This window comes from Paenibacillus sp. cl141a (genome assembly GCF_900109305.1).
Classification (GTDB): Bacteria; Bacillota; Bacilli; order Paenibacillales; family Paenibacillaceae; genus Paenibacillus_AQ; species Paenibacillus_AQ lautus_A.
The window spans coordinates 519044-576714 of the sequence record NZ_FNZO01000004.1; the positions used below are offsets into that span (position 1 = coordinate 519044).

The window sequence follows — 57671 nt, forward strand, 5'->3', positions numbered from 1 at the left end:
GCCCTCTCTTCCAGGACACCGCGTATACCAACGCAGCGGCAGCCATTCCCCCGATCACCGCGCCCACCGGTACCCAGCCGGCCGACAATTGCGGGAAGCCTACCATCAGGAGCAGCGCCCCGGCTCCGGCCCCGCTGGTTACCCCGATCACCTGGGGATCGCCCAGCGGGTTGCGGACCGCATTCTGCAGCAGGCTGCCGCTGACGGCCAGCGCTATGCCGGACAAGCCGGCCGTGAGCAGCCTTGGCAGGCGGAAGTCCAGCAGAATTTGGCGATACATCTCCTCGCCGCCTCCGGTAAGCACGGCCACCACTTCCGTATAGGGGATGCGCAAGCTGCCGCTCACCAGACTGAACACCCAGACGAGCACCAGCAGCACGCTGAACAGTGCAACCAGGGCCGGATACGGAATCCGGCGCAGGCTTGTGCCCGCCATCATCGATCCCCCCGAGGCTCCGCGTCCCCCGATCAACGAGCGGGATACCCGAAGCGCAAGCCAGATCAGGCAAGGGGCACCGATCATGGCCGTAATGGCTCCGACCGGAAGCTCCCCGTAGGCGTTCACGAACATCCTGGCCACCGTGTCGGCCCCGACAAGCAGAGCAGAGCCCCATAACGCGGCCAGCGGAATTAATCCTGCATGCCGGACTACGCCGGACAAGCGGACCAAATGGGGAGCAATTAACCCGATAAAGCCGATCGGACCGACTACGCTTACGGTCACGCAGGCCAGCACGATAGCTGCCCCCATGGCAAGCAAGCGGGTGGTGCCGACTTTTTGGCCGAGGGAGCGGGCCGATTCCTCATTGAGCGTGAGGATGTCCCATTGGCGTACCGCCATGCATAACACGACTAACCCGCCGATGATCCACGGCCATGAAAAAGCTACGCCATCCCAATCGTTCTGGATCAGCGAGCCCGAACCCCATAGTAAAATGCCCTGTGTTGTCTGCTGATTCAACAGCAGCAGTGCGCTCGTGACGGACGATAGGACCAGGGTTACGATCATGCCGGACAATGCAATCCGCAAGGGAGAGCCGTGCGTCCTGCCAGCCAGCGCATAGACGGCTACTGCCGCCAGCGTTCCGCCTGCCACTGCCAGTGGAAGGGCATATTGGTGCAGCAATCCCGGCCAGAAGATCATCCCGGCCACGACAGCCAAATAAGCGCCCGCATTCACGCCAAGCGTCGTTTCCGAGGCAAGCGGATTGCGCGTTACGGTTTGCATGAGCACGCCGGACACCGCCAAGGCCGCGCCCGCCAGCAGGCCCATGACCGTTCGCGGAAGGCGCACGCTGCGGATCAGGTGGTGATCTGCAATATCCTGCGGAGACACCAGCGCCTGCACAACCGTTTTGACCGATATATCCGCAAGCCCTTGTGTTAAGCTGATAAACGTAAGAAATAGCAGTGCCGCAAGGCCTCCAGCCAGCATCCATAACGGCTTCCAGCCCCTACCTGAGGCAACAGGCGGGGCCGGATGGATGCTCACCGGCGTGGAGCCTTGAGCTGGTTTCTCGCCGAAACTCATTGCGTGAGCAGGTCAGCTGTCTTTTGAGCCATGGTCTGGGCAGACAACGGGCCGCCGTAAGGCCACATGTCACCGCCAAGTGCATACACGCGGTCTTCTTTAACAAAGTTCAGGCCTTTCCAAACCGGATTGTCCTTCAATTGATTCTCGATGACGTTGTCACTGTCCTGGATAATGTGCAGGAAATTCGCGTCCTGAAGAGCCGGCAGCGCCTCGACGTCCGCAGTGGTGAATCCGTAGACCTCAAATTGACCCGGCTTATGGGCGTTGGTCAGCCCGATGTGCTCAAGAATTTTTACGGCCAGGGAATTATCCGTCGATATTCGGAATACCGCCGCATTCTGGTTGCTGTACCCCATCGCCAGCGCAAACGGTTTTTCCGTCATGCCCGCAGCTTCAAGCTTGGATTTGGCATCGGCATAGGTTTGATCCAAATCGCCAAGCACTTTTGCGGCTTCATCTTTTTTATCAAGCACGTCAGCAATCGTATTAAAGGTATTGATCATTTCTTCATACTGATCCCCTTGTCCCTCAGCCGGATAAGGATCAAACACCAATGTTGGCGCGATGCTGTTGTACGTTTCAAAACCGGCTTCAAGATTGGATTTCAAACCGATGATCAGGTCCGGCTTCAACGAAGCGATAAGCTCCAGATTCGGCTCTTGGCGAGTGCCGACATCGGTTACGTCCGAACCGATCTCCACCGGAATGTTCACCCACTGTTTCATCCCTTCGATGTCTGCAATGCCGACAGGCTGAACGCCCAGCGCAAGAACATCTTCTGCATAAAGCCATTCCAGCGCCACCACGCGCTTCGGAACACCCGTAATTTTCGTTTCGCCCATCGCGTGCTTGATGGTTCGGGTCTCCGGCGCGGCCTCGGTTTTATCCCCGCCCTGTGCGGCCCCCTGATCCGAATTCTGCGCTGCCGTGGAGCCGCTTCCTTCATTGGATGCCGCACCCCCGCCGCAGCCGGCTAAAACCACGGCAAATATCAATACAATAAATACCAGACCCTTCATACTCCGCATTGAATTTCTCCCCCTATACCCTCTATGTATTGTAGATATTGTTTATTAATAATAATTATTGAGAACAATTATCATTATCAATACTCAGCACAATGATAATCATTCTCATTGATAATGTCAATAGATTTATGAAGATTATCTGAACCCTTCATGAATCGTTTACTTTTCGCAATGAAGACCGGATTAACTCTTTACAGCCAAGTCGTTCTGTAACATAATCTTACTGATTGTTTTATGCACGCTTAATCTCAGCCATCGACTCATCCGCGGAAGTCCATGGCTCTTTTGACAAATAACCGAAAAAGTGAGGGATTTCCATGCGTGACAACCCCCCTGCAGCTGCGGCCGAGAGCGACTTTCCCGTTAAAGCCGGCAATCCGGCACGGCGAGCCCTGATCGTTGCCGGCTATCATCGGCTTGCCGATCTTACCCGGGCGACGGAGAAAGAGCTGCTTGCGCTTCACGGAGTTGGTCCAAAGGCGATCGGAGTATTGCGCGCCGCTTTGGCCGAGAAGGGTCTGGCCTTCAAAGAATAAAAAAAGAGTGAATACATAAGGTACCTACTTAGGATGGATCCCCAAGCCGCAAAAAGGTTCAGGGATCCATCACGTTTATTTTTGCTCCAATACGTCAAACCTTACCGAAGGCAGAACATTCATAAAAAGCATATTTACATTTCTATAAAAATAGATATAATGAGTTTATGGATACCTTACAAACCATCAAAGCACTATCAAACGAGTCCCGGTTCAAAATCCTGGAGTGGCTGAAGCACCCGGAAGAACATTTTGATCCGCAGGAGCACATGCCTTCCAAATGTGATTTTCATGGCGGTATCTGCGTGGGCTCCATTTCAGAAAAAACAGGACTCGCTCAGTCGGTCGTTTCTGGCTACCTCGTAAAATTGCAAAAGGCTGGTCTACTGGAATCCCATCGAGCGGGCCAGTGGACATATTACAGACGTAATGAGGAGGGCATTAAGCGTTTTATCGAACAACTCAAGGAAGAGCTTTAGGCTTAAAAAGCAAATCAACCTGAAGATTAAGCTTAAAAGCTCTTTCTTTTTATCATATATATCTATTTTTATGAAAATACAGAAAAGCATATTAAACATATTGGAGGATTCCATACATGAGCAACCAAAATCAAAGTATCCGATCCACCGCATCCCTATTCGAGCCCTATACCATCGGTAACCTTACCCTGCCTTCCCGCGTGGTGATGGCTCCCATGACCCGAGGCTTCTCCCCGAATGGCGTTCCGGGCCCGGATGTGGCCGCTTACTACCGCCGGCGTGCGGAGAACGGCGTCGGATTGATCATTACCGAAGGAACGCTGATTAACCACCCGGCGGCTACCGATAACCCTAATATACCTAATTTCCATGGAGAGGCCGCATTGAACGGCTGGGCCGAGGTGGTCCGTCAGGTCCATGAAGCCGGCGGTAAGATCATGCCGCAAATTTGGCACATCGGCATGACAAGACCGCTAGGTGCCGAGCCTAACCCGGAAGCACTTCCGATCGGGCCATCCGGACTTGACCTGGACGGCAACGTCGTCACGAAACCCATGACCAAGGATGAAATCGAGCAGGTGATTCAAGCTTATGCCGATGCAGCCGCGAATGCCAAACGACTTGGCTTTGACGGGGTAGAAATCCATGGTGCCCACGGTTACCTGATCGACCAATTCCTCTGGGAAAGAACGAACCGGCGTACCGATGAATACGGGGGCGACATGCTGAAGCGTGCCCGCTTTGCGATCGAAGTCGTAAAGGCAGTCCGTCAAGCGGTGGGTCCTGACTTCCCTGTTGCCATCCGTCTATCCCAATGGAAGACGACCCAATATGAAGCCAAGCTGGCAGATACGCCTGAAAAGCTGGGGCAGTTGTTAACCGCGCTGTCAGACGCTGGCGTCGACATATTCCACTGCTCGACCCGCCGCTTCTGGGAGCCTGAATTTGAAGGCTCTGACCTGAACTTTGCCGGATGGGCCAAGAAGCTGACTGGAAAAACGGTCATCACCGTCGGTTCCGTCGGTCTCGATGAAGTATTCACCAGCCTCTTCACCCAAGGTAAAGGTGCCGGCCAAAGAGACCTCGAAGAGCTGCTGAGTCGTCTTGAGGAACATGAATTTGACCTGGTTGCCGTCGGCCGTGCTCTGCTGGCGGATCCGCAATGGGCGGCCAAGGTTCGAGACGGGCGTTTCGACGAGCTTGCCCCATTCACGCCGGAATCCTTGCAAACCCTGGTTTAATGCGATTTCAGCTCCCCAGCCCCCTTGGGACCTGAGAGCCGCATTAGATCTTCAAATACAAAACCGGAAGCAGACTGCTTCCGGTTTTTTTGCCGTATGCTGTTCATTGCTATTCGTCATGCAAAGCGGCTTGCCGCTTGTAATGATCCTCGATGACCATGCAAGCCATCGCTTCGATTACGGGTACGACACGAGGGCAGATGCATGGATCGTGCCTGCCGATCGTCGTTATCTCCCGTTCGTTCCCCTCCACATCGACTGTCCGTTGGGGAATCGATATGGAGGATGTCGGCTTGACGACGACTCGGAACACGATGTCCGCCCCGGTGCTGATCCCGCCGATGATCCCGCCGGCATGGTTCGTCCGAAACCCCTCCGCGTCCATCTGGTCGTTATGTTCACTTCCCCGCATGGAGGCGGCTTGGAAGCCCGTCCCGAATTCAATGCCCTTAATCGCTCCCACGGACAACATCGCCTTTGCCAGCTCAGCGTCAAGCTTGTCGAATACGGGTTCTCCCAATCCCGCAGCGATTCCGCTGATACGGCATTCGACGATTCCCCCGCAGCTGTCGCCCTCTTCGGCCAGTCGTTCTATCCTTTCGATCATGCGAACGGCCGCTTCAGGATCACAAGCCCGAACAGCATTGCGTTCGATGGCATCGACGTCGAATTGCTCGCATCGGATGCCGCCGATCTCCGTCGTATAGGCCAGGATCGAGACGCCCCGGCGTTCCAGAAGCTTGCGCGCCACGGCACCGGCTGCCACTCGCGCAGCCGTCTCCCTTCCCGAAGCTCTTCCGCTTCCTCGATAGTCGCGTATCCCGTATTTTTTCTCATAAGTGAAATCCGCGTGCCCGGGCCGGTAGGCCGATTTGATGGTGTCGTATGCCGACGGGCGCATGTCGGTGTTGTTCAGCATGATGCACAGTGGCGTGCCCGTGGTTCGCCCCTCGAATAGCCCGGATACAATGCGGATCTTATCGTATTCCTTGCGGGGAGTCGTAACGGAGGATTGCCCCGGCCTTCTGCGATCCATCTGAATCTGGATGTAGGCCTCATCCAGCTCGACGCCAGGCGTGACGCCCTCCAAAATGACGCCGACGGCTTCTCCGTGCGATTCCCCGAACGTAGTCATTTTCAATCGTTCTCCAAACGTGCTTCCTGCCATGTCCCTACCTCCCGAATACTTTCGATTCCTTTTCATTTAGTTTAAAGGTATAGTTGAAATAAATGAAATCGTAATATCGTAGAGATGCCATAGAGAGGATTGATGACAAATGATCGCCAACACCGAATGGTACCGGGTGTTTCTGCATGCCGCCGAGACGTCCAATTTGACGAAAGCCGCACAAAACCTCCATATGACGCAGCCTTCTGTGAGTTATGCCATCAAACAGCTGGAAGAAGCGCTCGGCGTGGGCCTGTTCGACCGGTTATCCAAGGGCGTCCGCCTGACGCAAGAAGGCCAAGCCTTGTATCAGCATGTACGGCAAGCCTTTGATGAACTCGGTTCAGCCGAGCGCCGCTTGAAGAAGCTGAAGCAGTTCGGCGAAGGCAGACTGAGGATCGGCGCGAACGGGGCTATCGTTAAGGACTTTCTCCTCTCCTTGCTCGACCGATTCCATGCCCGCTATCCCGACATCCGCATTCAGCTGTCACAGGAGCGAACCAGCAGCATCGTGGAGCGCTTAAAGAAAGGCTCGTTGGATCTCGGCTTTGTTCACCTTCCCGTATCGGACGAGGAAATCCATATCATCGACTCCCGTACTTCACCTTATTGCGCCGTGGTTGGAACGGCCTTCGCAGATTGGGCTCGCAGGCCTCTACGGACGGAAGAATTGACGGAGCTTCCCCTCTTGTTGCTATCCCCTGGCAGCTCGACGCGATCCTTCATCGAAGGGTGGTTCCGATCGCAAGGGGTGGAAGTGGAAGCCGACTTCGAGTTGAACAGCCTGGACATGTTAGCGGAATTTGCCGAGCGCGGTTATGGAACAGCCTTCTTGCCGCGGGCCTTTGTCTCGCCCCGCATCTCGGACGGTTCCTTGCTGGAGCTTCGAACAGATACTCCGTTACCGGATCGATATATCGGTGTCGCCGTTCGGAAGCACCAGTCGCCATCGCTGGCAGCAGGGGCATTTTTGGAGATGCTGCAGCAGAATTGACGATCTTCCGCCGACATTCCCAACTGAACAAGGCAGCCGGATGTGCGGCTGCCTTTGCTTCGTTTGTATCGACTAACGGCTTAGCAGATATAAGCTTGCTGCTCATCAAATCCTGTCCAGGCTGGCACCTGTTGAAAACGCACAAGCAGCTGTTAGCTTTGAAAAACTAACCGTAAGCCCTCACTTCGATAACCTCGGCATAGTCAGAGCCGTTCGTGCGCTCCACTACCAATCGAAGCGCCGTGCAAGGAACGGGCTCCTCCAAACGGTGCACGGTTCTCCGGCGGCGGTTCAACGCCTCCGAGGCAAGGGTGACCCACTTCCCTTCCGAATCCAGCGCCTCTAGTCTGTAGGCACGGACCAGCTCAGGGATGATGTCGAACGGCGTACGATGATGATGCAGATTGATCAGATCCTCGTTGACATCATCGTTGAAGATCAGGTGAATCTCGCGGATCGACTGCACTCCCTTCCACTCCAGCTTCAACCAAGGCGTCTCCCCGTCTGCGATTCCCTCCGATACCCACATATGCGGACCGCCGTAAGGACGCTTGTATCCATCAATGACATGCTCCGGTTGATACGCCCTTGAACCGATCGCCGACCGCAGGCAGAACAGCTTGCGGACCAGCCCCTTCATGCTCCACTCCACCACCGGCTGGCTGTCATCATGGTCTTCCAGCTCTTTGGAGACGCGGGCTGGCGTCCCCCGTTCGAAGGCAAGCAGCCCGCTCATCGGCTTGGACGACAAATACAGCGTCAGATCCGGATTTTTGCGCACGATGATAAAGGCGTTCTGCGGCTCCGCCGGCTGCCAATCCAGCTGGACGGGGACCCACTGTCCCTGCCCCGGCATGATCCGGACGGTGGTGCGAAATTCTAACGCGGCCGGCACGTAATTCTCCGGACGTCCCGTGCTCCAAACCTCCACCGTCATGTCGGTCTCCTGCTCCGCATCCACCAGCCATGCCACCTCGCCCGCCAGCCCCGGATCGGCCGGCATCAGCACGGCGATGTCCCGCTCCAGCGGGTAAGGCGCCTCCGCCTCCTCGATCGCGATCCTGGACAGGTGGGACGATGCGCTGACCTTGGCGCTTCGGGCCAGATCATGCGGATCGCGGTTTGCAACCCCGAGCACGGAGGCATCCTGCTTCAGCAGCGTCTGCTGAAGCTCCCCGCTCCGGCTGCGGGACAGCTCGCGAGGGGAGAGGCCCTGCTGGACGCACAGCGCCGCAGCCGTGCCGGCCGCTTCGCCCAGGACGGCGCAGGTCGCCATCACCCGCGTGGTGCCGAAGGCCACGTGGGTGGCGCTGATGTTGCGCCCGGCGAACAACAGGTTGGCCACGTTCGCCGAATACAGGCTGCGGAACGGGATATGGTAATTCCCGTCCGCATGCATATGCTTCGAGCCGCTCTCTTCGGCGTACATGCCCTGTGGCGGATGCAGATCGATCGACCAGCCGCCGAATGCGACCCGGTCATCGAACGGCTCTTGGGCCATAATATCGTTCTGCGTGAGCACATAGTCGCCGACAAACCGGCGGTATTCCCGCTTGCCCGGCTGGGCGCCGACCCACTCCAGCGTCATATTGGCGGCATCGAATTTGCCGGAATTTTTGATATAGTCCCATATGCCATATATGACAGACCACAGCTCATCGCGGATCCGCTCATTGTCATGCACGGTGTCGAGCTCGCCGCCCCATTCGATCCACCAGTAATGGCAGCCCGAGTCGCCGCTGCGGATGACCCGTTTGATCGGGATCGGCGTCTGCGTAATATCCTTGGCAAAGACGGGCGGCACGAATTTTACCGGGTGTCCGGCATCCTTCGTGTAGAACAGCAGCGTGCTGCCGAGTGTCACATCGTCCGCCGTCTCCGGCGCCCACGCTTCCCCGTATTCATCGCGCGCTTCCCGCCCGAGCCGGTATTTCGCTCCTGCCAGGAATCCGACCAGCCCGTCCCCCGTGCAATCCAGGAACACGGGGCTCTCAAACCGGATGCGCCGCTCCGAGCCCATCATCCAACCGGTAACCGATCGGATCTGCCGTGCGTCAGAATCTCCGTCCGCTTCTACCTCATGCACGTCCGTATTCAAGAACAGGGTGATGTTCGGCTCGGCCCGCACGGTCTCCAGCACGATCAAATCCCATAGATACGGGTTGCCGTCCGGATTCCGGTACTGGTTCTCCACGAACATCTCGCCCATAATGCCGGTTTCCCGGGCATAGCGGTTGATCCCGTGAGCCGTCGCGCCGCATACCCATACGCGCACCTCGCTGCTGGAGTTGCCGCCCAGAACCGGGCGGTTCTGCACGAGCGCTACCTTTTGTCCGAGCCTCGCGGCCGCCACCGCCGCGCAGACCCCTGCCAAACCGCCGCCAATCACCGTTATGTCGCTTACTTCCGTTTCGTTTCTCATGCTCTTTCTCCTTTCATTTTCGTCCAGCTCATCTGTGGACATGGATTATGGGCTATCCTTTAACAGCCGAGCTCGCCACGCCCTGAATGATATATTTCTGACCGATCAGGAACACGAGAATCATCGGAATGATACCTGCGGTCGCCGCCGCCATCATGCCGTTATAATCCACCGTATTTTCGAGAATGAAATTTTGCAGCCCCAGCGGAACGGTATACAGATCTTGATCGATCAAGAATACCAAGGCGTTCTCGTAATCGTTCCAGTGCCAGGAGAAATCGATAATGGCCAGCGTGGCCAGCGAGGGTTTCGCCATCGGCAGAATGATCCGGGAAAAAATGCGAAAATGTCCGGCTCCGTCGATAAAGGCAGCTTCCGAAATTTCATGCGGTACGGAGAAGAAGAACTGCCGCATCATGAACACCCCGAATATCGTGAATACGCCCGGCAATATCAGAGCCCAATGCGTGTTATAAATGCCGACCCAGTCGAACATGATGAACTTCGGCACAAACAGGACCTGAGGAGGGACCATCATCATCGACAAATAGATTATGAACATGGCATTCCGTCCCTTGAACTCGATCCGGGCAAACCCGTAAGCGGCTAAAGCGGACAGCAATACCGCTCCGACGGTGCTGATCAAGGCGACTTTAAGCGAGTTGAGGTAGTAGTGGCCAAAGCTGTTCGCACCGGTCCACACTTTCACATGATGATCCCACATGAATTGGTCGGGAATCCACTTAATCGGGTACTGGAATACTTCCGCCGGCATCTTGAACGAGGTGCTGATCATCCAGAGGAAAGGAACGATCATAACCACGCTGAAGAACAGCATAATGAGCGTGACGATTATTTTGGTGTATAAGGCTTTGGTCATTGTCCTTCCTCCTTAATAGTGAACCCAGCGCTTCTGACCGATCCATTGAATGACGGTGAAGATCATGATGATCAAGAACAGCGCCCAGGAGATCGCGGATGCATAACCCATTTCGTAGTAGCGGAAGGCATTCTGGTATATGAACAGGGATAACACGGTGGTGCTGTTGCCCGGGCCCCCTTGTGTAATGGCTTGAATGATCCCGAACTGCTTGATGGTCATAATGAGTCCGGTAATAAGCAGCAGGAAGGTCGTGGGACTGACGAGCGGCCACAGGATGCTGCGAACCGTTTGCCAGGCGCGGGCCCCGTCGATTTTGGCGGCCTCCAGCAGTTCCGTTGAGACCTCTTGCAGCGCGGCCAGGTAGATGATCATGTTATAACCGAGCATGAACCAGATCCAGATGATGTCGATGGCATACATGGAGGAATCCATGGTGGACAGCCATCCCGGGGGATTGGTTATGCCGAACGACTTGAGGATTCCGTTGATCGGGCCGTTATTCGGATGGAACAGCAGCATCCATACGAAGGCCACAGCGACGCCGCTGGTGATGTAAGGCATGAAATATAAGGCGCGGAGCAGCTTTTTTAAATACACCGAGCGGTTCAGAACCACGGCGACGATGAAAGCCAGTCCGATCGATATAGGAACGGATAACAGAAAGAACAGCGTATTTTTGATCGCAATGTAGAAGACCTCGTCACCCAGCATTTTTTGAATGTTGGCCAGACCGACGAACTTCGTGTCCGAGCTCATAAATTTGTAGTCCGTAAACATCAGATAGAACGAATACAAGGCTGGCACAATAAAAAACAGCATCACGCCAACCATGTTCGGACCGATAAACAGATAGCCGAGATACTGTTGCCGTTTCATCCAGGATGTTTTCACATAGCCCCACTCCTCTTGGTCTTTTTCATCTCAAGCATAGCAGTCGGGACCAAGCGGGGATAAGGAACAAAACCTTCGAATTTATGCTACAGAAGTATGCAATTGCAGGGTTGTGAATTTCAGCGTCTCCGTAGATTTGTTCTATGGCCGACGAGAATAAAGCGGCAATCAACCCCCTGCCCGGATCATGCCGAGATAGGCAGTGTCGAAGCGGAACAAAAAGGGGACCGCCGCCCGAAGCGATAGTCCCCTTCTATTGGAGCCGACAGCCCCTTATTTGCCTTCTTTTAAAAACGTATTGTGCCGGTTCACCATGGCCTCCAGCGTTTGATCGAGCGATTGGGCGTTAAGGAAATACTTCTCATACTCCTGAGCCCGCATATCCATCACCTCTTGCGGCAAGCTCCTAACGTACGTAGGCGTTTTGTCTTCGAACATGACGTGCATCAAGGAATCCAGGTCATACGTGTCTTTCTTATCACCGAGCAGGTTATTTAACGCCTCATCCTGATCGGCGTCCTTCGAAGCCGGCAATCTTCCGCCCGCGGCCATAGGAGCCATGCCTCCGTCCGCATACCACTTCAGGAATTCCCAAGCTTCTGCTTGTTTTTTGGATTTGGCATTAATGGAGATGTAATCACCGAGGCCGCCCCTTGTCACGTAGCTGTCCGCACTGTCCGTTAGTCTCGGCACTTGAGCGAACGCGATAGTGAAGTCGCGCGGGAAATCCGTAAAGTTATTCGAACTTCGCAGCAGCCAAGCCCCGATATTCAGCATAGGCACTTCCCCGCTCAGGAACACTTGCTCCACCGGCATTTTGGAAGTCAGCTGCTCTCCTAGCGGCGGCGTGGTCTTGTCCTCCTTCATCATGACGTTCAGGGTTTCCAGCCATTTTTTGACCAGCGGGTGGTCCAGATTCGAAGTTCCGTCCGCCTTGGTGTACCCCTCTTGCGATAACACCGAATCAATCGGATCGACGAACGGCTCCATATTTTGAATAAATCCGTAGTTATTGCCGACTTTAAGCTTCTTGGCATATTCGCGCAGTTCATCCCACGTCCAGTCCTTCGGAACGGGCAAGCCGGCCGCATCAAGGGCATCCTTGTTCAGCGCGACGAAGAAGGCGCTTTTCGTGGTTGGCATCCCGTAATACTTCCCGTTGATTTTCCAGCCTTCGGCGTCAGGCCCCATTTTCTCGTCGATATCGTAATCGTCGAATTGGCTCAGATCCAAGGCCAGGTTGGACTCCACCCGTTTGGACGTTTGAGAAAGCGTGTAATTCACGAACAGGTCGACATCCTGGCCCGTAATCATGGCCGTATCGAGCTTCAGGTTTCCGTCATCGTCATTGACGTAGCGGACATACTCAACTTGAATATCGGGATGCTCGGCATTCCACGCGTCGATGACCTCTTGCGGTCCCGCCTCCGGCGGTACGCCGCCCCACATGGTTAGTTTGACCGGATCGCCGGATGAAGGCGCTTTCGAATTGTCCGTTCCTTGTCCCTCATTCGCGGATGACGCTGTTTTGCCGCCGCAGCCTGCAAGAAGACCCATTAGCAATACGCCGATGAGAAGCATCGCCCATCCTTTTTTATTTCTCACATTAGAGACCTCCCCGAGAATCATATTGGTGTGATGCCCTCTCATCGTAGCAGGGAACGGGAGCCGCTTTTAAGCTACATATCCATTCAGATAATGGAACAAAACGATGGAATTCCTGTTTCGGCGAATCCTATGCCCTGCATAGAATCGTTCTATTTAGCGTCTTTGTTGTGTTGTCTGTATTTGCTCGGCGTGAAGCCGGTCAACCGCTTGAATATCTTTATAAAATAATTGTCGTTCACGAACCCCACCCGAAGGCCGATCTCGTGAACAGGGAGGTCGGTTTGAAGCAAATACGCGATGGCTTTATCCACCCGGACCTGATGCAAATAATGAATCAAGGTGCGTCCGGTCTTTTTCTTGAAGAGCGCGCTGACGTAATTCTCGCCCATCATCACGTAGCCCGACATCGATTTTACCGTAATGTCCTGCTCGTAGTGCTCATGGATGTATTGCAATATTTTCTGTACTTCCGGGTGCGACGTAATTTCCTGGGGGAAGGCATGATGCCCCGGCTGTGGCGGCACCGTCTCCGTGGATGCGACCGGAATTGAAACAGCTTGGCTTTGATTCGGGCTTGGGTTCGGACTCGGGTTACTCTTGGACAGCTCGGCATTCATTTTGTGCAGCGTTTCCCGCAGCGTATTCACGCTCATCGACAGCTTCAGGATATAGTTGGATGCCCCGTATTCCATCGCTTGCCGGACATACTCGAATTCACTCATGCAGGTCAGCATTACGAACTTCGAGGCATACCCTTCTTCCCGGGTTCTGCGGAGGAGCTCCACGCCGTCCATCTCCGGCATCACGATATCGGTCAGCACGAGATCGGGCGGATTGCTCCGGATCATCTCCAGCGCCTCGGCGCCGTTGCCTGCCTCTCCCGCCACCTTGAATCCAAGCTCCTCCCACGCGATGATCTCCCGCACGGACTCTCGCACAAACACCTCATCCTCCACCAGCAGCACCTTCCACATAAGTCTCTCCTCCTCGCAGCTTTCAATCCGGTTTCAAGCCTACATAGGCCAGAGGCGAATCATCTGCCCGTTATGATGAAATCAAGTGATCGTTCTGATAAGGCGTTGAGATTAACAGCGGGATAGAAAATCGAATCCGCGTTCCCCGCTCCGAAGATATAATCTCCATGCTGCCCTCTTCTTTAAATAACAGCCGCAGCAGCTCTTGTACATTGTTGAGACCGATGCCCGGACGTTTACGCATTCCGCCCGCCTGCCGGGACTGCTCCATGCCGACGCCGTTGTCCTTGATCTCCACAGCCAATCGGTTCGGCCCCTCCCGGGTAACCTTAATTTCAATGAGACCCTCCGGCTCCTGCATCGGCCCGATTCCGTGCAGGATGGCATTCTCCACGAGCGGCTGCAGGGAGAGCTTGGGCACAAGCGCATAGAGGATGTCCTCATCATACGCAAAGGTCACGTCAAAACGGTGATTATAACGCACCTGCTGAATATGGACATAGGCCTGCACCAGCTCGATCTCATCCTTCAGGTGCACCAGATCCTTCTCCGTATTCAGGCTCGCCTCCAGCAGCTTGCCCAGAGACAGGGTGATATTCGTGATATCCTCATTCCCGTGACGAATGGCACTCCACTTGACCGTATTGAGCGTGTTGAGCAGAAAATGCGGGTTCATCTGAGCCAGCAGCATATGAAAATGCACCGCTTCCTTCTGCCTTTCCTCGGCCTTCAATCGCTGAATCAGCATATCCATGTCGTTGAGCATGGAATTGAACGTCTGCGTCAGTTCCAGAATCTCGCCCCGGAACTTATGCTCCGGCAGCCGGATTTTCAGATTGTTGCGGACAACGGCCTTCATCTTATTCTGCAAATGGGATAACGGCCGGGTAATCGTGGCGGCAATAATGAAGGTCATGATGAGAAAAGCGCCGGTCAGCAGGAAAAAGGTCATGAAATATTGACGCTTCAGCTCCTCGATCTCGTTAAAGAGCACCGTCAGCGGAATCCGGTTCACGATATACCAATCCAGCGATTCCACGTAAATGTAATTCACCAGGGTGTTGGAGGCTTTATCGATAAAATACTTCTGCCTGGGCTCGGCCGCAATCCTGGCTTTCACCTCGCCGGTCAGACTGCTGTTCAAGATCGATTGGGATACGTTCGCGCCATCGCTTGTAATCAAATAATATTCCTGGCGCAGCGTCGACTGCTTCAATACCGATTGAAACCAGAAGGAGTAGTCGATGCTGATCCGGGCCATGCCGTACGGCTTGTTGCGGGGAGTTTCCATGTACGCGTACAGCGATAGCAGGTAAGGACTCGTCGAGATATCCCGCAGCACGTAGTTCGCATCGCTCGAAACCCAATGATACGACACGCCCTCCATCTGTTCCCTATCAAAGCCAGGGTTGTCCCGCAGCTTCCTGTAATCGAGCGCCTCCCTGGGAGAATAAGAAGTGTAAGCGTTGCCATGAAAATCGAGAATCGTGAAGTAGACCGACGGATTATACAAGAAGAAGCTGTTGTTCAAATTTTTGAACTTTTCCTCCATCAGGTTTTTGTTCTCGAGTCCCTGCCGCTGTCCGGGATGGGTCAGCACGGAGGCCACCGTTGAATCCTGCTCCAGAAATATCAGCGTTTTGAAGGCTACGCTCAACTGATCCTCCAGCGTTCGGTACATCTGCTCCAGCTGGCTGTGGCTCTGCTGGCTGATTTTCTCCTGAACCAAGGTTTCGATCCGCTGGTAGTTGTACAAATTCAAAATGCCGAAAGGCAGCAGTATGACCAGAACGAACGCGGCAAACAGACGGTATTTCAGCTTGTGTGGAAACAGGGATCGTATTCGGTTCAGCACCCTCCCGCACTCTCCTTTTCGCTTGCTTGTTCTTCAATTATATCAGCACCGGTTCGCTTGAGAACGGCAATGCCTGAAATTGCATGGATATGTGCGGTCGATGCCCGGGGCAGACGGTGTGAATGTGTAGATTTGTTCTATTTTATCAGACAAAAAAGACCAAACTCTCCGTAAGAGAGCTTGGTCTTCATCTACTGCATCATCACATTTCGTGCTCAAGCGCGTTAACGATCACGCCCGCTAACGATGAGGTCAGCCATTCCCGATCATGCTTGTTGCGTTTGATATCCAATTTAAAAAACTTACTTTCCCATCAGCATTTCAAAGCAATTTAACAGCAGCACATAGGTCTGCTCGAAGGTGAGCTCGCCTTTCGGGTTGAACTGATTCTTGGCCATGCCGTTCATTAAAGAGAGATCTATCGCTTGGTATACTTGTTCCTTCGCCCATGGCGAGATGCTGCTATCGTCCGCGAAACGAGAAACCGAAGCGGATCCGGTTGATGCCGGTCTGCCTTTCAATTCATTCGTCTTGGCATACACCTGAAGGATCAGCGCGGCAGCCTGTTCTCTGGTGATGGTCGCTCGCGGAGAGAAGGATTGCGGCGATGTCCCGTTGATGATACCGTTTTGGCTTGCCCACGTCACGGTCCAATCATCGACGTCCTTAAACGGGGTCTTAACGTCGATGACGTCCATATAAAGATCCTGTCCCAGCATGGTCTCGATCATATGTACCGCCATCTCCGTAAACTCCGCTCTGGTGATCGGCTGCTGGTAAGATCGGTCAAACGGCCAGCCGATAATGCCATTCGCTTTGGCCTTCATGTAATCCGCTTGAGCCCAGTTACTTACTTTGCCATCAGCCGGACCATCATTCACGTTAACGTAGACCCGGCTTCTCGACCCCAGATAATCATTGGCAGAGATCCATGTCGATCCCTTGCCTACCGCTTTGACCTTGCCGTTTGCATCAATCTCCACGATCCGGTTATCTCCGCTTTTGAACGTATTGCCGCTGGTTTGCAGCCCGTCGGTGAGACCCATTTGAAGGGTTTCCCCCTTTTGAAGCTGAATATCGTAGCGGGCCAACAAACCAGGCATCATTTTGAAAAACGTCGTGTTGAACTCAACCTGTGCTGCGCTTCCGGATGCGGTATATAGACCCGTGATCTGAACGGTGAAGACATCGTCCGGCGCAAAATCGCCTATGCCGTCAGGCCTAAAAATGACGGCAAACGGCACGCCGTAATAGCTGGTCTGTACATTGAAATATTTGCCCGATTTATCGTTGTCGCTTTTGTCAAAGCTCCACTCTTTCCCGTCCCTGACACGGGTCAATTTCACTTGAATCTGGTCCGTTCTTATCCGGTCATACTTTTGCGGGTTCAACGACACCGACCATGGATCGTTTGTCTTAAAAACCTCTTCCGGAAAATATCCTGCAGACGGCCAGGCGATGTAATCATACTGAACTTCGGAAGCTGGGCGGCCCTTGTCCATCGCGTACATCGACGCATAGGCAACGTTGTTGGCTGTATGTACCATACCGAACATGGTCTGTTTCATCTCCGGATTGATGATCCACCGGCGGTGTCCGACGCGATCGATATTCGTAGCCCCGCTATCCGCCATATACCCAAGGACATTGTCATAAAAGGTCGGGCTGCCCCCGTAAAGGTTGCTTGTCTTCGCTCCTTCCTTCGCTGAAGCGTACAGCGAATCGTCCATGCCGGCCGGCATGGTTGGATAATGGCTCAGCTTTTGATGCAGGGCGTTTACAAGCGCTGCCGCCTGCTGCTGCCCTGCAAGCGAAGAGTTGGCTGTCACGTCATCAGGCAGGCCGGATAGGTATCTTACAAAATTGACGGCGTGAAGGCCGTCCTCGATGTATTCCGGTTTTATCGTCCCAGCCTTATAGGGTACGGCGACGCTTGGCGATTCCATGTAAATTCGTTCTGGCCCCATGTAGGATGTGCCTGTATCCATGGGTTTGTACTGCTGCCATTTATTCAGGATATCCTGCTTCGTTCGATCTCCCGTCAGCTGCTGAACGTCAGCTGCATGGGCATCGGGGGCCGATAAGACTGCTGCGATCAGCATAGCCGCAGGCAGAATCAGCCATTTTCTCGATCGTTGGAGTGATCGTTTCATAGATTCAAGCCACCTTACTTCTCGTATTTTTCCTATAACTTCTGTCTTCATCATTATAACGGCAAATATAGGAAACTTGTACTATAAAAAGATAGGCTTGTAGATCTAATAGAGTATTCCGGTCTCGATCTCTCCTTCTCCCACACCCAAAAGCCCCGCTCATGTGATATCACAGAGCTGGGCTCTTCTTTGCACTCCTATGAGATACTCCACAAGTGGCTGCACGCCTCCTCCCCTGCTCAGGTGCGTATATCGGTGGAGGAGCAGCGCGTTCGCCTTTAAAATCGGGAAGCTTCCTTAGCCTGTTCCATTCCAGCTTCCCGATTTTAACAGCGACCGGAGACGATATACGCACCGCCCCACGGCACGATAACAGAGTGTGCAGCCATTCGATCTCTCCTCCTCCCACACCCAAAAGCCCGGCTCATGTGACCTAACATGAGCCAGACTTTCTTCTTTGCATTCCTACGAGATGCCCCCAAGAGGCTGCACACCTCTTCCCCGCTCAGGTGCGTATATCGATGGAGGAGCAGCGCGTTCGCCTTTAAAATCGGGAGGCTTCCTTAAACCTATTTCATTCCTGCTTCCCGATTTTAACAGCGACCGGAACCGATATACGCACCGTCCCACAGCACGATAACAGAGTGCGCCGCCCTTCCCTTTCTCCCCCTCCCACACCCAAAAGCCCAGCTCATGTGACCTAACATGAGCTGGGCTTTCTTTGCACTCCTACGAGATGCCCCCAAGAGGCTCCACACCTCTCCCCTGCTCAGGTGCGTATATCGGGTGGAGGAGCAACGCGTTCGCCTTTAAAATCGGGAGGCTTCCTTAAACCTATTTCATTCCTGCTTCCCGATTTTAACAGCGACCGGAACCGATATACGCACCGCCCCTCAGCTCCCAATCCAAGGTGCAGCCTCTCCCTCCCCCCGACATCCCTAAAACCAATGCAAAAAAGCCCAGCTCCCTCAAAAGCAGGAGCTGGGCTTTCTCTTATTTCAATTATTTTTGCTTCAGGTTGTAGAACGACTTCAAGCCGTTGTATTGAGCAAGCTCGCCCAATTGGTCTTCGATGCGAAGCAATTGGTTGTATTTCGCCACACGGTCGGTACGGGAAGGAGCACCCGTTTTGATTTGACCCGCGTTAGTAGCCACCGCGATATCAGCGATGGTGCTGTCCTCGGACTCACCGGAACGGTGGGAGATGACAGCCGTGTATCCTGCGCGTTTTGCCATTTCGATCGCATCGAAAGTTTCAGTCAATGTACCGATTTGGTTTACTTTGATCAGGATGGAGTTACCGATACCCTCGTTGATGCCTTTTTCCAGACGCTCCGTGTTCGTAACGAACAGGTCGTCACCCACGAGTTGAATTTTGTTGCCCAATTTCTCGGTGAGCAATTTCCAACCTTCCCAATCGTCCTCGGAGCATCCGTCTTCGATGGTTACGATCGGGTATTTGTCTACCCAAGAAGCGAGCAGGTCAACGAATTCTGCCGGCGTGAAGGATTTGCCTTCGCCTTCCAGAACATACTTGCCGTCTTTGAAGAACTCGGTGGAAGCAACGTCCATACCCAGCAATACATCTTCGCCTGGCTTGTAGCCGGCTTTTTCGATCGCTTCGATGATGGAAGACAGTGCATCTTCGTTGGACGTGAAGTTAGGAGCGAAGCCGCCTTCGTCACCAACCGCCGTGTTCAGGCCTTTGCCCTTCAGAACGGATTTCAGGTTGTGGAAGATTTCAGCGCCCATGCGAAGAGCTTCTTTGAAGCTAGGTGCGCCAACAGGCAATACCATGAATTCTTGTACGTCCACGTTGTTGTCCGCGTGAGCGCCACCGTTCACGATGTTCATCATAGGTACTGGAAGTTGTTTGGCGTTGAATCCGCCAAGGTATACATACAGCGGAAGATCCAAAGCATCAGCAGCAGCGCGAGCTACAGCCATGGATACGGCCAAGATGGCGTTCGCACCCAATTTGCCTTTGTTTGGCGTACCGTCCAAAGCAATCATCAGCTTGTCGATGCCGAGCTGGTCCAGAGCGTCCATGCCGATCACTTCAGGAGCGATGATTTCGTTCACGTTCTCAACGGCTTTCAGAACGCCTTTGCCCAGGTAACGGGATTTGTCGTCGTCGCGAAGCTCAACCGCTTCGTGAACGCCAGTGGAAGCACCGGATGGAACGATAGCGCGACCGATTGCACCGGATTCCAGGTATACTTCAACCTCTACGGTTGGATTGCCGCGGGAGTCAAGGACTTCGCGTGCATATACATCAGAAATAATAGTCATGTGTATAGTCTCCTTTGAAATGTTATGTTTATGTTCCATTATGAACTACTTATTTACGTGCTGCAATCATGGAGGTTCCCGTCATCTCGTCAGGCTTCGGCAGCCCCATCAGATCAAGAATCGTTGGCGCGATGTCGGCCAGAATACCGCCTTCACGCAGCGATACGTTCTCATCCGTTACGATGAACGGAACCGGGTTCGTGGTATGAGCGGTGAATGGACGGCCATTCTCATCGAATACCATGTCCGCATTTCCGTGGTCAGCCGTAATGATAACCACGCCGCCTTTGGCAAGAACGGCATCCACCACTTTGCCAACGCACTCATCGGTGGTTTCTACCGCTTTAACGGTAGGCTCCAGCATACCGGAGTGACCAACCATGTCCGGGTTCGCGAAATTCAAGATGATCGCGTCATGCTTATCCGCTTCGATTTCTCTCACGCAAGCATCCGCCACCTCATAGGCGCTCATCTCCGGCTTCAGATCGTACGTCGCCACCTTCGGCGAGTTGATCAATACGCGCGTTTCGCCTGGAAGCTCAACATCGCGTCCGCCGCTGAAGAAGAACGTCACGTGCGGGTACTTCTCCGTTTCCGCAATGCGAAGCTGCTTCTTGTTGTGCTGAACCAGCACTTCGCCCAGCGTGTTGTCCAGATCCTTCGGCTTGTAGGCGACGAAGCCTTCCACCGTCTCGCTGAACAGCGTCAAGCAGACAAAATGCAAGCTTTGCGGGAACTTCGGTCCGCGATCGAAACCACGGAAATCTTTGTTCGTGAACACTTGGGACAGCTGGATCGCACGGTCAGGGCGATAGTTCAGGAAGATGACGGAATCTCCGCTCTCCACCAGGCTTACCGGCTCTCCCGCGCCATTCACCATGACGGTCGGCTCTACGAATTCATCATAAACCGATTTCTCGTAGGATTCGGTGATGGCTTTCAGCGGATCCGTATATTTAGGGCCTTCGCCGTACACCATCGCACGGTATGCCTTCTCGACGCGGTCCCAACGCTTGTCGCGGTCCATTGCGTAGTAACGACCGGAAAGCGTAGCGATTTGGCCAACGCCCACTTCCTCAATCTTCGCAATCAGATCCTTAACGAACTGCCTGCCGCTGTCCGGTGCCACGTCGCGTCCATCCATGAAACCATGGATGTATACGTCATGGAAATCTTCCTTCTTGCAAAGATCCAGCATCGCAAACATGTGCTCAATGTGACTGTGAACGCCACCGTCGGATACCAGCCCGTACAGATGCAGCTTCTTGTTGTTGTTCTTGGCAGCGCGAACGGCTTCCACAAGCGTTTCATTCTCGAAGAATTCTCCTTCGCGAATCGACTTCGTGATGCGGGTCAAATCCTGATACACGATCCGGCCTGCGCCGATGTTCAAGTGACCCACTTCGGAGTTCCCCATTTGACCTTCCGGCAAGCCTACGGCTTCGCCGCAAGCGGTCAACGTGGTGTTCGGATATTGCTTCAAATACCGGTCGTAGTTAGGCTTGTTCGCTTGAGCGACCGCATTGCCCACCTCGGTGTTGCGAAGCCCGAAACCGTCCATAATGATCAGAGCTACGGGTTTTGGAGCAGACATTTACTTCGCCCCCTCAACGAGTGCGATGTAGGAAGCCGGTTGTAGACTTGCACCACCAACGAGCGCGCCGTCGATGTCGCTTTGTCCCATATACTCCGCTACATTTTCAGGCTTCACGCTGCCGCCGTATTGAATGCGAACTTGGTCTGCAACGGTTTCGCCGTACAGGCCTTTAACGAGTTCGCGAATATAGGCGATGACTTCATTCGCATCCTCTGCCGTGGAGGATTTGCCCGTTCCGATTGCCCAGATTGGCTCGTAAGCAATAACGACATGAACCGCTTGATCAGCAGGAACACCTGCGAACGCTGCTTCCGTTTGTACTTTGCACACGTCTTTGGTTTGGCCGGCTTCGCGTTCTTCCAGCTTCTCGCCAACGCATACGATCGGAAGAAGACCATGACGGAATGCCGCATGTACCTTCTTGTTCACGATCTCATCGGTTTCAGCAAAATACTGACGGCGCTCGGAATGTCCAATAATGACGTAGTCCACGCCCAGGTCTTTCAGCATCAAGCCGCTGATTTCACCCGTAAAGGCGCCATTGTCTTCGAAATGAAGATTTTGTGCACCGATTTTGATGTTCGTGCCCTTTGCCGCTTCAACCAATGCAGGAAGATTGGTAAACGGCGCGCAGATCACGCTTTCCACGCCTTCTACTTCCGCTTTGCCTTTCACATCTTCAATAAATGAAGTTGCTTCCGGAACAGTTTTGAACATTTTCCAGTTACCAGCTATGATAGGTGTTCTCACACGATTCACTCCTTTATTCCCCCGAAGATTCTCCAGGGTCCAAACTTCATCCACTTGCTATCCAATGTAGTTCCTCATTCTATTTATCGTTCAGTGCCACAACACCAGGAAGTGCTTTGCCTTCCATGAACTCAAGAGATGCGCCGCCGCCTGTCGAGATGTGATCCATCTTGTCGGCAAGGCCGAATTTTTCCGCTGCTGCAGCCGAGTCGCCGCCGCCGATAATCGTGTAAGCTTCCGTTTCCGCACAGGCCTGTGCCACTTCACGAGTACCGTTGCTGAACGGAGCGATTTCGAATACGCCCATAGGACCGTTCCACACGACAAGTTTGGAGTTCTTGATCACTTCTGCATACTTGGCGCGAGTCTTAGGACCGATGTCAACGCCTTCCCAATCGGCTGGGATGCCGTCGATATCAACGACCTTGGTATTCGCGTCTGCGCTGAATTCGTCCGTAACGACGATATCTTCCGGCAGGTAGAAGTTTTTGCCCAGCTCTTTGGCCTTCTCGATGAAACCGAGTGCCACATCAAGCTTCTCTTTATCAAGCAGAGATTGACCGATTTCATGGCCTTGAGCTTTGAAGAACGTGTAAGCAAGTCCACCGCCGATGATGACATTGTCAGCAAGCGTAAGCAGGTTGTCGATCACGTCGATTTTGTCCTTAACCTTCGATCCACCGATGATGGCGGTAAAAGGACGGTCCGGATTCGAAAGGGCTTTGCCGAGAACGGACAGCTCTTTCTCCATCAACAATCCCGATACGGCCGGAAGATGATGAGCAATCCCCTCTGTCGAAGCGTGCGCACGGTGAGCAGCACCAAACGCGTCGTTCACGAACAGATCGGCCAGCTCAGCGAATTGCTTCGCAAGTTCCGGATCATTCTTCTCTTCACCAGGGTAAAAACGAACATTTTCAAGCACGAGCACATCGCCGTTCTGCAGCTTCTCGACTTGAGTTTTAACGGCTTCTCCTACCGCTTCATCCGCTTTGGCTACCGGTTTGCCGAGCAGTTCCGACAGACGCTGACTTGCCGGAGTCAGGCGCAAAGATTCTACGACCTCTCCTTTGGGACGACCCATGTGGCTGGCCAGGATGACTTTTGCTCCTTGCTCCACCAGATACTTAATCGTCGGCAAAGTCTCGCGAATACGAGTGTCGTCTGTAATTTTACCATCTTCGAGCGGTACATTGAAATCGACGCGGACAAACACCCGTTTGCCGCTTACTTCTACATCACGTACACTTTTCTTGTTCATCTCCACGTTCCTCCTAAGAAAACTATTCTCCTCACCGACAGCATGCAGTTGCTCTCGTATCTCTCTCTATCGTCTAACCAGCGCCCGGATTCTTATCTATTCTTCCCAGTGCTCTGGCATGAAAACAAGGAAAAACCATGAACCAAAGAGGAGACCCGTGAACGGAACTCCTCTTCGGTTGAATGGCTAGATCAATTACAGACCTTTGCTTGCGATGTAAGCAGCGAGGTCAACGACACGGTTGGAGTAGCCCCACTCGTTGTCATACCAAGAAACAACTTTCACCATGTTGTCGCCAACTACCATAGTGGAGAGCGAATCGATAGTGGAAGAAGCTGGATCGCCATTGTAGTCGCTGGATACAAGCGGCTCTTCGGAGTAGTTCAAGATGCCTTTCAGCGGGCCTTCAGCAGCTGCTTTCAGAGCTCCGTTAACATCTTCAAGGGTTACGTTTTTGGAGAGCTCTACTACGAGGTCCGTTACGGAAACGTTCTTCGTAGGTACACGCATAGAGTTACCGTTCAATTTGCCTTTCAATTGTGGCAGAACGAGGCTAACCGCTTTAGCAGCACCTGTTGTGGAAGGAATGATGTTTTCAGCAGCTGCACGAGCACGACGCAGGTCTTTGTGCGGCAGATCAAGCACTTGCTGGTCATTTGTGTAGGAGTGAATTGTAGTCATCAATCCTTTAACGATACCAAAGTTCTCGTCAAGAACTTTTGCAAAAGGAGCCAAGCAGTTCGTCGTACAAGAAGCATTGGAGATGATGGTGTGGCTAGCAGCATCGTATTTGTCTTCGTTAACGCCCATAACGATGGTGATATCTTCGTCAGTAGCTGGAGCGGAGATGATAACTTTCTTAGCGCCGCCTTTCAAGTGAGCGGAAGCTTTGTCTTTCGCTGTGAAAATACCAGTGGATTCAACAACGATTTCAACGCCGTACTCAGCCCAAGGCAATGCTTCAGGGTTACGCTCAGCGAATACTTTCACTTCGCGGCCGTTTACAACGAGTGCGCCTTCTTTAGCTTCAACAGTTGCATTCAGTCTGCCATGAGTGGTGTCATATTTCAAAAGGTGTGCCAGCGTTTTTACGTCCGTCAAATCGTTGATTGCCACGATTTCAACTTCGCTGTTGTTCAGCGCAGCGCGGAATACGTTACGTCCAATACGTCCAAAACCGTTAATACCTACTTTAACCATGAGTAGTTCCCTCCATATTTGTAAAATTTATATATTCAAGATTGGCCGTTAAGCCAATCAAGACAACAAAAACGAAAAATCAGTTGTACGCCCGCGGACTCAGATGCCGGCGTCAATTTCCTTCTCGACTTCCAATGCCGCGGCTTCATCCGTAACGAGAATGTCCTCGTGTCCGAATTTCAGCACCGCATGGATCGCTTTGCCCTTGCCTTGCCCTCCAGCAATGCCGATGATGGTCTCCGTCCGCATAATATCCTCAAGCCGGAGTCCAAGGGTAAGCATTTTGTGGACAACTTCCCCATCTTCGCTGAAATAATAGCCGAAGGATTCCGCGATCGCGCCATCTGCCTGCAAGTTCCGGATAGAGCCTTCATCCAGCTTGCGCCGTCTGGCCATCTCCATGGCATCTCCGATGCCGTGAATAATGACGCGGCTGCGCCTGATCACATCCACGATCTCCTGGATGTGCTGATCCTGAACCAACGATTGATAAGCATCCTCGCTGAGCAGATCCGGCACATGAAGCAATCGGTACTCAGCCCCAACGCGCTTAGCCATTTTGGAAGCAATGGTGTTCGCTTGAATCTCCATGCTCTCCCCGAGGCCGCCTCGCGCCGGCACAAACCAAGTGCTCGTCAACGGTTCGCCGCCAGGCAAAGAGGACATCTGCTCTGCCACTTCGGCGAGCGTGGAGCCGCCTGTTACGGCAATCGTATCTCCATCCTGGACAAAGTTAAGCAGCGTTCTTGCTCCGGCCCGGCCAAGCTCACGTTTGACTTCCGGAGATGACTCGCTGTCACCGGGAATAATGACCACTTTACGAAGCCCGTAAGCCTGACGAATCTTCTCTTCCAGTTCAACCAGTCCGAACAACTCATTCATGACCGGTTCCAACTCCTCCAGCAAGCATATCCCTGTGCCGCTGATCCGCATGCCGAGCGTTTCAATCTCGATCAGCCCTTGCGCTTTCAGAAGATCAGTCTCTGCTCTGAGAACACGCTCGGTCATTGATAGCGATGAAGCCAGTGTTCTTCGGCCAACAATGCCGGACAACTTGATCTGATGAAGGATGGTATACCTTCGTTTAAGAGTATCCATCAGATCCGGCAGAAGTTGCTCTTGTATTTCTAATAGGTTACGCATGCATTCCACTCCTGCAAACTTCGTCTCGGCTCTCCTACCTGGTCGTAAAATGTCCCAGTTAAACTTTTTAAGTCCCACCCTTATTCTAACCAATAATCATGCCGGTTGCAAGTGTCCGAAAGTATATTTCTCTACCCCAGGCATTCTTATTCATTATGGCCAACTACCGGCTTGTCTATATAATAGGAACAAAGTTTTGTCCGCTATTGTATTTTTGAAATAGATGCGGTATAATCAACTTCGTTGCTGATTTTTGTGCGCCCGTGGTCCAATGGATATGACGTAGGCCTCCGGAGCCTGAGATCGAGGTTCGATTCCTCGCGGGCGCGCCATTATAACATTTATTCTCTATACTGATTACCCTAAAGTGCCCATAACGGCTCTTTTTTTTACTCAATAGTTTGACTTTCTTTGACTTTTTGATTTAAATTGTTTATCATGTGGGTAATACGGTAACAGTATTTATATGAGGTACTTAAGAGGAGGTTTTCCACGTGAGTTTTATACCTATGGTCGTTGAACAAAGCAACCGCGGTGAGCGGGCGTACGACATCTATTCCAGATTGCTGAAAGACCGCATTATCTTCCTCGGCTCCGACGTAAATGACGTGGTCGCCAATTCCATCATTGCCCAAATGCTGTTCTTGTCGGCTGAGGATCCCGAGAAGGATATTCATCTTTACATCAACAGCCCTGGCGGTTCCATTACCGCAGGTATGGCGATATTCGATACGATGCAGTTCATCAAGCCGGACGTCTCGACGATCTGTGTCGGCATGGCTGCTTCCATGGGCGCATTCCTGCTTAACGCAGGCGCCAAAGGCAAACGCTACGGTCTCCCTAACAGCGAGATCATGATTCACCAGCCGCTCGGCGGCGCACAAGGTCAAGCCACGGATATTGAAATCCGTGCCCGCCGCATTCTGAAAATGCGCGACAAGCTGAACCGCATCCTGTCCGAACGCACCGGCCAACCGCTGGAGCGCATCGAGAAGGACACTGATCGCGACTACTTCATGACGGCTGACGAAGCCAAAGAGTATGGCCTGATCGATCAAGTACTGGAAAACACACCACCGCAAGGCTTATAAAAGAAATGAAGTAAAGGGCAGGCACCGATATCCGGTACCTGCCCTTTCTTATCCTCTGGATTCATTGAAAACTTCGAGTACTAAATAGTGAGAATATCCTCTCCGGTCGCTGTTGAAATCGGGAAACTTGAATGAATTGAAACAGGTTGTTTCCCGATTTCAAAGGCGAACGCGTTGCTCCTCCAAGGATACTCTCACTTCGGTACGATTTTTTCAATAAAACATAAAGACGGTAAGGCCATCCCCCTCCTAAAAGGCCTGCCTTAACTTGAGAGGAGGGGGAAAAGGGCACGCCTCTTGAGATACACAAAAAATCCCCTTGATCATAGGGCAGGAGTATATGCTCCACACTCAATTGATCAGGGGATTTTCGTAACTCGTTCCAGCACAGTGTTACATCAGGACAGCATCATGTTTCTAGACAAGCTATAGTATGAAATTTAATGATTACAGTTTACACAAACCGCTTATCATATACTCTTACTTCCACTGTTTCAGCTGCAACTCAAACTCAGGAAATCCATAGGCATAGGCGGTGTACTCATAAAGCTGGAAGTACAGCACCGCCGCGTTATCCTTCACGTAGAAGTCGGCATCGGCAGGCACTCCCTCAAAACCGCCGAGATAACCTCCCTCTTTCTTCATCTTGCTCAGCACAAGGTTGTTCAGCTTCTGCTTGTTCTTGCCCTGCATGTTGATGAAATCGCCCAGCTTCATTTGCTTGCCGTCCTTCAAGGAGAACGTGAAGCTTTTACGGAAAGTCATGCCATGGGCACCGCCGGTGTACGAATAATCGTACGCCGTAATGCTCAGGATGTCGTTCTGGTTGTAATGGACCACGAAGTCACCGCTGAATTCGTAAGGGAAACTGGATTCCGACGGCGGGAATTCCTCGGCGTTTCCTTCCGCACCGGTGATGACGCCGGACGCATTTTCTTTCAACACTTTGTTGATTTCGGCTTGGACCTCCGCATTATCGAGTCCGCTGATTACAGGATAATTCACAACAGCGTCTACGCCCTGAATATTCTTCTTGAGCGCAACCGATTTAATGCTAATGTCATTCAGCTTCTTCTTTGTCATGCTCAGTGTTTTCAAGGAAGGATTCCATTGTCCCTGAACGCCCATGTATTCGCTGATCGTTTTGAACGGCAGATACAGACGTCCATTGATGATCTGTCCGCCCGGCTCGCCGGCATACGAACCGTTCACCAGAATGCCGATTTCGTTTGCAGCATACACGGCGGCGCTCAGCTTGTTATAGCCGTTACCCAGTGTATACATGCGGTTTTTGGAATCATATTTAAGAGGCATCCCCAGACCATCCCGCAAAGCGGTCGCCGGCACATAAGTTACCCCATGCAGCACAAGACCTTTTTGTGACAAGGTTTTGCCGTTCCATTTCAATACAACTTCATTCTTCGACGTCTTTTGGCTGGCGGAAACGGGTGCTTTAGCGGCGCTTGCATCGATGACCTGTCCGCTCAAACCAAGACTGCCAAGCAGGACACTAGTTGCAATTAATGATGCACATACACGAAATTTAGGATTCATATCAGAATTCCACCTTTGTTAAATTAAGTTTCCGTTAGTTGTTAATCTATTACCCTTAATCATTATAAGGAAAGCTTTCAATGTATTGGTAACAAACTGAATGACAATTTTGACTCCATGCCATAGGACCTACACATTCTCATGATTCTTTCCGAACGAACGCTGCTGCGCTAAGAAACACATCGAACAAGAGAGCACCTGAACCCGCAAGCAGCAGTAATTTACCGCCTTGGACAACGTAGCAAGAAGAATCAAACCGATGCCAGCGAGTGCACTGTGAATGCTCGTCAGCAGCAGATGCAGCGCGCTTTTCCCGAAAAAATTCAGAAATATAACAGCAGCGATCCCTGCAACAATCAAAGCAATAACCCCCATGCTCGTCAGATCACTCAAGCAGCTTCTTCCTTTCAGGGATACCTCATTTATAAAAAACGGGGCTAAACGGTGTACAACCTCCTTATATATAACAACGAAAAGGATCCTGAAGTTGTAGTGGAATTCCTGAAAATCGGCCAATTCTTCCCATTTTGGGACTAATGTCTCATTCTACTCTGCAAAAAAAAGAGCCCATCCCCTTAGGGGACAGGCTTCCTTATTACAATAATATGAAGAACCGAAGCTTATACTAACGACCGCTCTTCAATTCGGTCCATAAACGATCGTAGACGGAGAGCGAGTCACCGACGTTATCGAGCCACTCGGTACGGCCCAGTTCCTCTTCCGTCAGGTTGATCATCGTATTGGCGCGGTATTCCTCGCTATGGAATTCCATCGCTTTCGTGTTCGGATTGCTGTATCCGATAAATTCATAGTTTTTGGCGCTGACTTCAGGCTCCATCATGAAGTTGATGAATTTCTCGGCCAATTCCTTATTCTTCGCACCTTTAGGAATCGCGTAGTTGTCCGAGAATATGGTCGCTCCTTCTTCAGGCACCACGTACGCCACATCCGGATTCTCCGCCGCGATGAACGCCGCGTCTCCGGACCAAACCGTGGCAATCCAGCCTTCCTCCTGAATCATCTTCTGCTTAATATTGTCCGTATCAAACGCAAGGACATTCGGCAGCAGTGTCTTCAGCTCATCGGATGCAGCCGTGATTTCCGCCTCATCCGTGCTGCTGTTGGATTTCCCTTGCTTTTTCAGCGCCATGCCGATCATTTCCCGGTTGTCGTCCAGAAGCAGGACTTTGCCCTTGTATTCCGGATTCCAAAGGTTTTCCCAGCTGTTGATTTCGTCCTTCACATACTTCTTGTTATATGCAATTCCCGTTACGCCGGACGTGTAAACGATTGAATATTTATTGCCCGGGTCATAAGACGGATCTTTGAACGTATCCGTAATATTGACGAAGTTCGGAATATTATTCATGTCAAGCGGCTCAAGCAGCTCCGATTCGATCATCGTTTTGACCATATAATCGGACGGCTGAATGAGGTCGTAACCGCTGCCGCCAGCCTTGATCTTAGCCAGCAGGTCTTCATTGTTAGCGTAGTTGTCGTAGGTCACCTTCACGTCGAACTTCTCCTCAAAGTCCTTCAGCACCTCGGGATCGAAGTTATCCGCCCAGCTGTAAATATGAAGCGTCTCCTTATCCGAGCCGCAACCGGCCAGCAGTCCTACAGACAATACCGCAACCATGCCTGCCGTCAGCAGGCGGGTCCATCTTGATTTTTTCAATTCAATATCTCCTCTCTTTCCACTTGCATGTTTTCATTTTATTTCGAAAAAAGCGTTTCTATCGCTTAGATCGGTAATGTTTTGTGTTTCTTCTGCCCATTGCCGCGGTTAAGAATATATTGGGCTAACAGGATCAGCGTGATGCTGACTAGGATGAGCAGCGTGCACAGCGCGTTGATCTCTGGCGAGATGCCGCGCTTCACCTGAGCGTATATATAGATCGGCAATGTTGTTGAGCTTGGGCCGGCGACGAAAAAGCTGACCATAAAATCGTCCAGCGACAGCGTGAAAGCAATCAATGCGCCGGAGATAATGCCCGGTGCAATCTGCGGCAGCGTGACGTGCCGGAACGTTTGCCAAGGCGTGGCGCCCAAATCCTGGGCAGCCTCATCCAACTGTTTGCCCATCCCCGACAGTCGGGCGGTTACCACGACATAGACATACGACAGGCTAAACGTAATATGGGCGATGATCACCGTTGTCTTGCCAAGCGGCATGTTCAGTTGACTGAACAGCACCAGCAGCGACAGCCCCATAATAATATCCGGAATGATGACCGGCAGATACAGGAGGCCATTCATGCCGCTACGGCCCTTACGGCCCATATTCCGGAGCGAGAGCGCCGCTGCGGTCCCGAGCAAGGTCGAAACGATCGTCGAGATGACGGCCACCGTCAAACTGTTCATCAGCGCTTCCATCACGTGCCGATTCTGGAATAGCGACACATACCAATCCATCGTAAAGCCTTCCCAATTGCCGCTAAGCCGCGTATCGTTAAAGGAATAGATGATAATCATGACGATGGGTACATAGATGAAAGCCATCATAAGGAAAGAGTGAATCCCGAGCAGCGGGTGATTCTTCTTTTTCACTTATCTCCCCTCCCCTACGCGTTGATGGCGGGCTTGCATCGCCCGGTTAAAGAGCAGGATCAGCACCAGGGACGTAATCACAAAAATGACCGATAACGCCGCTCCAAAGGGCCAGTTGCGCGCACCCAGGAACTGCTGCTGAATGATATTGCTGATCATGGAGGACTTGGCGCCGCCCAAAATATCCGTGACGACAAACATCCCAGAAGTCGATACGTAGACCAGAACCGCACCCGTCATGATGCCGGACTTGCTCTGAGGCAAGGTAATATGCCGAAATGCCTTCCATCTAGAAGCGCCAAGATCGCTGGCCGCATCCAGCAGACGTTTGTCCATCTGCTCCAAGGCCACGTAAATCGGCAGCACCATGAACGGAATGAAGTTATACACCATCCCAAGCAGTACGGCTCCGTACGTATACAGCATTTGAATCGGCTCGTCGATCCATCCAACCCACATCAGCAAGCTGTTTACCACGCCTTGCGTCCGGAGCAGCAGAACCCATGCATAGGTTCGGATCAAAAAGTTGATCCAGAACGGAACCGTGATCAGAATCAATCCCCAGGTTTGGATACGCGGGGAAGCGTTGGCTATATAATAGGCCAAAGGATAGCTGACTAACAAGCAGATCACCGTAGTCAGCAGCGACAGTACCAAGGTATCCCAGTAGATGCCCAAATATAATGGATCAAAAAAAGTCTTGTATCCTTCCAGACTGAAGGAAAACACGACATTCCCGAGCGAATCCCGCGAGAGAAAGGAAATGCCGACCACGATCAGCATCGGAACGATCAGGAACAGGGATAACCACAGCAGCACCGGAGTCAACAGGAACCTTGATTTCCTCATGGCCCGATGTTCACCTCATCCTTGGCGTTCCAGTTCACCCCAACCCGTTCGCCAACCTCCCACGGATGGTCATCCGAGATATCGAGGGCAATCGTGACCTTCATCGGCTCATCGTCCAATTGGACCAGAAGCTTATGAACGCTGCCGAGGTACTGCACATCCTCAATCACGCCGCTCTTCTTGGCACCCGATTCCCGCTGGGGAATGAGTTTCTCCGGTCGTACGGCAAAAAGCCCCTCAGGCGAGGAGAAGACGTTATTCTCCCCTACAAACGTGGCGGCAAACAGCGTTTGCGGTCTCGCATAGATCTCGCGAGGAGTGCCGATTTGCTCCACCCGTCCATGGTTCATGATGACGATCCGGTCGGACAGCATCATGGCCTCCTCTTGGTCGTGCGTTACGTATACAAACGTTATGCCGAGCGTCCGCTGCAAATGCTTGAGCTCGGACTGCAGGTTCTTCCGCAGTTGCAAATCCAGCGCGCCGAGCGGTTCATCCAGCAGCAGCACCTTCGGCTTGTTGGCGATGGCGCGGGCGATGGCCACGCGCTGCTGCTGTCCGCCGGACAACTGGTGCGGGAAGCGTTCCCGCAAGGCGGTCAGCTGCGTCATCGCAACAGCCTCGTCCACGCGCTCCTTGATGAGCTGGCGCGGCATTTTTTTCATTTTCAATCCAAACGCGATATTGTCTTCTACGGTCATATGCGGAAACAGAGCATAGTGTTGGAATACCAAATTCAAATCCCGCTTGTTCGCAGGCATTTCCGTCACATTCTGACCCGCCAGCCATACCTGTCCTTCGGTCGGCTGCTCGAATCCTGCTATCATCCGGAGAATCGTCGTTTTGCCGCAGCCGCTGGGGCCCAGCAAAGTCAGGAATTCCCCTTCTTTAATGGAGAGCGACAGCGGATGCACGACCGCTTGTCCCTGAAAATGCTTCTCGATCTGGACAAGTTCAATCACATGCATCAACCCCTTCTTCAAAATGTGACCTGTTCGTTTCCATGTGTACATCCTATTACCAGTATGCACAAAAACGTTCTCCACTAAGAAGAAACGGTCCTACTGCCTGTTGTGCTCAGGTTGGCAGAATCCGTTTCTTAAGGGTGGATGCGGTTAGAAGTCTCTACTAAGAAAAAAAAGCCATATCCATGGGTATGGCTTTAAACGTTAGATCAAAGTTCAGTTTTTCGCATATTCACTATACCTCGTTTTCCCTCTATACACAACACTTTTCTGTGTATTTCGACAGGGGAAGGGCCGGATATGGCACCGGAAAATGGTATTTCATTTTTTTAAATGACATGCGAAAAAACCGTTCGCCCGATAAAGACCGGAATGAACGGTTTTTTCGCATGCTGCGTCGATTACAGCGAACTATTTCAGCTGGTATTGCACGTACAGCTGTGTCGTGATTTTGATCTCGCCCGGCTTCACGGAGGTGTTTGCGCCCGCGTCCGCTGCCGTAGACTGAGCCTCCATCGCCATTTTTTGGAGGCCATAGATGGTATCTACGCCAACGGAGCCTTCCACAATGTTCAGCACGATACCCAGCTGACGCTTGGACGCCTTCGCCATCGCTTGTGCCTTCAGGTCTGCATTCGCCATCGCCTTATCAATCACTTGAGCCTCGAACGCATCGCGGTTCTCTACCGAGAAACGGGCGTTGCCAATGGAATTGGCGCCGGCTTCGGATGCTGCATCCAGCAGATCCCCGACTTTGCTCAGGTCACGAAGCGTAACTTCCAGGGAATGATAGGCAGAGTAATTTTTCACTTTACGTCCATTCTCATCGGAGTACGTATAGTTAGGCTGTACATAGAACTGCTCGGTTTTGATATCCTTGTCGTCGATCTTCCAGGTTTCTTTCAACAGCTTCGTAATCTTATCCATTTTCTGCGCATTGCTCTTCTGCGCAGATTTTGCGGTTTCCGCATATGATTCAGCCCCGATGGAAAGATAAACGATATCTGGCTTCACTGAGATCTCGCCTTTACCAAGTACGGTCAGAAGATTTTGCTGTGCTGCCTCCGCCGCGTGCACCTCGGTTGCTCCGCTCAACCCGACCCAAGCCGTGCTGCCAGTCAGCAGTGCGCCTGCAATCATGATGGAACCTACTTGTTTGACCCATCTTTTCATCTTTGTCAGCCTCCTTCGATATTGGCATCGCTGCCATGCTTGCCTTACCCTTCTAACGTGAGGGCATTGGTAAATGTTGCATCCGAAATTCAATTAATTTATATAACAAGTAAACAGCCTTAGTCCAGTTAAGGACTAAGGCTGCCTAGTAACTAAATACACTTTTGATTAACAAATATTTAATATTGAACCATTAAGGTATTACTTTTCCAGTTATAAGTAATTGCCAGGAGAAATTATATCCCGTTCCATCTCCTCTATTTATCGTTGCATTAAGTTTAAGCCCCAGCTGTGTATTGAGCCCCCCTTCGAGAACATCTACCCAACCCTTATCCTTTAAATTAATTAAATTAGTCTCACCAGGAGTGTAGCCTATGGCGACTTCTCTTTGTTCCTGAGTTTGAGCGTAACCATTAATTCCAGGACCCCATTGCAAGACTGTTCCATTAATAGAATGAACCGAAACCCTGCCATTTGGATTTTCAATTATGTCATATCGATAGTAAATTTTATCCAGTCCAATAAAGGTCATTCCATCTTTTGTAGTAGTGTGATAATGAAGCCGTATAGTAAGCTTAACTCTGCCTGCAGGATCAAGCTTAGAACCGCCGTAATCATAAACAGCTAATGGTTCAATGGTAACGTCCGAAACATATTGTTGCATAACCTCCCCTGTTTCTGGATTTTGCAACTCTCTATAAAGAAATGTCTCATTCTCGGTAACCTTCCCATCTCCATAAGCATTACCAGTGACTCCATTTTGCAATAGAGTATTGTCTCCCTGAATTAGTGAAGTAACATCGATTGGACTGTCAACTATTGAACTTTTGTCTTCAGTATTATATTGTTTTATAACTTGATAACCATCTGGTACTTCAACATCTAATAGTGAGTTGTTACCATTATTCTCCGCTGCGCTCACCATCTCTGTTAAAGAGGATATGATCAATATACAGACCAGCGACAAGCACAACATCTTGCTCTTTATTCCGTTCATTAAATCTACCTCCATTACCATTAAATATATTTTAAACCCTCCTAAAAGTTACCATTTATACATTTCAAAGTCAATACTTATATTGTTTTTTTAGAATATTTTATGCAAATAATAAAGTCAAAGAAAACAACGTAGACCCTTAGTTTAATTCTATTCTATTATGAAACCTTAACTGTTACACCGCATTTCACTATGTAAAAAAGTACAAGTTAGCAATCAAGCATTAATTTCTATATAATTCGCGAATCCCGAGATTATAATTGGTAATTACTAATACTACATTTAGTTCTTAACAATAGTAGTCCACTACTTGAACCCCCATTCATTTACTAGGTCAACTTTGTTCGCAACTTGTAGAATTACCTAGACAAAAAGTATCATCCAGGCAAGAGGATTCGCTTCATTTGATATCTGGCTAACGGAGCAAGAGAAATTGCCACGAAACATGAATAATGCCCTCCGGACTTCCAAATGGAAGGGAAGGGCTGCAAAGTTTTTTTCGTTATTTGAGCTTTCGGAACTATTTCCGTATTTCATTTCTTAGGATTAATTATGAAGTGCACAGAACACTCCCTATCAAACCCTTCCAATTCTTGAAAGAATCGAAACCCAAAAATCCTCTTTATTCCAACTTATCTACGATCACTGCTTCGTATCGCCGGAACTCTTGTATGGCACCACCACGGTAAATGCCGATCCCTTCCCCGGCTCCGATTGGACCGTTATTCTCCCTTGGTGGATATCCACGATCCGCTTCACGATCGACAACCCAAGCCCGCTGCCGCCAGCCGCGCGATTACGCGATTTGTCTGCTTTGTAGAAGCGCTCGAAGATATGCAGCTGATCCGAGTCCGACATCCCGACACCCGTATCGGTCATGGTAACCTCGGCTCCTCCTTCACCTGCTTTCAGCACAATGGTGATCATGCCGTCTTCGGGCGTGAACTTGATGCTGTTGTGCAGCAAGTTGGTCCACACTTGACTCAGCAGATCCTCCGTCGCCTCAATCTCGACCTCGGCGAGATCCAGATCCACCTGAATCCGCTTCGCCAGCCACTGCGGCTCATGCGCCAATACGACTGCGCGCAGCTGCCCGTCGAGTCGGTAACGGGCCCTTTCGAAGGCGGGCTGCTCTCCTTCCAAAGACGACAGCTTCAACAGATTGTCACTCAGCTGCGACAAGCGGCGGCCCTCTCCCTCGATGATCTCCAGGTAATGGGCTCTCTTCTCCTCGGTGAGACGCGGATTTCGGAGCGCCCTTGCAAATCCCCGAATCGAAGTAAGCGGGGATTGGATTTCATGGGACACGTTGGAGATGAAATCCTGCCGCATCGTCTCCATGCGCCCCAGCTCGCCGGCCATGTCGTTAATGCCGGAGGCAATCATCCTGAACTCCCCGCGCCATTGTTGCTCATCCATCTTCACACTGAAGTCCCCCTGGGAGATCCGGCGCATGGCATCCGTAATGGAATTCAGCATGGCCATTTGCCGGTGCTTGAAGAACATGCCCACGACCAGCATGAACAGGAAGAAGATCATGACGCCGACAAACAAGTCGATCAGCTGGACGGCATAATCCCATGGCGGCGTTCCCGTCCAGTTGTAAACAAACCGCGTTGCGTAGGTCGCCGCCGTCCATGACGCCCCCAAGACCGCGAAGATCAGGATGGTCTGAAGCGTTTCCCGAACGATTTTCCACAAGATTTTGAGCGGTCTATTCATCAGCTCTCACCTGCCTCCAGGCGATACCCCAGACCGCGTACCGTTCGAATCCTGAACCGGTACTTCTCCTCCGGGAACCGTTCCCGCAGGCGATTCACATGAACGTCCAGCGTGCGTTCGTTCCCTTCAAAGTCATACCCCCATATATCCTCGATCAGCCGGTCGCGCGTCAGCGTGCTCCCCGGATAACTGGCAAGCTTGAAGAGCAGCTCAAACTCCTTTAACGGCAAGGTAAAAACCTCATCGCCGGCTTTGGCCTCATAGGTTTTTCGGTTCATCTGCAGGTTCCCGATCGTGACCGTCTGCGATGCGGCTACCTGATATCGCTTCAGCAGCGCTTTGACGCGTACGACAAGCTCCGCGGGCTCAAAAGGCTTCACGAGATAATCGTCCGTGCCCAGCTCAAAACCCTTCACGATCTGTCTCGTCTCCCCTTTTGCCGTCAGCATCAACACCGGAATGCCGGTATTCCTCCGAATCTCCCGGCAGAGCTCCCATCCGTCCATATTGGGCATCATGATATCCATCACGACCAGATCGACCGAAGCTTGCTCCATCACGGACAGGGCCTCGACGCCATCCGAAGCCTCCATCACCTCTTCCATCCCCGCCTCCTCCAGGAACACCTTGATGAGTTCGCGGATGTTCGGATCATCGTCCACAACCAATATTTTTGCCATGATGGCCCCCCTTCCTTCTACGGCTCTACAAGCTGCCTTTAAGCCTCGATTGCCTCATTCATCTGCAGCTGCTGAACGGCAAACTCCCTGTACATATCATGCTGCCCGATCAATTCATCATGCGTTCCCCGGCCCGTCACCGTTCCTTTTTCTATAAATATGATCTGATCGGCCCCCACCACCGTGGATAACCGGTGCGCGATAATAATCGTCGTCCGTCCAGCCATGAGGTTCTTGAGCGCCTTCTGCACCTCGATCTCGGAACGGCTGTCGAGACTGGAGGTGGCTTCGTCCAGCATCAGGATCTTGGGATCCCGCAGCAGAGCCCTGGCGATGGCAATCCGCTGCCGCTGTCCGCCCGAGAGCTTCACGCCACGTTCGCCCACATCCGTATCAAAGCCGCTTGGCAGCTCATCAATAAATCCATCGGCATACGCCATTTCTGCCGCTCTTCGAAGCTCAGCGTCACTCACTTCCCGGTCCATTCCGTAACATAAGTTATTGCGTATGGTTCCGGCAATCATCGGACTTTCCTGCGATACATAGCCGATCAATCCGCGCCAGGAACGTAAGGAAAAAGTATCTATGGGCGTCTTACCCAGGCGGATCTGTCCCTTCTGGGGCAGGTAGAAGCGCTCCAGCATGGAGAACAGCGTCGTTTTCCCTCCGCCGCTCGGCCCGACTACTGCCGTAACCGTGCCCGGCTCCATCTGAAAGCTGATATCATGCAGCACAAGCTCATCGGGCTTATACCCGAACGAAAGGTTCTCGATCGACACCCGCTGGTTGGCATCCGCCACCTCGTCTCCGGCCGTAATGGATTCTTCGTCTGCATCCAGGGTTTCCAATATGCGCTCCGTCGCTCCCTTTGCCTTCTGCAGCTGGGTAAAAAACGTCGTTAACTGCGTCATCGGCATGACGATCTGAATCAGGTACAGGATGAACGCAACCAGCTCTCCCGCAGTCAGTGCTCCGGTGGATACCTGCAGTCCGCCATACCCGATCACCACCACCAGCAGCATCATCAGCACAAAAGACATCAGCGGTGCGATCCAGGCAGAAACTACGCCTTCCTTGATACCGAAATTCAGCAGGTTGGTGATGCCTTTGTTCCCGTTCTCATACTCTCTATTCTCCGCATTAGAGGCTTTAACCAGCCGAATCTCCGACAGCACCTGGCTGATATTCGCCGTAAACGACGCCGTCTCGTCCTGCATGCCCAGCGATATTTTATACATCTTCCTGCCGAGCGGGACCAGGATCAATGCCGCTATCGGAATGACGATAAACATCGTCAGCGTCATTTTCCAGTTTAGATAAAGGAGCACCCCAATGGAACCCACAATGGAGATGATCCCGCTGAAGAATCCGGCCACATGGTCTGATATGAGGCTTTTGATGACTCCTGTATCATTCGTCATCCGGCTGACCGATTCCCCCGAACGGTTATGATCGAAATAGCGGATCGGAAGCACAAGCAGCTTTTTCCACAGTCGTTCCCTCAGGGCTGCCACCATTTTTTGTCCCGTAAAGCTTAACAGAAAAATGGAGATCCCGGCAGCAATCGTCTGCACCACAAACGCGATGCCAAGCCCGATGATATGGGACCGATTCATATCCGTCAGCGAGAAGCCATCCACCAGGCTCTTCGTAAACATCGGTATGACAAGTCCGACCAAGGTTGAGATCACATTCAGCAGGATCGCCACGATCAGCAGCAGCATCGGCGGTTTCGTTTCCTTCAATAACCGGAAGAACGCCTGGGAACCTGCTTTCTTGCTCCCGGCCTGTTCTTCGCGCGTGATTTCCTGTACAGCAGCACCCGTTGAACTCATTGTATTCCCTTCCCTTCCCATCCCTTTATATTGTTTGTAAGAAGAGAATATATCAGCAAGTTAAACTGAAGTTAAACGAGGGTTTACGATTCGGGAAACAACGCAAATAACTCCACCAAGTGGAGTTTATGCTTCGTTGCTTATTCCCAATGCTTGGAGGCGACCCCAAAAACGGTTTTAAAAAAGGACGGATGTCTCCGCCCTTCTCTTCCATCTATTCTTATGTACGCGGGCAAACAAGCGAGAATCCAAGAGCAGCGCCTGATAGCAAAAAAAGCCTTGCTGTAACAAGACTTTTCTTAAACTTGAATCACGGTTACCCTATTGGTTCTCGAGTTCCTCTTTGCTCACCAAGTTCACGAGTGAAGTAACCGCTTGCTCAGCGTCAGCTCCCTCAGCACTAATGTAAACTTCCGTTCCTGAGCTGATCGCAAGGCTCATAATTCCCATGATACTTTTGGCATTTACTTTTTTATCATCTTTTTCAACAAAAATTTCAGATGAGTATTTATTCGCTTCCTGAACGAACAGCGCGGCCGGTCTGGCGTGAAGACCCGTCTTTAACCGAACGACTACCGGGTGCTTTGTCATGAAAATTACCCCCTATCTAATAAATCTGCTGCATTGAAAGCGCGATTGACATTTTATAATATTATACCATTTTACCATACAGGACACTAGAAGAAAAAATCTTAAGCATTCCGAATCTTTTCAGCCAATTCATCGATTTTGCGCAGACGGTGATTGACCCCTGATTTGCTGACGGTTCCTTTGAGCAATTCGCCGACTTCCTTCAGGTTCATATCCGGATGAGCCAGCCGAATCTCTGCCACTTCCCGCAGTTTATCGGGCAAATTCTCAAGACCTACTTCCTTTTGGAGCAGCTTGATGTTCTCAATCTGACGGACGGCCGCACCGATCGTTTTGTTCAGGTTGGCGGTCTCGCAGTTTACGATCCGGTTCACCGAATTGCGCATGTCCCGCATAATCCGGACATCCTCGAACTTGAACAAGGCCTGATGGGCACCGATCAAATTGAGGAATTCGATGATTTTTTCGCCTTCCTTGATGTAGAAGATGAAGCCCTTCTTCCGCTCGATGCAGCGTGCGTTCAGATGAAATTCATTCGCCAGGTCCACCAGGGACTGGCAATGCTCCTCATACATCGAGGCAATTTCCAGATGGTACGAAGACCCCTCCGGGTTGTTCACGGATCCGCCTGCCATGAAGGCACCTCGCAGATAAGCCCGCTTACAGCAATTTTTGCGAACGATCTGTTCGTCGATGCGCGATTGAAACAGAAAGCCTTCGGAGACGATGCGAAGCTCTTTCAGAATCTCCTGAACCTGGGCGGGAATACGAACGATATATACGTTATTCTTCTTCAAACGCATTTTTTTACGCACCAAAAGTTCGGTATGCGCCTGGAAATGCTTCTTAATTAAGGAATAAATACGTCTTGCAATCGCGGCATTTTCCGTCGAAATATCCAGGATTACCTTTTTGTTCGAAAGCTGAACAGAGCCGTTCATCCGAATGAGCGCGGACAGCTCGGCTTTTTCACAGCAGCTCTGGCTTTCGATCATCGTCAGTTCTTTCTTCGTCTGTGCCGCAAAGGACAAGGTACTCACCCCTTTCGTGTAATCCAATCCTGTACCAGCTGAAAAATATGATTGCTCAGCTTGTCAGCGTCATGCCTTAAGTATGTTCTAAATAGCACAAGCTTATCGGCAATAAGTTTATATCCTCGGCTGGTCACCTCATCGCGGTCCAGCAGCACGGGCTTCGCGCCCTTCTGTGCATACTTGTCCTGAACCTGAGGCGGAATCTCACCATCATTAACAATAACATAATCGAACAGATGAAGACCAATATGGTCGTAAACGGCCTGCAAATGATCGCTCACCGTATAATTATCGGTTTCTCCCGGCTGCGTCATCACGTTGCACACAAACATTTTGATCGCTTCGGACGAGACAATGGCTTCGGCAAGCTTGGGAACCAGCAAATTGGGCAAAATACTGGTGTATAGGCTGCCCGGACCGATCAGAATCGCATCGGCCTGTTGAATCGCTTCCAGCGCTTCCGGCAGCGGTTCCACATGTTCCGGCTCCAGGAAGATCCGCTTGATGCGGCGCCCGGCCTCCGGGATTTTGGACTCGCCGGTCACAATCGTACCGTCCTCCATCTCCGCATGCAGAATGACAGCTTCGCCCGCTGCGGGCAGCACCTGTCCGCGAACAACAAAAACCCGGCTCATCTCCTTGACTGCCGTGACAAAATCACCGTGCAAATCCGTCATGGCAGCCAGGATCAAATTGCCGAGGCTGTGCCCGGCCAGTCCCGAGCCATTCTTGAAACGGTATTTCAATATATCGGATAACAGCGGCTCCACATCCGCGAGTGCTGTCAGTACATTACGAATATCTCCCGGAGGCGGCATCTGCAACTCGCTACGCAGTATGCCGGAGCTACCCCCGTCATCCGCAACGGTGACGATGGCCGTAATATCGAGCGGCTTTTCTTTGAGTCCCCGCAGCATGACGGACAGCCCGGTTCCTCCACCCATCACGACGATGCGGGGGCGCTTTCTAGCTTGCACAGCCACATTTATCACTTCCCTTAATTAATGCCGATCCCGCTCAGAATCGCGGTGGCTCACCGATACCGTCTCCGTTTCGCTGACGCCCAGCATTTTGCCGAGATACTCGGCAATCGCTACGGAACGGTGCTTCCCGCCGGTACAGCCAATGCCGATGATCACCTGACTCTTGCCTTCCTTGCGGTACTGCGGGATCAAGAAATGCAGCATATCGAGCAGTTTGGTCAGAAAAGCTTGCGTCTCCGGCCATTTCATGACGTATTCGTATACATCGCTATTTTGGCCGGTATTGGGCCGCAGATGCTCCACATAATGCGGATTGGGCAGAAAACGCACATCAAACACCAGGTCGGCGTCAATCGGAATGCCGTACTTGAATCCAAAAGACGTAATGTTGACCGATAACGTGCTGCTCTCCAAATGCGTGAAGCGAGAGATGATCTTCTCCTTCAACCGCACAGGCTTCATGTTGCTGGTATCGATGACCTGGGTGGCCGAATTTTTCAGTTCATCCAGCATTTTGCGCTCTAATCGGATACCGTCGAGCGGCATGCCTTCCGGAGCGAGTGGATGGCGGCGACGGCTTTCCTTGTAACGCTGAACAAGCACGGAGTCCGTGGCATCCAGGAACAGAATCTCGCAGTGGATGGTGAAGTGGTCCTTGATGTAATTCAGCGACTCCGATAAAGCGGTGAAAAATTCGCGGCCACGCAGGTCGATGACCAATGCAACCTTGCCGATCTTACCCTTCGATTGATCGATCAGCTCCGCGAATTTCGGAATGAGCACCGGGGGCAGGTTATCGACGCAAAAGAATCCAAGATCCTCCAGACTTTGTACGGCCAAGGTCTTACCTGCTCCCGACATCCCGGTGATGATGATCAGGGTGGCCATGGATGATGTGTTGCTGCCGCGGTCGGCTGCTTCCAGCATCAGCTTTCCCTCCCTTATAAGTTTAGATCAGACGATGTATGGTGAATAATACTACGAACGCAAGTGCAAACCGGCTGCGCCAACAACGCCGGCGTCGTTGCCAAGCTCAGCTGGAACGATCCGTACGCCGCGTTGAAGCGGTTCCGGTGTCAGTTTGGCAAACACGGCACGAACTTCATTAAACAGAATGTCCCCGGCTTTGGATACGCCGCCGCCGATGATGAACGCTTCGGGATTCAACACGGCCGCAACGGCTGCCATGGATTTGCCGAGGTAATAGGCTGCGCGATTCACGATGCGAATGGCGACTTCATCGCCCGCTTTCGCAGCATCAAACACTTCCTTCGCCGCAATGCTCTCCACATGCGCAAGGGAAGTGCGGTCGCCGCGCTCAACAGCATCCTTCGCCATGCGGATAATGCCGGTTGCCGATGAAACCGTCTCCAGGCAGCCCATTTCGCCGCATCCGCATTGAATGGCTTCCAGATCAGGCACGACCGAGATATGCCCTAGCTCGCCGGCCATGCCGCCAAAGCCTTGATAAATTTTGCCGTTTACGATAATGCCGCCGCCCACGCCGGTTCCGAGCGTGTAGCATACGCAGTTCTCAACGCCGCGTCCTGCGCCGCTCCAAGCCTCGCCCAGGGCAGCCACATTGGCGTCGTTGTCTATTTTGACGGGCTTGCCGAGACGCTCTTCAAGCAGTGCGCGAATCGGTACATCTTTAAATCCTACATTCGGTGCCAGAATGATGATGCCTTCACGTATATTCGTAAACCCGGCGAAACCAGCTCCCACACCAGCAAGTTGATCCCAGCTGTATGGCGATTCTTCCACAATGTGACGCACATATTTCTCAATGTTGTCAATAACCGTGTCAACGCCTTTGGCTGTTTCCGTCGGCCCTTCGTATTTCTGCAGAAGATGCCCTTCTTCGTTACATATTCCAACTTTAATAGCTGTTCCGCCAAGATCGACACCGACGTAGATGTTCTCAGACATGTTTCAAGCCACCTTTTTCCTTCTATATTATAGATTGCTCCTACTGTACCCACTATAATTGAAGGCACTCCTGCGGTCAAGAGAAGACAACCGGACATGAAACTCGAACCAGCCCTTTAAATCCGTATGTGTAAACGCATACACACACATCCGAAATCGCCCCTGTTTGTTCATAATCTTGCTTCCCCAACTCCCCCAAGGAATCCAACATGACAAAAGTCACTCCGAAGTGATGACATCCTTTACTAACGGCAACTCCTTCGCTTTCGTATGATGAGAAGAGATCATTTCGATTACGGAGGAGCGATTCCATGACAAACCCAATCCATGAACCTATTGCAGAGCTGCGGCAGGTAACCAAGATGTTCGGCAGCAAAAAAGCGGTCAACCAAGTGTCGTTTACGATAGAAAAAGGATCCATCACAGCCATTCTCGGTCCTAACGGGGCCGGCAAATCAACCGCCATCTCCATGATGCTGGGCCTTAAGGACGCCAGCGAAGGCAAGGTTCTCCTGTTCGGCCAAAGCCCGAAGGACTTGAAGGTCCGAGAGAAGATCGGCGCCATGCTCCAGGAAGTCAGCGTCATGGATGGGCTCCGTACACGCGAGATCATCAACCTCATTCGCGGTTACTATCCGAATCCGCTGTCGCTTGACGACATCGCCCTGCTTAGCGGGCTTACGCCAGAAGAACTGAACAAATGGGCCGTTAAAATGTCCGGCGGCCAGAAACGCAAGCTCAGCTTTGCGCTGGCGATAGCGGGCAACCCCGAGCTGTTATTCTTCGACGAGCCGACGGTGGGCCTGGATACCTCGGCACGCCGGTTATTCTGGCAGACGGTGCGCAAGCTGGCCGATCAGGGAAAAACCATCCTGTTCACCACGCACTACCTGCAAGAGGCGGACGATATGGCAGACCGCATTCTGCTGTTCCATCAAGGTCAAGTTGCTGCAGACGGCACGCCGGAAGCGATCAAAGCCAAGCTAACCCGGAGGTCGGTCTCCTTTATCGTGGATGCAGACCACCGGCAGGTCAAGGAGCTGCTGCGTGAAGTGCCCGGCGTCACCGATGTGTTTGAGAACAATGGCCGTTTGAACGCCGTCACGGATGATACGGACACGGCGCTGGCTGCCTTGTTCCGAGCCGGGCTCGCCGTACGCGACGTTCGCATCGATCAAGGAAGCCTGGATGAAGCATTCGACCAATTAACGATGGATCAAGGGGAGGCCGTATAATCATGACAACCTGGAAACTGATTACCTTGCAATGCAGAATGGAATTGCTTCGGATGGTACGCAATCCGTATTATATTTTCTGGTCGCTGGCGATGCCGATCCTGTTCTATTTCATCTTTACCCGCGTCGTGAATACGGGGGCGGACGATGCCGGACAATGGCAGGCGCATTATCTCATGTCGATGGCATCCTTCAGCGTCATGGGTACCGCCATCATGTCCCTCGGCATCCGACTCGTTCAGGAACGAGTGCAGGGCTGGGCCGTATACATGCGGGTAACGCCGCTTCCCGGCAGCGTATATTTCTTCGGCAAAATGTTTGTGCAGACAGTCATGCATCTGCTCTGCATCCTCGTGATTTTCGTAGCCGGATACCTGATTAACGGCGTGTCCCTGACTTTCGGACAGTGGCTGCTCAGCGGACTGTGGATTCTGATCGCATCCGTTCCGTTTCTTGCCATCGGCACCCTGATCGGCTCCATGAAACGGGTCGATACGGCAAGCGGCGTCAGCAACGGCATCTACTTGGGACTGGCCGTTACAGGCGGGATGTGGTTCCCGATCGAAGCGATGCCTTCCATCATGCAGGCCATCGGCAAGTGGATGCCTTCCTACCATTTCGGCGGGGGCGCCTGGTCGATCGTGCGCGGAGAAGCTCCGGGATTGGACAATTTCGCGGTTTTGGCAGGATATTTGGTCGTATTTATGTTACTATCCACCTATATTCGGAAAAAACAACAAGCTGATTAAGGAGATAAGGATGATGGCTTCATGAAAAAATTGAAAGAGGCAAAATCCGCAGGGTTTGAGGTGTTTCCAACGCAGCTGGGGTTTTTCCCCTATTTATGGCTCATTTATATGTCCCTTCCCGTGATCAACATGCTGAGGGAGGAAGGGTGGAAAATGGGGATCGGATTTGCGCTTATTGCCTTGTTTCTCGTCACGTACCGCCAGCTCTACTTTGCCGCGGGCGCCCCTCGTTTCTTTGTATGGCTGGGCATTCAGATGTCCATCATTTTCATTCTCTGCATGTGGTATCACCCGTCCTACATGTACATGGGCTTTTTTACGGCCAATTTCATCGGCTGGTATACCGACCGGCGCAAATTCACGATATCCCTCGTGCTGTTTGGCATCATCGAGACGATTCCTTTAATCAAGAACGCGAGCATGCTGGGGAAGGATCTGCTCTTTATGATTCCTTTCTTTCTCATCATGCTGTTTTCGCCCTTCGGCATCCGCTCGCTGAACCGGCGACAGGAGTTGGAAAGGGAGCTCGCCGAGGCTAACGAGCAAATCCGCAATCTGATTAAAGGCGAAGAGCGGATGCGTATTGCCAGGGATCTTCACGACACCTTGGGTCATACCCTGTCTCTCATCACGTTGAAGAGCCAGCTTGTGGAGAAGCTGGCGGCGAAGGATCCCGTGAAGGCCCAACTGGAAGCCCGGGAGATCCAAAATACTTCGCGGGCCGCGCTTCGCCAAGTGCGTGAACTGGTATCCGACATGCGGACCGCCACCTTGCCCGAGGAATTATTGGAGGCCCAGATCATTCTGGAGAGCGCCGACATCCAGCTGGTCTCCACCGGTGATCCCAAGCTGGAGGGCATATCCGACTTGGCCCACAACATTCTGAGCCTCTGCTTGCGGGAAGCCGTAACCAACGTGGTGAAGCACAGCCAGGCAAGCCAGTGCCGAATCGACATCGAGTCGCTGGATAATGAATGGCGGCTGTTCGTGGCGGACAACGGAATCGGCCTTAAGGGCAAAGATGATGGGGCATCCAGTACCGACAGCAATGGCTTGAAGGGGATGGCGGAACGGCTGTCCCTCATTGGGGGCACCGTTGAGGCCGTCTCCGAACCGCAAGGCACGAAATTGAGCATTCGCGTTCCGATCATCATCAAGAACCGGAAGGAGGACAACACCCATGAGCATCAAAGTGCTGATAGCCGAGGACCAGCGAATGCTGCGCGGCGCTCTGGCTTCCTTGCTTGATTTTGAAGACGATATCGATGTGATCGGCCAAGCCGGCGACGGCGAGGAGGCCCTATCGCAGATTGCCATCCATCAACCGGATGTTTGCTTGCTGGATATCGAAATGCCTGTGCGCAGCGGCCTCGAGGTGGCGGAGGAAGTAAAGCGGCGCGGGTATGCGAGCCGGGTCATCATCCTGACTACGTTCGCCAGGCCCGGTTATTTCGAGCGGGCCGTACAGGCCGGGGTCCAGGGATACCTGCTCAAGGACGAACCCAGCGAACGGCTGGCGGAAGCCATCCGGAGAGTGATGGGTGGGCGCCGGGAAGTTTCCCCTGAACTCGTATTCGGGACGTTGTCCGGTGCGGGTGCCAACCCGCTTACCGAACGCGAACGGGAAGTGCTGCGGCTGGCCGCAGACGGAAACAGCTCCAATGATATCGCAGCGAAGCTGCATTTGTCCTACGGAACGGTTCGCAACTATATGTCCGAGATTCTAAGCAAGCTGAATGCCAAGAACCGGATCGAGGCCATCTCGTTGGCGGAAGAGAAGGGATGGATATAGACCGGAGCCCTCGGAAGCATTTGCGAGGCGCGGCCGGTATGGCTTAATACGGTTTGTAAACGACCGTCCCATAGAGAAACAGCCCCGGGCGAGTTCATTGCCCGGGGCTGTTTTTACCACTGTATTAATTGAATAAAGCTTCCTCTATAGTTTGCATCATTTCAAAAGCGCCGTCGCTTGCATTGGATGCCACGACCAACGTATGTCCGGTGTCCGGATAATACGCGGATCGGAAATTCACGCCCGGGTCGTAGCCCATAACATGATATTTGTACACATTTCCATTCTTCTCGGTGATCCACACGCCAAGCCCATATTTCAGGTCACTGTCCGGGTCGTGGGAATGGGCAGCCAGCAGCTGCTCCGTCATCGATGCCGAGAGCAGAGTATTAGACAAGAGTCCTCTCCATAACTTTGCCATGTCCGGTGCCGTCACATACGCCCCGCCATCGGCATAGCCCTGAATCGGAATGGCATACTGATTCGTTCTCCACGTACCGTCCTCCTCATCGATATACCCGAAAGCCGTATTCGCGGGCAGTCGATCCAGCGGGAAATATCCCGAATCGTTCATGCCGCAAGGCTCAAAAACAAACTGCCGGACATAATCGCGAAACGGCAGGCCAGCATGCTGTTCAACGATCAGGCCAAGCAACACAAAGCCTGCATTGTTATAGTGGAATCTCTCGCCGGGTTGAAATTTCATGGGCTCATTCTGGAACAAAGGGAGAAAGTCCCTTCCACTCCGGAGCGTATACATCGGCAAGGCCTTCCACAGATCCTCAAAGTCATCCATGACCTCTTCATCAAAGTAATCCGGAATACCCGAGGTGTGGCTCAGTAGATGAAACACCGTAATCTCCGGGCTAACATACGGCAGACGAATATCCAGACACTCGCTCAGCTTGCTGTCCAGCGACAGCTTGCCTTGTTCAATAAGCTGGCAAACCGCAATCGCGGTGAACAGCTTGCAGCCTGAAGCGATGCCGAACCTGGTGTCCGCTTGATTCGGGATGCGGTCAGCCCGGTTGGAATAGCCGAAGGCGGCATTCCATATGATGTTGCGATTTTGATCCGTTAAGAGCACCGTTCCTGAAAAATGGCTGTTGGCAGCCCATTCCTCCATTTTATGTATCATACGTTGATCCCATCCTTTATCTAGGATAGGTATATTTTAACATGAATGAGCGAAGGGATCCCGGTACAAGACCACTTTAACGAAAAAATACCCCAAATTCCGGAATTGCGTTCCGCCTATCAGAGGGACCTCCGCTCATGCCTGCGCTTCTCCAGCTGCGTAACCGTGAGGCTGAAACGTTCCGGATCCACCGGCTTCAATAAATAATGGCAGGCGTCCCACTCCGGCGAATCCGCGGCTTCGGCCGTCACATAGACGATATGAACGTCAGGCTCAAGCCGTACCAGTCTTTCACCTGCTTCCAGCCCGGTCATTCCAGGCATATCGATGTCCAAAAATACAACATCCGCCTTGCAGGATCGCCATTGCTCTATTGCATCCTGAGCCCGAGTGAACATACCTGCCACCTGCAGGCGCCCATCACGTTCAATGAGCCGCTGCATGTGCATCAGCGCCGGATTCTCATCGTCAATCACGATGGCTTTCATGTCGTCAATCCTCCCCCTATTCGTTGTTCGTCACATTACGGACGAGAAGGCACCTCAAAGCTTACCGAGGTACCGTTCCCGGGCTGACTCTCGATTTGAAGGCCTGTGCCGTACAGCGTGAGCAATCGGGCGTGTATGTTTCGAAGCCCCACGCCACCACCCGAATCGGACGCGGCGGCGAGCAAGGCGTTAACCTTCTCCTCGCTCATGCCGACGCCGTTATCCGAAACGGAAATGGTGATCTGCCCTTCGCGTTCATGAATGGAAATATGGACCGTTCCCCCGGATACCCGCTTCGTAATCCCATGCCGAACCGCGTTTTCCACGATCGGTTGTATACTGAGCGGCGGTACCAAGGCATCTAATGGCGCATGAACATCATATTCAACGGTTAAACGATCCTCGAACCGCGCCTGTTCCAGGAACAAGTAGGACTGCAATAAGGCTATTTCCTTCTGCAGCGGGCCAAGCTGGTCGCGGTTCTGGAAGTCAAAGCTGCCTCGCAGATAATGGCTCAGCTCGATCAGCAGCCGCGTTGCTTTGTCCGGATCCGTATACAGCACGGCCAGTATAGTATTCAGCGCGTTCGACATAAAATGCGGCTTGATCTGGGCTTGGAGGAAAGCCATCTCCGCTGAAATGGTCTGCCGAACGGACCGCCGGAGCTCCAGCAAATTCCGGACCCTCGCTCGCAGCTCATCGGCTTCCACCGGCTTTCTGAGGAAATCGTTTGCCCCCGCCTGCAGGCCTGTTCGAACATCGTCGGGCAAACTTCGGGCTGTCAGCATGAGCATAGGCAGCTCGAAGAGCGTGAATTGCTGCCGGACCGTCATGCACAGCTGCAATCCGGACATCCCCGGCATCATCCAGTCCGTGATGACCAAATCGATCCCTTGTCCCGACCGGATATGTTCCAATGCCTGGGCTCCGTTGCCTGCAGTAATCAAATGGTAATTTTCCGCCGATAGCAGGCTGCGAAGCACCTGCAGATTAACCGGATCGTCGTCAACCAGCAGCACGGTAGACCCCTTCGAATGCTGTCTAGGCTCCTCCTGCTCGGGAACGCGTTCCTTTGCCGCGGCGACCAGGACTTCTCCCGTTCCTCCGAAGCCCGCCAATGTAGCCTGCGGGGGTACTTGCGTAGACGGCAGCGTAAAGTGAAAGGATGAACCCGCACCAGGCATAGACTCGGCCCAAATTTCCCCTCCGCCCAGCTCTACCAGTTTTTTCGTAATGCTCAGTCCGATGCCCGTGCCGCTATATTCCCGATCGGATGCATATCCGATCTGATCATAGGATTTGAACACATCGATCAACCGCTCCGGTGAGATGCCGATCCCCGTATCCGTCACCGATATCCGCACATGGCCGTTCCACGCATGAGCGGTGACCTGTACCGTTCCCGTCTCCGTGAATTTCACCGCATTCCCAAGCAGGTTGTACAGAATTTGCCGCAATCGATCTTCATCGGTATCCAGCCATGGCAGATTGTCCGGCCATTCCTGCTTCAGGGAAAGCGGTTTGCCGGCGGCAAGGTGCATCACCACTTCGAGTACGGATTGGGTAACGGCTTTCAGGTCGACCGGCTGCCGCTTAAGCACAATCTCCCCATTTTTCAGTTTGCTAAAATCGAGAATATCATTCACGAGCGTGGATAACCGCTTGCCGGTGGACACAATCATGGACAGCTCCCTGGACTGTCGATCGCTCACGGAGCCTGAGCTTCCGTCCATCAGGGACTGGGCAATATTCACGATGCCATGCAGAGGGGTTCGAAGTTCATGCGATGTATTCGCCATGAATTCGTCCTTCAAACCATCCAAGGTCAGCAATCTTCGGGAAAGCTGGTCTACGTCGGTAAACGCCCTGGAGAAGCGCTGGGCAAGCAGCATGGCCTGTGTTACCACAAACAGCAGCATTTCAAGCGGAACGATGGCCAGGCTGTTGTAAACTCCCATTAAGCTGAGCACATGGACGGCAATCACCACCATAATGCTCAGAATGCCGATCACCATAAATTCCGTATCCGCAGACCTTCGCCAAATCCCCCTTCCCATCACGAATGTGATATATCCAATGATAAATACAGAGAACATATAAATGACCGGCTCCATTTTGGAGAAGACAACCGTGGGCAAAGCAAGCCCGATTCCAACGGCTATCATCGTTGCCGCATTGCTTAAACGCAGGGCCCATCGGTGAACAAGTCCCTGAACGGCTTCCGCTATATAACGCAGCAAAAAGTAATACACGAAAGCGGAAAAAACCAGCTGAATCCGGATGAACCATTCATATGAAAGATCGGGCCATACCGAAGACAACAGCTTCTGGCCGTGTGTAGCCACGTAGATCATCGAGGACAGACAGAAGAGCCCCAGATGCAGGAGCGATTTCTCGTTCCGCTGCATTCGATACAGGAGCAAGAAATACATAGCAGGAATCAGGAAGCCCGCGAGGGTCATCAGATCGACAAACACGGCGGTTTCACGGCTCTTCATCACCGATTTCATGTCGCCAAATATCAACGGAGAGAAGATGCCCCCTGAAGAATAAATAAAGTTGGTTACCTGCACGATGATTTCAACTTCGTTCCCGTTAACCTGGGCATAACCGACGTATGGAATATTATTGGGGGTGCTCCCCTCTCCGGACATTCCGGGTGAGCCGCTAGCCCCGATTTCCTGACCGCTCATAAAGATCCGGTTAGCCGTCCTTATGTTGCCGGTATGAAGGCCGTAGATGCCTTCCTCCGCCTTTAATCGAACAACCAGCCTAAACGTTCCGACCCCCTCAGGCCCGGACTCGCCGTTCTCCATAACATAGCTGTTCCACTTGCCGGGTATCGATACGACGCTTGTGGGAGACGGCTTCTTCTCATTCGGTGTTCCAGCTGCAAAGCTCTCTGGGGTTAACAACTGTCCCCGATAGAACTCCCACTCCCCGTTGAGCGGGACCCCGCCTTCCTTCGAAAAGTCCCATGCTGTTAAATCAAGTCTTCCTTGGAAAGCTTCAGGACTTGCATTCGGGGTCACGATAAACCGAACGATAAACCATATGGGCAAAAGTATAACCAGTGCCAACCCGACAAACATCACGCGCCGCTTTTTGTTCATGACAGACCTACTTCTCTATATAAATGTTAGGATTCTGCCAACATAGAGCTGCTAAGCTACCCAATATATCGGCATTTGGAATCAAGATTGAAAAATCCCCTATAAACTATTCTCCGCAAGCATGAAAAAAACCCTCCTGCCAACCGTGGCGAATTCATTATTTATGAATCCGGATCACGACTTGCTAGAAGGGCTGGCTTATACAATTTACATATTGCACTAATATTTCGCCCACATCGTCAGCAGAATTACCGGGACCGCAAAAATAAGCAAACCGACCCCGATCATTGCGGCGACCTGCAGCATAAATGCTTGTTTGGATGGACCGGACGGCTGCGGCATTCCGCATTGAACACAACGATTGGAGGCAGCATATACCTTACCGCCGCAGCTGACACAAATCCCATCATTCCTCATGAATAACGCTCCTTTACTTGTTAAAACAACATCGACATCAAGACATTTCTATCTCGGTTAACATGCTGTAATGAATAGAAGCCCAACCGACCGCCATAATAAGCAATCATGGATGCCGGATTTTATTTGTGAATATTATCACATAAATGCGGTAACAAGTAAAGCATGAATCGTTTCATGATTCATGTTATCGGAATCCCCTTCTGCGGAAAAAAATCAAAACCAGGAACCAGCACAAAACCAGGAAGCCTGCGGCTCCCTGGTATGCTTCTTTCTCGAAATCTAATCGGGACCACCCTGGGAAGGGCTATTTGTTCTTGGCATGCAATACCAAGTTTCCCACTCCACCAATCGCAAACAACAAGGAAACGATTCCGAATCCCCATTGCCATGAGCTTCGATCCGTTATGAAAACAACCACCAAGAACGCTATCGCGGCCAAAAAATTAAGCAGTGCCACGATCAAAAATTCTTTTTTCTTCATTGTTCATCCTCTACATTCCTACAGAATCAAGTCTGTCCAGTCTACGTACCGCTGTCGTGATCATATCATATTTTGGGCTGCGAGGTATGATTGCTTATTCACGCTCACCGTATAAATGTTATCGTTTGCTCGGTCCACGGCGCACCATGAAATGCCTTCGCCACTCCCTGAGCAACAATCTCCGTCTTCAGCACGTATTTCCATTTCACCGTAGCCGACCAAGCTCCTTCGAACAGAAACGGCCTCAATCTGATCTCATGTTCGCTAGCCCAGGCCGCTACGACCCTTTCCCCATCGAACGTCATATCGAAGCCCTCTTTGAACCATGGATGCTCCTGATCCTTGGAAACACCCGGCGCATTCATGTTCACATAGAGCGAGATGTCATCGCACAGCTGCAGCAGGCCAAACTGCCTGTGAATCACGGCTTCGCCGGGAAACGAGTAATGATCACGCAGCCTTTTTTGCCGATCCAGCTCATCTTGATAGAACTCCACCAGCGGCGCTTCAGTGGCGTTTTTCATAAATGACGCGAAATGAAGGCTGCAGAGATACCCTGCATAAGGACTCATCGCTTCGATCTCATCAACGCCCTTGGTATACATTAGCATCTTCGGCATGACCGGATAATCGATAAAAGTGAACGGAGTCCGGCTTGCATCATTCCAAATCGGCGTATCATCCATTCGAAGCCAGGCGCGGTCATGCTCAGTTATAGCCAGCAGCACTTCTTCCCTTACCGTCTCATCCATAAACAGCTCTCTCCGAAAGCCCCGGGCCACATCGCCCGAGAAGCGGCCATGGTCGTCCTGGGTCGTCATAACAAAAGCATCTTCCGTCTCGCGAATGATCATCCGATCATCTCCCTTCGATTCGTCTTACCCCAGATACGCCTTTCGTTTCATCACGGCAATGATATCTCTGGACTGGCCTTGATGCACGCTCGTATCGAAGCACGAGATCAATTCCCAGCCGTCAATCCCGTAGCTGTTCAGTAAATCCTCGAATTCCTCTTCGTTCACTTTACCCCCAAGGAATCCTCCGGTTTTGTATTTCAGCGTTTTGTATTCCCATTGATCCATAGCTGGCATCCCCCGTTATTCCATTGATTTTGGCAACAAACCTCGAGACCTTCCAGCCTGCCAGGCATCCATCAGTTCGTATCCCCGACATAGCAAACCGCTGAGCGCCCCGCTTTATCCAAGAGTGGCTTGACCAGCGAGCGGGGGTAGATTCGAATCCCATCCAATGAAGACAAATCGATCCATTCCACGCCCACCTGATATTCATCCGGGTTATGTCCTTGAAACAGACCCCCTTCATCCGCCAAACGGCATTCAAAATAAAATTCCACTTGGTGCACGTCGGAATCCCATTCCGCGAACTCGTGGTTGGACCCTATGTATTCACGGACATGCAGCAGATCTTGGACTTCCACCCTGCGCCCGATTTCCTCCAGGCACTCCCTAACCACGGCTTGCACCAAGGTTTCGCCCTTCTCTTGCCCGCCGCCTGGAAACAGATAGAAGTCCCCCCATTGATCTACATTCTTCGTTAAAAGGATTTGGTGATCTCGGACAATCATCGCTTTGGCCGAGTTTCGAATCGGTTTCATGGGCAATCTCCTTATCGTAACGTTTCTTTCTATTTTCTATTGTAGCAAAAATAAATCCTCTATAGGCGAACCCACTGTCAGCATATTGATACAAACCGATAACAAGCCGGTATACCATGAGCATGCTCAAAGAATACCGGCTTGTTTTGCGCTGGAAGCATAACTCTCGGTCTTGCTCTTTTTTCTAGCGCCTGTATGAGCCATCCTTCCGCTTCTTTAATACGACGACCGCCGCTAACCCAACGATCAATAGGATCAGCCCCACGGCAATCCAATCCTTGATGACCATCCACGGAACACGGGCACCCCCGTACTCGCCTTCATAACGAGCCATCAGATAGCCGGCCTGCGTCTCAACCGCTATGGCGGTTTCGGGGGCGATTCCCTGGATCGCATAATATTTCGTTCCCTTCGGGTACACATTGGAGAAGTTACCTCCGTAGGTCCCTTCCCGATCCGTATGGTAGGTGACCTCCCCGACCACGTCACCAAGCGCGGACGCTTCCACGGGATTTTCCGATACGACATAAATCCTCCCGTCATTCACGACAAACGAATATGCCCATGAGGCAAACGCAGCCGGCGATGAACACATGACCAAGAGCAGAAGCGTAATCAGCGGTATTTTCATATACCTTTCCGTGCGATGAAGATTCGGCATGGTCCACCTCGGATATCAGAGTCATGTGCCTTCGTTCGTAACGGGAGGCTATTTCACCTGCTTGCTTCTGCCATCGACGATCAGCTCGATGCCCGGCTCGTTCGTCCCTCCCGACATACTGTAGGATGGGTCCGGCTGGTCCAATAAACCCTCAAAGGATTCATGGACCTGAACCTTTCCTCGCGGCCGAACCGCAACCACCTTTGGCTCGAAATCAATCACCCTTCCGCCTACATCCACGCTTAGCGGGCGTACCGTAACCTGCCGCTCGGTGCCGTAACTGTAAATCTGAATATGGCAGCGTGCCAGAATAACCTCGTTCTCTGTACGATATTCGCAGTTGCTGTCTTTTTTGGAATAGGCGACGGTGGATATTCCACTCGAATTAAAATTGGCCACAAACATGACGGACTCCGATACGAACGGAAAAACGACGATCCATGCGATACAACCGATCATCACCCGGCTCATAATCTTCGGATAAATTGGGCGATAAATGCTCGTTACCCGCAGAATACCGAACGTCAATAAGATAAGACCCGCAATAACGGGCAGATGAAGACCATAGTTGCCTTGCTTAGTCCATGGCGAGATCCCTGCCCAACGGAACAGATCATCCCCAAACGAATAGCCCAGATGCTGATTGGAAATGAAGAACAAACCCAGGATAATGGCAGAAATGGAGAGGATTTTGCCTTTCAGTTGTATCTCCTCCTCGACGAATCCATTTTCCACATTATAACAAATAAGAAGACCTGTGGTAACCGGCTTTAATCCGCCTTATGCACCGGTTTATTCTCTACGATAGCGAGCTTTGTTCCACTCTTGGCCTCATGCATCAGCTTCCGGTCGCGATGAATGAGACATAACAGCACGTGAAGGAATACAACTGCGTCCAGCAGCAATATCCCCAACGCGTACATCGCAAGCAGGACATTAGAACCGGTGACATTCACCGTAATAAACAAGGCATGGAACCCGCCCCATACCACATAGAGCAGGCCGTTGCGGACAATCACTTCCTTCAGCTTCAGATGTTCGCCCGCTCCGCGGATCTGGACCCGGACGATCCATCTCCCCAGCGTCTGCCCCTGCATCATATAAGGCAGCACGATATGATATAAAATCACGGCAAAGAAGTATGCCCCCCTCACGTTTATTACGGTCAGCACGCCAATGATCGGCAGTATGACCGCTGCATCAATGCCAAAAGCAATGGCACGGCGCGTATAACTGACCCGCTTCTGCGACAGATCCACCTTCTCATCCAGACGATCCAGGCGGGGCAGGTGATTTTTCATCCAATCCGCCAGCACGAGGCCCATCATTCCGCCCAGGGTATTCATCAGCAGATCGTCCACGTCAAACAATCGGTACGGGTGATCATAGAAGCCGTAAATGCCGGTCACCTGGGTTACCTCGAAGAACAACGATAAACCGAACGAGGCCGCCAGACATGCAACCCAAGACGCTCTCGCATAATAACGAAGGAACATGCCGAACGGTACCACGAGCAAGACGTTAAACACGACCTGCAAGAAGGCTCTCTCCTTCAACAAATGCGTGTAGGTCGATGGCACGCCCCATACCACCTTGGTCTCCTTTAATATGTCCTGTATGAAATTCAGCGGCATCCACTGCATAACCGAGGCCACATCCATCGGAGCATTATGCCGCGAGGCAGGCAAAGGAAGGAGCACAAGATACACTGCGTTCATCATGTACAGCAGGAATAAATACAGCAGAAATCCCCGGAATTTATTAAAATAACCATATTTGCGATACTGCACGATCAGAAAGGGAACTGCGCACAGCAAAGCCGCTATGGGAAAGGTTAAAAATGCATAGGATATCGGAAATAGATAGGCTTCCAGCATGCTCTCGTTCACTCCCTCTGTGATGTTCTACTTATAAAGTACAGGACCAAGTTTAAATGACGGGGATCCCTTCGTTTAAAATGCGTTTAAAAAACGCATAACCGCATCAAGGCCGACATGCCTGTCAGCCTCGCGCGTCG

General features: G+C 52.0%; 52 protein-coding genes and 1 tRNA gene (1 of these 53 cut by a window edge). 10 read left to right on the forward strand and 43 right to left on the reverse strand.

Annotated features, from left to right (window positions below; all coding sequences use genetic code 11):
- Positions 1-1531, reverse strand: partial view of a Fe(3+)-hydroxamate ABC transporter permease FhuB gene (gene fhuB, locus BMX45_RS14930; RefSeq protein ID WP_090910341.1) — the 5' portion only. The gene continues 575 nt to the left of window position 1, outside the view; 1531 of the gene's 2106 nt are visible here — the first part of the coding sequence; it begins with the start codon at positions 1529-1531; its stop codon lies off the left edge, out of view.
- Positions 1528-2562, reverse strand: a complete 1035-nt coding sequence (locus tag BMX45_RS14935; protein ID WP_090910342.1) for an ABC transporter substrate-binding protein — start codon at positions 2560-2562, stop codon at positions 1528-1530. Before BMX45_RS14935 ends, fhuB begins: the two co-directional genes overlap by 4 nt.
- 317 nt (positions 2563-2879) lie before the next feature.
- Between BMX45_RS14935 and BMX45_RS14940 the strand changes: the two genes are divergently transcribed.
- The 3 genes from BMX45_RS14940 (at position 2880) to BMX45_RS14950 (ending at position 4818) form a co-directional block, all read left to right on the forward strand.
- On the forward strand, positions 2880-3098 hold the full coding sequence (locus BMX45_RS14940; RefSeq protein ID WP_090910343.1) for a helix-hairpin-helix domain-containing protein: 219 nt from the start codon (positions 2880-2882) through the stop codon (positions 3096-3098).
- 167 nt (positions 3099-3265) lie between these two features.
- Positions 3266-3577 carry an ArsR/SmtB family transcription factor gene (locus BMX45_RS14945; RefSeq protein WP_090910344.1) on the forward strand — a complete coding sequence of 104 codons (312 nt, stop codon included), beginning with the start codon at positions 3266-3268 and terminating at the stop codon, positions 3575-3577.
- 116 nt (positions 3578-3693) lie between these two features.
- Entirely contained in the window at positions 3694-4818 is a 1125-nt protein-coding gene (locus BMX45_RS14950) for an NADH:flavin oxidoreductase (RefSeq protein WP_090910345.1), read from the forward strand.
- 109 nt (positions 4819-4927) lie between these two features.
- Here BMX45_RS14950 and aroC read toward each other — a convergent pair whose 3' ends face one another.
- Positions 4928-5986, reverse strand: coding sequence for a chorismate synthase (gene aroC, locus BMX45_RS14955; RefSeq protein WP_090910346.1), 1059 nt, complete (start codon positions 5984-5986; stop codon positions 4928-4930).
- Between the two features lie 109 nt (positions 5987-6095).
- Here aroC and BMX45_RS14960 point away from each other — a divergent pair, with 109 nt between their 5' ends.
- The gene (locus tag BMX45_RS14960; protein WP_090910347.1) at positions 6096-6980 is read left to right on the forward strand and encodes a LysR family transcriptional regulator; all 885 of its coding nucleotides are present in this window, start codon (positions 6096-6098) and stop codon (positions 6978-6980) included.
- Positions 6981-7146: 166 nt separating this feature from the next.
- On the opposite strand, the gene BMX45_RS14965 is transcribed toward BMX45_RS14960, so the two are convergent.
- The 13 genes from BMX45_RS14965 to BMX45_RS15025 all read right to left on the reverse strand — a co-directional run bounded on the left by BMX45_RS14965 (position 7147) and on the right by BMX45_RS15025 (position 26009).
- On the reverse strand, positions 7147-9402 hold the full coding sequence (locus BMX45_RS14965; RefSeq protein ID WP_090910348.1) for an FAD-dependent oxidoreductase: 2256 nt from the start codon (positions 9400-9402) through the stop codon (positions 7147-7149).
- A gap of 52 nt (positions 9403-9454) precedes the next feature.
- On the reverse strand, positions 9455-10282 hold the full coding sequence (locus BMX45_RS14970) for a carbohydrate ABC transporter permease (protein WP_090910349.1): 828 nt from the start codon (positions 10280-10282) through the stop codon (positions 9455-9457).
- A 12-nt stretch (positions 10283-10294) separates the two neighbouring features.
- Positions 10295-11176 (reverse strand): carbohydrate ABC transporter permease, encoded by an 882-nt coding sequence (locus BMX45_RS14975; protein ID WP_090910350.1) that lies wholly within the window; start codon positions 11174-11176, stop codon positions 10295-10297.
- 273 nt (positions 11177-11449) lie between these two features.
- The gene (locus tag BMX45_RS14980) at positions 11450-12781 is read right to left on the reverse strand and encodes an ABC transporter substrate-binding protein (protein ID WP_090910351.1); all 1332 of its coding nucleotides are present in this window, start codon (positions 12779-12781) and stop codon (positions 11450-11452) included.
- 152 nt (positions 12782-12933) lie between these two features.
- Entirely contained in the window at positions 12934-13758 is an 825-nt protein-coding gene (locus BMX45_RS14985) for a response regulator (protein WP_090910352.1), read from the reverse strand.
- A gap of 70 nt (positions 13759-13828) precedes the next feature.
- The gene (locus BMX45_RS14990; RefSeq protein WP_090910353.1) at positions 13829-15613 is read right to left on the reverse strand and encodes a sensor histidine kinase; all 1785 of its coding nucleotides are present in this window, start codon (positions 15611-15613) and stop codon (positions 13829-13831) included.
- A gap of 302 nt (positions 15614-15915) precedes the next feature.
- Complete coding sequence (locus BMX45_RS14995) at positions 15916-17766, reverse strand: S-layer homology domain-containing protein (protein WP_090910354.1); 1851 nt, start codon at positions 17764-17766, stop codon at positions 15916-15918.
- Positions 17767-18768: 1002 nt separating this feature from the next.
- A complete protein-coding gene (gene eno / locus BMX45_RS15000) occupies positions 18769-20058 on the reverse strand; it encodes a phosphopyruvate hydratase (protein WP_009593642.1) in 1290 nt (429 codons plus the stop codon).
- 49 nt (positions 20059-20107) lie between these two features.
- The gene (gpmI, locus tag BMX45_RS15005; RefSeq protein ID WP_090910355.1) at positions 20108-21652 is read right to left on the reverse strand and encodes a 2,3-bisphosphoglycerate-independent phosphoglycerate mutase; all 1545 of its coding nucleotides are present in this window, start codon (positions 21650-21652) and stop codon (positions 20108-20110) included.
- Complete coding sequence (gene tpiA, locus BMX45_RS15010; RefSeq protein WP_012818438.1) at positions 21653-22405, reverse strand: triose-phosphate isomerase; 753 nt, start codon at positions 22403-22405, stop codon at positions 21653-21655.
- Between the two features lie 79 nt (positions 22406-22484).
- The gene (gene pgk / locus BMX45_RS15015; RefSeq protein WP_090910356.1) at positions 22485-23666 is read right to left on the reverse strand and encodes a phosphoglycerate kinase; all 1182 of its coding nucleotides are present in this window, start codon (positions 23664-23666) and stop codon (positions 22485-22487) included.
- A 195-nt stretch (positions 23667-23861) separates the two neighbouring features.
- Positions 23862-24866 carry a type I glyceraldehyde-3-phosphate dehydrogenase gene (gene gap / locus BMX45_RS15020; protein ID WP_076326192.1) on the reverse strand — a complete coding sequence of 335 codons (1005 nt, stop codon included), beginning with the start codon at positions 24864-24866 and terminating at the stop codon, positions 23862-23864.
- Between the two features lie 99 nt (positions 24867-24965).
- Entirely contained in the window at positions 24966-26009 is a 1044-nt protein-coding gene (locus BMX45_RS15025; RefSeq protein WP_090910357.1) for a sugar-binding transcriptional regulator, read from the reverse strand.
- Between the two features lie 257 nt (positions 26010-26266).
- Here BMX45_RS15025 and BMX45_RS15030 point away from each other — a divergent pair.
- Positions 26267-26341 (forward strand) — tRNA-Arg (locus tag BMX45_RS15030).
- Positions 26342-26503: 162 nt separating this feature from the next.
- Positions 26504-27100 (forward strand): ATP-dependent Clp endopeptidase proteolytic subunit ClpP, encoded by a 597-nt coding sequence (clpP, locus tag BMX45_RS15035; RefSeq protein ID WP_009593635.1) that lies wholly within the window; start codon positions 26504-26506, stop codon positions 27098-27100.
- 480 nt (positions 27101-27580) lie between these two features.
- On the opposite strand, the gene BMX45_RS15040 is transcribed toward clpP, so the two are convergent.
- The 16 genes from BMX45_RS15040 to BMX45_RS15115 all read right to left on the reverse strand — a co-directional run bounded on the left by BMX45_RS15040 (position 27581) and on the right by BMX45_RS15115 (position 43962).
- The gene (locus BMX45_RS15040) at positions 27581-28654 is read right to left on the reverse strand and encodes a PdaC/SigV domain-containing protein (RefSeq protein WP_090910358.1); all 1074 of its coding nucleotides are present in this window, start codon (positions 28652-28654) and stop codon (positions 27581-27583) included.
- A gap of 129 nt (positions 28655-28783) precedes the next feature.
- Positions 28784-29047 carry a hypothetical protein gene (locus tag BMX45_RS15045; RefSeq protein WP_254778084.1) on the reverse strand — a complete coding sequence of 88 codons (264 nt, stop codon included), beginning with the start codon at positions 29045-29047 and terminating at the stop codon, positions 28784-28786.
- Between the two features lie 232 nt (positions 29048-29279).
- Positions 29280-30332 carry an ABC transporter substrate-binding protein gene (locus BMX45_RS15050; protein ID WP_090910359.1) on the reverse strand — a complete coding sequence of 351 codons (1053 nt, stop codon included), beginning with the start codon at positions 30330-30332 and terminating at the stop codon, positions 29280-29282.
- 65 nt (positions 30333-30397) lie between these two features.
- Positions 30398-31159: an ABC transporter permease gene (locus BMX45_RS15055; RefSeq protein ID WP_175495118.1), complete on the reverse strand. Its 762-nt coding sequence runs from the start codon at positions 31157-31159 to the stop codon at positions 30398-30400.
- A gap of 45 nt (positions 31160-31204) precedes the next feature.
- Positions 31205-32053, reverse strand: coding sequence for an ABC transporter permease (locus tag BMX45_RS15060; protein WP_036664936.1), 849 nt, complete (start codon positions 32051-32053; stop codon positions 31205-31207).
- Entirely contained in the window at positions 32050-33021 is a 972-nt protein-coding gene (locus BMX45_RS15065) for an ABC transporter ATP-binding protein (RefSeq protein WP_090910361.1), read from the reverse strand. The genes BMX45_RS15060 and BMX45_RS15065 overlap by 4 nt, the downstream gene beginning before the upstream one ends.
- A gap of 408 nt (positions 33022-33429) precedes the next feature.
- Positions 33430-34191: an SIMPL domain-containing protein gene (locus tag BMX45_RS15070; RefSeq protein ID WP_090910362.1), complete on the reverse strand. Its 762-nt coding sequence runs from the start codon at positions 34189-34191 to the stop codon at positions 33430-33432.
- Positions 34192-34384: 193 nt separating this feature from the next.
- Entirely contained in the window at positions 34385-35188 is an 804-nt protein-coding gene (locus BMX45_RS15075; RefSeq protein ID WP_139212453.1) for a hypothetical protein, read from the reverse strand.
- A 642-nt stretch (positions 35189-35830) separates the two neighbouring features.
- Positions 35831-36910, reverse strand: a complete 1080-nt coding sequence (locus BMX45_RS15080) for a sensor histidine kinase (RefSeq protein ID WP_090910364.1) — start codon at positions 36908-36910, stop codon at positions 35831-35833.
- Positions 36910-37590 carry a response regulator transcription factor gene (locus BMX45_RS15085; RefSeq protein ID WP_090910365.1) on the reverse strand — a complete coding sequence of 227 codons (681 nt, stop codon included), beginning with the start codon at positions 37588-37590 and terminating at the stop codon, positions 36910-36912. Before BMX45_RS15085 ends, BMX45_RS15080 begins: the two co-directional genes overlap by 1 nt.
- Positions 37591-37628: 38 nt before the next feature.
- On the reverse strand, positions 37629-39425 hold the full coding sequence (locus BMX45_RS15090; protein WP_090910366.1) for an ABC transporter ATP-binding protein: 1797 nt from the start codon (positions 39423-39425) through the stop codon (positions 37629-37631).
- Between the two features lie 321 nt (positions 39426-39746).
- Positions 39747-40016 carry an HPr family phosphocarrier protein gene (locus BMX45_RS15095; RefSeq protein WP_006207570.1) on the reverse strand — a complete coding sequence of 90 codons (270 nt, stop codon included), beginning with the start codon at positions 40014-40016 and terminating at the stop codon, positions 39747-39749.
- A 101-nt stretch (positions 40017-40117) separates the two neighbouring features.
- Positions 40118-41047, reverse strand: a complete 930-nt coding sequence (gene whiA, locus BMX45_RS15100; protein ID WP_009593666.1) for a DNA-binding protein WhiA — start codon at positions 41045-41047, stop codon at positions 40118-40120.
- A 5-nt stretch (positions 41048-41052) separates the two neighbouring features.
- Entirely contained in the window at positions 41053-41994 is a 942-nt protein-coding gene (gene yvcK, locus BMX45_RS15105; RefSeq protein WP_175320789.1) for a gluconeogenesis factor YvcK family protein, read from the reverse strand.
- A 57-nt stretch (positions 41995-42051) separates the two neighbouring features.
- On the reverse strand, positions 42052-42960 hold the full coding sequence (rapZ, locus tag BMX45_RS15110; RefSeq protein WP_009593644.1) for an RNase adapter RapZ: 909 nt from the start codon (positions 42958-42960) through the stop codon (positions 42052-42054).
- A 51-nt stretch (positions 42961-43011) separates the two neighbouring features.
- Entirely contained in the window at positions 43012-43962 is a 951-nt protein-coding gene (locus BMX45_RS15115; RefSeq protein WP_009593637.1) for an ROK family glucokinase, read from the reverse strand.
- 311 nt (positions 43963-44273) lie between these two features.
- Between BMX45_RS15115 and BMX45_RS15120 the strand changes: the two genes are divergently transcribed.
- The 4 genes from BMX45_RS15120 to BMX45_RS15135 are packed head-to-tail and all read left to right on the forward strand — an operon-like array spanning position 44274 to position 47738.
- Complete coding sequence (locus tag BMX45_RS15120) at positions 44274-45197, forward strand: ABC transporter ATP-binding protein (protein ID WP_090910367.1); 924 nt, start codon at positions 44274-44276, stop codon at positions 45195-45197.
- A 2-nt stretch (positions 45198-45199) separates the two neighbouring features.
- A complete protein-coding gene (locus tag BMX45_RS15125) occupies positions 45200-45946 on the forward strand; it encodes an ABC transporter permease (RefSeq protein WP_090910368.1) in 747 nt (248 codons plus the stop codon).
- Positions 45947-45967: 21 nt separating this feature from the next.
- A complete protein-coding gene (locus BMX45_RS15130; protein ID WP_090910369.1) occupies positions 45968-47194 on the forward strand; it encodes a sensor histidine kinase in 1227 nt (408 codons plus the stop codon).
- The gene (locus tag BMX45_RS15135; RefSeq protein ID WP_012818423.1) at positions 47127-47738 is read left to right on the forward strand and encodes a response regulator transcription factor; all 612 of its coding nucleotides are present in this window, start codon (positions 47127-47129) and stop codon (positions 47736-47738) included. Before BMX45_RS15130 ends, BMX45_RS15135 begins: the two co-directional genes overlap by 68 nt.
- Before the next feature lie 124 nt (positions 47739-47862).
- Here BMX45_RS15135 and BMX45_RS15140 read toward each other — a convergent pair whose 3' ends face one another.
- The 11 genes from BMX45_RS15140 to BMX45_RS15185 form a co-directional block, all read right to left on the reverse strand.
- Positions 47863-48876 carry a serine hydrolase domain-containing protein gene (locus BMX45_RS15140; protein ID WP_090910370.1) on the reverse strand — a complete coding sequence of 338 codons (1014 nt, stop codon included), beginning with the start codon at positions 48874-48876 and terminating at the stop codon, positions 47863-47865.
- A 119-nt stretch (positions 48877-48995) separates the two neighbouring features.
- Positions 48996-49364 (reverse strand): LytR/AlgR family response regulator transcription factor, encoded by a 369-nt coding sequence (locus BMX45_RS15145; protein ID WP_090910371.1) that lies wholly within the window; start codon positions 49362-49364, stop codon positions 48996-48998.
- Positions 49365-49399: 35 nt separating this feature from the next.
- Complete coding sequence (locus tag BMX45_RS15150; protein ID WP_090910372.1) at positions 49400-52477, reverse strand: hybrid sensor histidine kinase/response regulator; 3078 nt, start codon at positions 52475-52477, stop codon at positions 49400-49402.
- 219 nt (positions 52478-52696) lie between these two features.
- Positions 52697-52894, reverse strand: a complete 198-nt coding sequence (locus BMX45_RS15155; protein WP_090910373.1) for a hypothetical protein — start codon at positions 52892-52894, stop codon at positions 52697-52699.
- A 307-nt stretch (positions 52895-53201) separates the two neighbouring features.
- Entirely contained in the window at positions 53202-53378 is a 177-nt protein-coding gene (locus BMX45_RS31015) for a hypothetical protein (protein WP_009595674.1), read from the reverse strand.
- Positions 53379-53482: 104 nt separating this feature from the next.
- Complete coding sequence (locus tag BMX45_RS15160; protein ID WP_090910374.1) at positions 53483-54232, reverse strand: DUF3891 family protein; 750 nt, start codon at positions 54230-54232, stop codon at positions 53483-53485.
- A 24-nt stretch (positions 54233-54256) separates the two neighbouring features.
- Positions 54257-54460: a DUF4177 domain-containing protein gene (locus BMX45_RS15165; protein WP_009595662.1), complete on the reverse strand. Its 204-nt coding sequence runs from the start codon at positions 54458-54460 to the stop codon at positions 54257-54259.
- 71 nt (positions 54461-54531) lie between these two features.
- Positions 54532-54993 carry an NUDIX domain-containing protein gene (locus tag BMX45_RS15170; RefSeq protein WP_090910375.1) on the reverse strand — a complete coding sequence of 154 codons (462 nt, stop codon included), beginning with the start codon at positions 54991-54993 and terminating at the stop codon, positions 54532-54534.
- A 184-nt stretch (positions 54994-55177) separates the two neighbouring features.
- A complete protein-coding gene (locus tag BMX45_RS15175) occupies positions 55178-55624 on the reverse strand; it encodes a hypothetical protein (RefSeq protein WP_254778085.1) in 447 nt (148 codons plus the stop codon).
- A 78-nt stretch (positions 55625-55702) separates the two neighbouring features.
- Positions 55703-56389 (reverse strand): cytochrome c oxidase subunit 3 family protein, encoded by a 687-nt coding sequence (locus BMX45_RS15180; protein ID WP_090910377.1) that lies wholly within the window; start codon positions 56387-56389, stop codon positions 55703-55705.
- 35 nt (positions 56390-56424) lie between these two features.
- On the reverse strand, positions 56425-57531 hold the full coding sequence (locus BMX45_RS15185; RefSeq protein ID WP_090910378.1) for a VanZ family protein: 1107 nt from the start codon (positions 57529-57531) through the stop codon (positions 56425-56427).
- Positions 57532-57671: the final 140 nt, after the last annotated feature.

Excerpts from the sequence above, each read along its gene's own strand:
- BMX45_RS14935 (WP_090910342.1), bottom strand. The coding sequence starts at position 2,562 with ATGCGGAGTATGAAGGGTCTGGTATTTATTGTATTGATATTTGCCGTG.
- BMX45_RS14940 (WP_090910343.1), top strand. The coding sequence starts at position 2,880 with ATGCGTGACAACCCCCCTGCAGCTGCGGCCGAGAGCGACTTTCCCGTT.
- BMX45_RS14945 (WP_090910344.1), top strand. The coding sequence starts at position 3,266 with ATGGATACCTTACAAACCATCAAAGCACTATCAAACGAGTCCCGGTTC.
- BMX45_RS14950 (WP_090910345.1), top strand. The coding sequence starts at position 3,694 with ATGAGCAACCAAAATCAAAGTATCCGATCCACCGCATCCCTATTCGAG.
- aroC (WP_090910346.1), bottom strand. The coding sequence starts at position 5,986 with ATGGCAGGAAGCACGTTTGGAGAACGATTGAAAATGACTACGTTCGGG.
- BMX45_RS14960 (WP_090910347.1), top strand. The coding sequence starts at position 6,096 with ATGATCGCCAACACCGAATGGTACCGGGTGTTTCTGCATGCCGCCGAG.
- BMX45_RS14965 (WP_090910348.1), bottom strand. The coding sequence starts at position 9,402 with ATGAGAAACGAAACGGAAGTAAGCGACATAACGGTGATTGGCGGCGGT.
- BMX45_RS14970 (WP_090910349.1), bottom strand. The coding sequence starts at position 10,282 with ATGACCAAAGCCTTATACACCAAAATAATCGTCACGCTCATTATGCTG.
- BMX45_RS14985 (WP_090910352.1), bottom strand. The coding sequence starts at position 13,758 with ATGTGGAAGGTGCTGCTGGTGGAGGATGAGGTGTTTGTGCGAGAGTCC.
- BMX45_RS14995 (WP_090910354.1), bottom strand. The coding sequence starts at position 17,766 with ATGAAACGATCACTCCAACGATCGAGAAAATGGCTGATTCTGCCTGCG.
- eno (WP_009593642.1), bottom strand. The coding sequence starts at position 20,058 with ATGACTATTATTTCTGATGTATATGCACGCGAAGTCCTTGACTCCCGC.
- gpmI (WP_090910355.1), bottom strand. The coding sequence starts at position 21,652 with ATGTCTGCTCCAAAACCCGTAGCTCTGATCATTATGGACGGTTTCGGG.
- pgk (WP_090910356.1), bottom strand. The coding sequence starts at position 23,666 with ATGAACAAGAAAAGTGTACGTGATGTAGAAGTAAGCGGCAAACGGGTG.
- gap (WP_076326192.1), bottom strand. The coding sequence starts at position 24,866 with ATGGTTAAAGTAGGTATTAACGGTTTTGGACGTATTGGACGTAACGTA.
- BMX45_RS15025 (WP_090910357.1), bottom strand. The coding sequence starts at position 26,009 with ATGCGTAACCTATTAGAAATACAAGAGCAACTTCTGCCGGATCTGATG.
- BMX45_RS15040 (WP_090910358.1), bottom strand. The coding sequence starts at position 28,654 with ATGAATCCTAAATTTCGTGTATGTGCATCATTAATTGCAACTAGTGTC.
- BMX45_RS15055 (WP_175495118.1), bottom strand. The coding sequence starts at position 31,159 with ATGATGGCTTTCATCTATGTACCCATCGTCATGATTATCATCTATTCC.
- BMX45_RS15060 (WP_036664936.1), bottom strand. The coding sequence starts at position 32,053 with ATGAGGAAATCAAGGTTCCTGTTGACTCCGGTGCTGCTGTGGTTATCC.
- BMX45_RS15065 (WP_090910361.1), bottom strand. The coding sequence starts at position 33,021 with ATGCATGTGATTGAACTTGTCCAGATCGAGAAGCATTTTCAGGGACAA.
- BMX45_RS15070 (WP_090910362.1), bottom strand. The coding sequence starts at position 34,191 with ATGAAAAGATGGGTCAAACAAGTAGGTTCCATCATGATTGCAGGCGCA.
- BMX45_RS15075 (WP_139212453.1), bottom strand. The coding sequence starts at position 35,188 with ATGAACGGAATAAAGAGCAAGATGTTGTGCTTGTCGCTGGTCTGTATA.
- BMX45_RS15080 (WP_090910364.1), bottom strand. The coding sequence starts at position 36,910 with ATGAATAGACCGCTCAAAATCTTGTGGAAAATCGTTCGGGAAACGCTT.
- BMX45_RS15085 (WP_090910365.1), bottom strand. The coding sequence starts at position 37,590 with ATGGCAAAAATATTGGTTGTGGACGATGATCCGAACATCCGCGAACTC.
- BMX45_RS15090 (WP_090910366.1), bottom strand. The coding sequence starts at position 39,425 with ATGAGTTCAACGGGTGCTGCTGTACAGGAAATCACGCGCGAAGAACAG.
- BMX45_RS15095 (WP_006207570.1), bottom strand. The coding sequence starts at position 40,016 with ATGACAAAGCACCCGGTAGTCGTTCGGTTAAAGACGGGTCTTCACGCC.
- yvcK (WP_175320789.1), bottom strand. The coding sequence starts at position 41,994 with ATGGGTGGAGGAACCGGGCTGTCCGTCATGCTGCGGGGACTCAAAGAA.
- rapZ (WP_009593644.1), bottom strand. The coding sequence starts at position 42,960 with ATGCTGGAAGCAGCCGACCGCGGCAGCAACACATCATCCATGGCCACC.
- BMX45_RS15115 (WP_009593637.1), bottom strand. The coding sequence starts at position 43,962 with ATGTCTGAGAACATCTACGTCGGTGTCGATCTTGGCGGAACAGCTATT.
- BMX45_RS15120 (WP_090910367.1), top strand. The coding sequence starts at position 44,274 with ATGACAAACCCAATCCATGAACCTATTGCAGAGCTGCGGCAGGTAACC.
- BMX45_RS15125 (WP_090910368.1), top strand. The coding sequence starts at position 45,200 with ATGACAACCTGGAAACTGATTACCTTGCAATGCAGAATGGAATTGCTT.
- BMX45_RS15130 (WP_090910369.1), top strand. The coding sequence starts at position 45,968 with ATGAAAAAATTGAAAGAGGCAAAATCCGCAGGGTTTGAGGTGTTTCCA.
- BMX45_RS15135 (WP_012818423.1), top strand. The coding sequence starts at position 47,127 with ATGAGCATCAAAGTGCTGATAGCCGAGGACCAGCGAATGCTGCGCGGC.
- BMX45_RS15140 (WP_090910370.1), bottom strand. The coding sequence starts at position 48,876 with ATGATACATAAAATGGAGGAATGGGCTGCCAACAGCCATTTTTCAGGA.
- BMX45_RS15145 (WP_090910371.1), bottom strand. The coding sequence starts at position 49,364 with ATGAAAGCCATCGTGATTGACGATGAGAATCCGGCGCTGATGCACATG.
- BMX45_RS15150 (WP_090910372.1), bottom strand. The coding sequence starts at position 52,477 with ATGAACAAAAAGCGGCGCGTGATGTTTGTCGGGTTGGCACTGGTTATA.
- BMX45_RS15155 (WP_090910373.1), bottom strand. The coding sequence starts at position 52,894 with ATGAGGAATGATGGGATTTGTGTCAGCTGCGGCGGTAAGGTATATGCT.
- BMX45_RS31015 (WP_009595674.1), bottom strand. The coding sequence starts at position 53,378 with ATGAAGAAAAAAGAATTTTTGATCGTGGCACTGCTTAATTTTTTGGCC.
- BMX45_RS15160 (WP_090910374.1), bottom strand. The coding sequence starts at position 54,232 with ATGATCATTCGCGAGACGGAAGATGCTTTTGTTATGACGACCCAGGAC.
- BMX45_RS15165 (WP_009595662.1), bottom strand. The coding sequence starts at position 54,460 with ATGGATCAATGGGAATACAAAACGCTGAAATACAAAACCGGAGGATTC.
- BMX45_RS15170 (WP_090910375.1), bottom strand. The coding sequence starts at position 54,993 with ATGAAACCGATTCGAAACTCGGCCAAAGCGATGATTGTCCGAGATCAC.
- BMX45_RS15175 (WP_254778085.1), bottom strand. The coding sequence starts at position 55,624 with ATGAAAATACCGCTGATTACGCTTCTGCTCTTGGTCATGTGTTCATCG.
- BMX45_RS15185 (WP_090910378.1), bottom strand. The coding sequence starts at position 57,531 with ATGCTGGAAGCCTATCTATTTCCGATATCCTATGCATTTTTAACCTTT.